Genomic DNA, 55,103 nt, shown 5'->3' on the forward strand with positions numbered 1-55,103 from the left:
GCCGTCGACGGTGTCGAGGTGACCGCGCCCAAGGTCCGGCGGACGCGGAAGACCGTGGCCGCGGCGGCTGTTGCGGAGATTCCGGCGCAGGCCACCGGTGAGCCGGAGGTGAAGCCCAAGGCGCGCAGCACCCGCAAGACCGCCACCACCGCCCCGGAAACCACCGAGGCCACCGAGGCGAAGCCCAAGGCGCGCCGCACGCGGAAGGCCGTGGCTGCGGTGGAGGCTCCGCAGGCCTGATCCGGCGCGCAGCACGCACAGCGCGCACGGCACCATCACCCGATGGCCCGGTCCACTACGGTGGGCCGGGCCATCGGCGTTCCCGCTGCCCGGCAGGCGCTTCCCATGACGGCGCCCGATAGCCTCTTCCTCATGAGCAGGCCTGCGACCTTCGTCCCGCCCCCCGGCGCCCGTACGTACTCGCTGCGGACGGCGCGCGGTGAGTTCGCCGTCGTCGATGCTCCCGTGGCCGCCGGGGTCGAGCCGAGGGGTGTGGCGCTGCTGCTGCCGGGGTTCACCGGCAGCAAGGAGGACTTCAACCCGCTGCACGCACCGCTCGCACAGCGCGGGTACCGGACTGTGGCGGTCGACGGGCGCGGGCAGCACGAGTCGGACGGGCCCGAGACCGACGAATCCGCCTATGCGCAGGAGGAGCTGGCGCGTGACGTGCTCGCGCAGGTGGAGGCCGTCGGACAGCCCGTGCATCTGCTGGGGCACTCGCTGGGCGGGCAGATCTCGCGCGCGGCCGTGCTGACGGACCACACCCCTTTCCTGTCGCTCACCCTGATGGCCTCGGGACCGGCCCACATCTCCGAGTCACAGCAGCAGCGCGTGAAGCTGCTGCAGGACGCGCTCGCCGTGATGTCGATGGCCACGGTGTGGGACGCCATGCAGGCGATGGAGGAGCCGGAGGAGACGGAAACCGGCGGGCTCGACGGTGGGCCGGACGGCCGGGACGATCTGCGGCGCCGCTGGCTGAACACCAAACCCGCCCAACTCATCGCCACCGGCCGCCAGTTGTGCATCGAGCCGGACCGGGTCACCGAACTGGCTGCCGTACCGTTGCGGTTCCACGTGCTGTCCGGTGCGCGGGACGACACTTGGCCGCTCGGTCTGCTCGACGAGATGGCGGCACGGCTGACGGCTTGGCGGACGGTCATCGAGGGCGCCGAGCACTCCCCCAACACCGACCGCCCACTCGCCACGGCCGCCGCGATCGCCGACTTCTGGGACGACCACCGCGCGTAGGACGACCAGCCACGTGGGACGACCAGCACGCGCGGGACAACCACCCCGCGCGGGACGACCAGCCCGCGTAGGACGACCAGCCCGCGGGCGAGGTCCAGCCGGCGGGGGACGCCCAGCCGGTGTCCTCCCCCGCAGTGTCAGTACGCCCCTAGTACAGGCTCTGCAGGTGTTCCCAGAACCCGTCCCGCAGGGCGCGGCGCAGGTCCGCCTGGCCGCGCAGGGAGTACTGGAGCAGGCCTTCGGCCTCGACCAGCAGGTCCTGGTCGACGGAGCCGGGCAGGTAGGGGTGGCCGGGCAGCAGCTCGACCAGCGCTTCACGGCCCCGGGCGGCCATCCACTTCGCCGCGATCTGGGCGCCGACGAAGCGGACGTCCTCGCGGGTGGGGCGGGTCCCCGCGGCCTCGTAGGCGGCGGCCGTGCGCCGGGTGACGTACGGCTTGAAGAACTCCAGGTCGAGGGTGCGCTGGCTGTCGACCTCCCACAGCAGCGGCTCGGCCTGGTTGCGGCCCTCGGGTGCCTCTATGCCCCACAGGTGGACGCGGGCGCCGTAGCCCTGGGCGGCCTCGACCGCCGAGACCAGGTCCTCGTCGCCGCCGAGCAGGGCCGCATCGCTGATGGCGCGGTGGCGGGCGAGGGACTCCAGGTCGCTGCGGATCAGGGAGTCGACGCCCTTCTGCTGGTTGTTGGCGTTGAGGTTGCCGAGGCGGACCTTGACGTCGGGCAGTTCGGCGATGCTCTGCTGCTCGGCCGTGTGGATCCGGCGGCGGGCGCCGTCGTACCAGTAGACGCGCAGCAGCCGGCTGTCGGCGAAGACCGAGCGGGCCCGGTCGATGAGCGCCTCGATCAGGCCCTCGGCGTCGAGGTCGAAGGCCCGGCGGTCCTCCGTCCCGGCGACCAGCCGGCCCGCAGCCGCATACAGGTACCCCGCGTCGACGAAGATCGCGTGGGTCGAGGGCGTCTTCGCCACTTCGGCGAGCATGCGCTGGAGCAGCTCGTTGGTGCGGTCGATGCGGGCGGACAGGGCCGCCAGGTCGTCGTTCATCGCTTCCATTGTCCCGGCGGTCACGCTGCGAACACAACCGGTCCCGGTAGGTCTCGTAGATGCTTCCCAGGTTCCGCTTACCGGTCGGTAATTAGCCGTTCGAAAAATTTCTTTAGCGTAGGGAATGTTTGTAACACGCGGCGCGTTGACTCGTACAACACCAGTAGTTCTCCGCAGGAGGATGACCAGACGAAGGGAGAAGCCTGTGCGCTTCGAAATCATGCGGCTCGACGAGATCGACGGCACCCCCGTGGACAGCACTGTCGTGGACGCAGCCTCCGTCAACCGGATCGTTCAGCAGGCCGCCGCGATAGGGCAGCGCCTGTGGATCCGCCCGGCCGACGCCTCGGCCTCATAACACGGATCGCCACTCAAGCTTTCCGGGGGAGCCGGGCCACCGTGCTCAGCTCCCCCGGATCACCTGGGTGACACCGTTGATGATCTGCTGCACCGCGATCGCAGAGAGCATCATGCCCGCGAGTCGCGTCACCAGGACCACGCCGCCGTCCTTGATGACCCGGATGATCAGCAGCGAGTAACGCATCACCAGCCACAGCACCACGTGGATCGCGAGGATCGCGGACCACATGGAGACCTGCGTGGCCACGCTGTCCGCCTTCTGCACGGCCAGGATCACGGACACGATGGCGCCGGGCCCCGCGAGCAGCGGCATGCCGAGCGGTACGAGCGCGACGTTCACGTCCTTGGTCTGCTTGGGCTCGTCGGTCTTGCCGGTGAGCAGGTCCAGGGCGATCAGCAGGAGCAGCAGTCCGCCCGCGATCATCAGAGCGGGCACCGAGATGTGCAGGTAGTCAAGGATCTGGTGACCGAGGACGCCGAAGGCGGCGATGACCCCGCCCGCCACGCAGACGGCCTGGAACGCCATCCGCTTCTGCACCTTGGCCGGGCGTCCGGCGGTCAGGGCGAGGAAGATCGGGGTGATCCCGGGGGGATCCATGATGACAAAAAGGGTCAGAAACAGAGAGCCGAAGACGGCGAAGTCGAACATGAGAGCCTTGCAGATGGAGCCAGGTGGGACCGGGTGGAGCCCGGGGAGCTACCGCCGTGGGCAGTCGTCCCGCGGGGCAGCACGCACGGGCACGGCGGACAGTGCCGGGTGAGCAGGGAAACGGGGCCGAAGTCTCAGGCCCCGCCCGTACCCGGGACAGGAAACGCGCCGGTCGCCCGGCGGGTGATCTCCCCGTACACCTCGGGGTCCGTCGTGTACTCGCCGAGCGCCACGGTCTTGCGGCTGCCGTGGTAGTCCGAGGAGCCCGTGACCAGCAGTCCCAGCTCCTTCGCCAGGCCGCGCAGGCGGGTCCGGTCCTCGGCGTCGTGGTCCATGTGGTCGACCTCGATGCCGTCCAGACCGGCCGCGGCCAGCTCGGCGATACAGGACTCCGGCACCGTGCGACCGCGCTTGGCGGCGGCAGGGTGCGCGAAGACGGCGACACCGCCCGCGCCCTTGATCAGCCGTACGGCCTCGAAGGGGTCGGTCTCGTGCTTCTCCACGAAGGCCCGCCCGCCGTCGGCCAGCCACTCCTCGGTGAACGCGTCGCTCACCGTCGGCACGACCCCCAGCTCGACGAGCGCGCTGGCGACGTGCGGGCGCCCGACCGAGCCGCCGGCGGCGATCCGCTCGACCTGCTCCCAGGTGACCGGCACGCCCAGCGCGTTCAGCTTGGCGACCATGCCCTTGGCCCGCGGCACCCGGTCGTCCCGGACCAGCTCGCGCTCGGCGAACAGGGCGGGCTCCTCGGGGTCGAAGAGGTAGGCCAGCATGTGCATGGAGATACCGTCGACACGGCAGGACAGCTCGGCGCCGGTGACCAGCGTCAGCCCCTCGGGCAGCGCGGCGATCGCCTCGCCGTACCCGCGGGTGGTGTCGTGGTCGGTCAGCGCGACGACGTCCAGTCCGGCCCTGGCGGCATTGCGCACCAGCTCGGCCGGGGTGTCCGTACCGTCGGAGGCCGTGGAGTGACAGTGCAGATCGATGCGCACGGTGACTCCAGACGGGGACGGCAGGGAAGGGGACACCGAAAAGGATAGCCGGGTTTCAGAGCCCGCCTGTCACACCCGCACCGGGGAGGCACCCCCTACCGCGAGCACCCCCGCACACACCGCCTACCGCTACCGCACACACCGGCTACCGCACACACCGGCTACGGCACACACCGGTTACGGCAAGGCGGCCTGCGGCAATCCCTCGAGGAGCGGGGGGCCGCGCGAGCAACCGGAGCGCCCTCAGCCGGCCACGACGGGCGCTCGCCCGCCCCGCCGGGTGCTACGGCCGCAGCAGGCGCGGCGAAAGCGCCCCGCACGGCACCAGGTCCAGCTCGGCACCGGCGTCCCGCAGATCCGTGAGCACCAGTTCGTCGTACAACAGCAGACCGGACTGCTCCGGCCACACCACCGCCCACAACCACATGCCGAGGGCCTCGCCGGCGAAGACGGCGCGGTCGTCGGGAGTGCGGTAGACATGCCAGAGCGGGGTGGGACGGCCGGCGGCCAGCACCTTGGCCTGAGGCGGCTTCTCCACGTTCATGTACGGCCCCGGGTCCGGGCCGTCGATGCCGGCGTACCACGCGCCGAGGCCGACGCCGAGTTCCTCGGCGACCAGGATCAGCTCGCCCACACCGCCGAGCGGGCCGGGACCCGAGCAGGCCACGGCGGTCGCACGGCCGCCGGTACGCTCGTCACCGGCGTAGGCCACTCCGGTGAACAGCCAGCCGACCGGCAGCGGCCACGGCATCCACACGGGGACCTGCGTGTGCTGCACGACGACGGTGAGCGCCTCGACGCTGGGCGGGATCACGGGCTGCAGCGGATACACCGTCCCGTGCACACCGCACTGCCAGGAATCGGCGAAGAGTCCGGGAGCCCTGACCCGGCCACCACACTTCGGGCAACTGGGTTCGCCCCTCATAGGGCTCCACGGTCCTACCCCTGCACCGTTACGTCAAGGACGATCACCCGACCGGCGCATGCCGCTCGGCGGACGTCCGGCGCACGACACACCGCGGTCTTCGTCAACTGCTGCGACTCAGGCCGGGGTTGGTGAGCTTCCTCACTCGCACAGGCCCCTCGCGGAACCGGGACCGGCGTCCCGGATCAGTCCAGCGGGACGGACCTGCGGGCGGGATCCCTCAGATCCGTCCCGTTCGTCAGCCAGCGCTCCTGCAGGGCCTGGGCGCCGTGCACCCGCTTCCAGGCGGCCTCGTTCGGGGTCATCGGCAGCAGCGGCAGGAACCGTACGGGGTCCATCGGATCGTCCAGTTCCAGATCCTCGACCAGCCCACCCGGTTCCGCCACCAGCACCGACGTGAAGGGGGCCCCGGGCCAGAGCGCGTCACCCACGTCCAAAGACGCGCCGGGGGCCACGACGACGCCCTCCACCTGCGGGGACGCGGCGAGTACGGCGAGCGGGCGGAGCACCTTGTCGGTGTCGGCGACGCCCGCGCGGACGGAGAGCACCAGCTCGGCGCGGGGGCCCTTGACGGGGTCGGCGAGCACCGCGGTGGGGTCCGTCATGGGGTGGGCGGACATGCCGAGCGTGGCGTAGCGGACGATGTCTCCCTCCCGGAAGCGGAGCACCTCGATGCGGTCCGTACCGAGGAAGGTGACCGCGGCGCGCGCGTCGGGTTCACCCAGAGCCGTGCTCAACCGCGCCTCGACAAGAGGAAGAACATCAACCATGCGGTGAGCATAGAACTCGTCAGTACAAAGCAAAGCGGCGCCTTGACACTTCGGGCTGCTGCTACGCTGAGCCGGTGGTTCGGGACAGCACGCCAAGCGTCGCCGTCAAGTCCCGACGCCGATGAGACTCCCTTACGAGGGACCGGCCGGAGGAGGTGGGGCTGTCATGGATCGAAGTCGACCGTGCAGTACCACTCGCTCTTCCGGCTGCTGAGTTTTTACCGGCTGGCTGCCGCCTTCCCCGTGCGCGTCGTCGTTCGGAAGAGCACTTCGTTTCGCTTCACCTGATCTGCCTGATCCATCCGATCTGTCTGATCTTTGATCTGCGATCTGTCTGATCTGCATCAGTTCTGCATCAGTAGCGAAGTCGCCACCGCGACGATGCGGTGCTCCCCGCTTTGTGGACGTGCCAAACCTCCGCAGTCAGGACGTCCTCATTCCGGGTAGTTCCACCCGTCGCCGGCGCACTTTCGTTGCCCGCCCGCGAAGGAGCCCGCCCATGTCGATGATCCGTGACCTGCGCGCCGCGGTCCGCCCGTCGTCCCGCCCGTCGCCGCGCAAGGAGACGACCGCGTCGTACGACACCACGCGCGACCCCGCCATGCCCTCGGCCGTGGTCGACTGTGCGGTCTACCGCGACGGCACCCGCGTGACGAGCCCCAAGCCGCTGACCCCGCAGGAGGCCATGCGGCTGGTGCGGCGCGACGGCGGTTTCGTGTGGATCGGCCTGCACGAGCCGACCGAGGCCGAATTCGCCGGTATCGCCAGCGAGTTCGGGCTGCACCCGCTGGCCGTGGAGGACGCGGTGCAGGCGCACCAGCGGCCGAAGCTGGAGCGCTACGACGACTCGCTGTTCACCGTCTTCAAGACCATCCACTACGTCGAGCACGACCGGCTCACCGCCAACAGCGAGGTGGTCGAGACCGGCGAGGTCATGTGTTTCACCGGGCGGGACTTCTTCATCACCGTCCGGCACGGCGGCCAGGGCTCCCTGCGGGCGCTGCGGCACCGCCTCCAGGACGACCCGGACCTGCTCGCCAAGGGCCCCTCGGCGGTGCTGCACGCCATTGCCGACCATGTCGTGGACGGGTACATCGCGGTCGCGGACGCGGTGCAGGACGACATCGACGACGTGGAGACCGAGGTCTTCTCGCCGGGCCGCAAGGGCGGGGTCTCGCGTGGTGTGGACTCGGCCCGGATCTACCAGCTCAAGCGGGAGGTGCTGGAGTTCAAGCGGGCGGTGGCCCCGCTGCTGCGGCCGATGCAGCTGCTCAGCGAGCGGCCGATGCGGCTGATCGACCCGGACATCCAGAAGTACTTCCGGGACGTCGCCGACCACCTCGCCCGCGTCCAGGAGCAGGTGCTCGGGTTCGACGAACTCCTCAACTCCATCCTCCAGGCCAACCTGGCGCAGGCGTCCGTCGCGCAGAACGAGGACATGCGCAAGATCACGGCCTGGGCGGCCATCATCGCCGTACCGACGATGGTGTGCGGCGTGTACGGCATGAACTTCAAGTACATGCCCGAGCTGCACTGGAAGTACGGCTACCCGGTGATCATGGGCATCACGGTCGCCCTGTGTCTCGGGATCCACCGGACGCTCAAGCGCAACGGCTGGCTGTGAGCGGGCCCGGGGCGGTGGGCGGGCCTGGTTAGGCTGGGCCCATGACAAGCGAGCTGCTCGACCAGGACCTTCTCGACCGGGCCCTCATCGAGGAGGCCACGAAGAAGTCCGGTCTCATCTGGGTCAGGGGCGCCGGGGCTCCCGCGGCGCGTGCGCTGTGGCACGCGTGGCACGAGGGTGCGGCGTACCTGGTCGGCGACGGACCCGGCGAGCAGCCGCTGTCCCATCTGACCGACGGCGGCTCGGCCGAGGTGACCGTGCGCAGCAAGGACAAGGGCGGCCGGCTGGTGACCTGGTCGGCGACCGTGTCCGAGGTGCCCTCCGGCTCGCCGGAGTGGGAGGCGGCGGTGACCGAGCTGAAGGGCAAGCGCCTCAACGCCCCCGACGGCGAGGAGATGCCGGCCCGCTGGGCCCGTGACTGCCGGGTACTCCGCCTGGTGCCGACGGGGTCTTTGCTGCCGTTGCCGTCCGAGAGCCTGGCGGAGTCTCCCGTGCCGTCTGCGGCGACCACACGTCAGCCGATCCCGGCGGGGCTGCCGCGGCTGCTGGCCAAGCGCCGCAAGAAGTGAAGCGACATGCGGGACCCCGGGGACGCTGAAGGAACGCGAGCACCGGCGGTCGAAGGCCCGGTCTGGCAGAAGTCCCCGGCCTAGGAGTCCGGTAGCTGCCGGCCGTAGTCCACCGTCTCCGACTTCGTGGGCTCGGTCACGGCGAAGTCCCTGCCCCAGTCCGAGAAGCTGAGCGTCCCCGCCCCTCCCGCCCGCACCAGGCGCAGCGGGTACGGCGTGCCCTGGAGGGAGACGTCGAGGGTGCCGCCGGAGCCCTTGTCGCCGGTGATGCGGATCGTGGGGGTACCGGACTGCTCGTGGTGGCCGGCCGTCGCCAGCTTGCCGCGCAGCGTCAGCAGACTTCCCAGCATGACGGTCTTGTCCGTGAAGCCGCTGAACTTCCTGTACGCCGGGTCCCCCTGCGGCACCTTCACGTACTTGCCGCCGAGCTTGCTCGCCGCCGCCGTGTCCCCGTTCCCACCGCCGCCGGAGTGGTTCCAGAAGGCCGCGTCGGCCTTCAGATACAGCTCCTGCCCCACCCGCAGCAGCCTGAACGTGCTGCCCTGCGAGGTCACCGAGCCCGTCCCGCCGTCGCCCTTGAGACGCATGTCGAGGGTGTAGCTACGGCCGCTGGTCACCACGGTCCCGGACAGGTGCACCGCGGAAGCCCCGGTCGCCGCGGCCCGCGTCTTCGCCTCGATCCGGTCCGCGGGCAGCTTGCCCACCCCGTTGGTGCCCGCGTCGGGATCATCTCCGCCGCACCCCGCGAGCACCGCCGTACCCGTCACCACCAGCGCGCACACAGCGGTCAGCAGTGCGGTACGGCGCCTACGGGCCTGGGGAGTCACGGTCACAGGTGGATCGCCTTTCTGAGGGGTTCCTGAGCGGCGTACGGCAGCGTACCGGGGCCCGGCCCGCCCGGCGGAGCCAGTCCGTCCGGACCGCTCACCGGGGCGTATCCGACCAGGACGGGCTAGCCTGAAGCGCACCCGAGCGGTCACATCTGAGCATTTCCGCACGAACCCATGTAAAGGAAGCACGGTCATGGCAGCCGGCGCCCCCCGGATCTTCGTCTCCCACCTCGCCGGGGTCCCCGTCTTCGATCCCAACGGCGACCAGGTGGGCCGCGTGCGCGACGTGGTCGTCATGCTGCGTGTCGGCCGACGGCCGCCGCGCGTTCTGGGACTGGTCGTCGAGCTGTCCACGCGGCGCCGTATCTTCCTGCCCATGACGCGGGTGACCGGCATCGAGTCCGGCCAGGTCATCACCACCGGCGTCATGAACGTGCGCCGTTTCGAGCAGCGGCCCACCGAGCGGCTGGTCTTCGGGGAGCTGCTGGACCGGCGGGTGAAGCTGGCGGAGAGCGGCGAGGAGGTCACCGTTCTCGACCTGTCCGTGCAACAGCTGCCCGCCCGCCGGGACTGGGAGGTCGACCGGTTCTTCGTACGCAAGGGGAAGAAGGGCGGTGCCTTCCGGCGCGCCAAGGGCGAGACGCTGACCGTCGACTGGTCCGCCGTGACCGGGTTCTCCCTGGAGGAGAACGGCCAGGGCGCCGAAAGCCTGCTCGCCACCTTCGAACAGCTGCGCCCCGCCGACCTCGCCAACGTCCTGCACCACCTCTCCCCCAAGCGGCGCGCCGAGGTCGCCGCCGCCCTGGACGACGACCGGCTCGCCGACGTGCTCGAGGAGCTGCCGGAGGACGACCAGATCGAGATCCTCGGCAAGCTGCAGGAGGAGCGTGCGGCGGACGTGCTGGAGGCCATGGACCCGGACGACGCGGCCGACCTGCTCGCCGAGCTGCCGGAGGACGACAAGGAGCGGCTGCTGAGCCTGATGCAGCCGGGGGACGCGGCTGACATGCGGCGCCTGATGTCCTACGAGGAACACACCGCCGGCGGACTCATGACCACCGAGCCGGTCGTGCTGCGCCCGGACGCCACCGTCGCCGACGCGCTCGCCCGGGTCCGCAACCCCGACCTGTCCCCCGCGCTCGCCGCCCAGGTCTACGTCTGCCGGCCGCCCGACGAGACCCCGACCGGCAAGTACCTGGGCACCGTCCACTTCCAGCGGCTGCTGCGCGATCCGCCGTACACCCTGGTCAGCTCGCTCATCGACGTCGACCTGCAGCCTCTGTTCCCGGACGCCGCACTGCCCGTGATCGCCGGGTTCTTCGCCACCTACGACATGGTCGCCGCGCCCGTAGTGGACGAGTCAGGGTCGCTGCTCGGCGCGGTGACCGTGGACGACGTCCTCGACCACATGCTGCCCGAGGACTGGCGGGAGACGGAGTTCCACCTGGAGGACGACGAGAACGCGGACGAGGGGGCGCGTGCCGATGGGTCCTGAGCGCGACAGCACCCGCGAGCGCACCCCGGTGGGCGCCACGGCGGCCCCCCGGCCGCGTACGCCCCGCCTGGACCAGCCGCGCCCGCCCCGGCGCCTGATCCTGCCCGAGTGGGACCCGGAGGCCTTCGGCCGGCTGTCGGAGCGGATCGCCCGGTTCCTGGGCACGGGCCGCTTCATCGTCTGGATGACGTTCGTCATCATCCTGTGGGTGGGGTGGAACGTCTTCGCGCCGGCCGTCCTGCGCTTCGACAACTACCCCTTCATCTTCCTGACCCTGATGCTGTCCCTCCAGGCCTCCTACGCGGCCCCGCTGATCCTGCTCGCGCAGAACAGGCAGGACGACCGGGACCGGGTCAACCTCGAACAGGACCGCAAGCAGAACGAGCGGTCCATCGCCGACACCGAGTACCTGACCCGGGAGATCGCCGCGCTGCGCACGGGCCTGGGTGAGGTGGCCACCCGTGACTGGATCCGCTCGGAGCTCCAGGACCTGGTCAGGGAAGTGGAGGAACGGCGGCGCTCCGACGGGCACGGCAGCCATGTCGTATTCCCGGCAGAGCGGACGGAACGCACTCCGGGACGTGACGCAGACGACCGCTGAGGGGCTACCCGGAGGCCCCGTACCGCCCCGTACCATCGTCCTTATGGTTACGGAAGACGCGGTGCGCGAGGCGCTGGCGACGGTGAACGACCCCGAGATCAACCGACCCATCACCGAACTGGGGATGGTCAAATCGGTGGAGATCGGCGCGGACGGAGCGGTCGCGGTCACCGTGTACCTGACGGTCTCCGGCTGCCCGATGCGGGACACGATCACCCAGCGCGTCACCGACGCCGTCTCCCGGGTCGAGGGCGTCACCGGTGTCGACGTCACGCTGGACGTGATGAGCGACGAGCAGCGCAAGGAGCTGGCGGCGGCGCTGCGCGGCGGCCAGACCGAGCGCGAGGTCCCCTTCGCCAAGCCGGGCAACCTCACCCGCGTGTACGCGGTCGCGTCCGGCAAGGGCGGCGTCGGCAAGTCCTCGGTGACCGTGAACCTCGCCGCGGCGATGGCCGCGGACGGCCTGAAGGTCGGTGTCGTGGACGCCGACATCTACGGCCACAGCGTGCCCCGCATGCTGGGCGCGGACGGTCGTCCGACCCAGGTCGAGAACATGATCATGCCGCCGTCCGCCAACGGCGTGAAGGTCATCTCGATCGGCATGTTCACCCCGGGTAACGCCCCGGTCGTCTGGCGCGGCCCGATGCTGCACCGCGCCCTTCAGCAGTTCCTCGCGGACGTCTACTGGGGCGACCTCGACGTGCTGCTGCTGGACCTGCCGCCCGGCACCGGTGACATCGCGATCTCCGTCGCCCAGCTGATCCCGAACGCCGAGATCCTGGTCGTGACGACCCCGCAGCAGGCCGCGGCCGAGGTCGCCGAGCGCGCCGGCGCCATCGCCGTGCAGACCCACCAGAAGATCGTCGGCGTGGTCGAGAACATGTCCGGCCTGCCCTGCCCGCACTGCGGCGAGATGGTCGATGTCTTCGGCACCGGCGGCGGCCAGCTGGTGGCGGACGGTCTGACGCGTACGACGGGTACGACCGTCCCCGTCCTCGGCTCGATCCCGATCGACGTCCGCCTGCGCGAGGGCGGTGACGAGGGCAAGCCGGTCGTCCTGACCGACCCGGAGTCCCCCGCGGGTGCGGCCCTGCGCGGGATCGCGGGCAAGCTGGGCGGTCGCCAGCGGGGCCTGTCGGGGCTGTCGCTGGGGATCACGCCGAAGAACAAGTTCTGAGCCCGTACGGCATCGAGCCGAGCCGGCAGAGCATGAGGAGAGGGGCGCCGCAGTCGCGGCGCCCCTCTCCTCATGCACGTCGTGCACGAGCACTCAGGCGTACGCCGAGATGTCCTTGACGACGGCGAACCCGAGCCCGTACGCGCTCATCCCCCGCCCGTAGGCCCCCAGGTGGACGCCGGACCCGGTGGTACCGGCGAGCACCCAGCCGAACTCGGACTCCCGGTAGTGGAACGAGGTCGCCACCCCGTCCACCGGGAGGGACAGCCTGGACCATTCCGGCCCCTCGAGATCGTCGGCCAGAGCCCACGCCGTCTCGGTCTGCTGCTCCAGCCAGTCGTCGCGCAGGCTGTGGTCCATATGTCCGGGCCAGGTGAACGACAGCAGCCCGACGCCCGCCAGCCAGGCCGCCGAGGACACCGACGTCGCCTCCAGCAGCCCCGTACCGTCGGCGCTGCGCCGGGACGGGTTCTCCGGCACGGTCACCACGACGGCGAATTTCTCCCGTGCGTCCTCCGCGGACGCGGGCTCATTACGTACGGAGGGCTCGTCACCGTGCCCGATCGAACCGTGCTCCACCGCGCCGTCGGCCGCCATGCCGACCTGCATCAGCCAACGCGGCCCCGTGAAGGCCTCGTCGAGGCCGTACCAGGGAAAGGGCGCCTCCAGATAGCCGTCGACCATGCGCCGGGCGGAGGGGAGCTGTTGTCCACCCTCCGCGGCCGGCGCCTGCGCGCCCACCCGACTCGTCGTCTCCATCTGCCCGGACGCCTCCTCGCTCTCGTCGGACCGGGGCGGCCCGCCCCCCTTCGGGCGTACTCGTCCGGTCCGCACAACAACTCGGCAGCATATCCACACTGCTGACAGCAGCAGGGAAACCACCGGGCGCGTGGGTCGCGGGGAGGGCGAGTTCGGGGCGGATGCGGTGGTGCACGCCATGACACGCGTCGCGCACGCCACCGGCCCGCGTGTCGGGGCCGGTGGTGTGGGCGATCAGGTCGCGTCCGCGTCGAAGAGCGGGCGGTCGTCCTTGCCGGGCTCCTCGGGCTTCTTGGTCATGTCGAGGCGCCCGCCGGACGAGGACGGGGAGGAAGACGAGGAGGACGACGAGGAAGACGAGGAAGACGAGGAAGACGAGGACGAGGTCGAGGAGCCGCTGTCCAGGGTGTGGACGGCGTCGGTCAGCTCGGCCATCTCCTTCTTCAGGTCGAAGCCGTTGCGGAGTTCCTGCAACCCGAGCTCGTCGCTGTCCAGCTGCTTGCGGATGAACGTCTTCGGGTTGAGGTCCTCGAACTCGAAGTCCTTGAACTCGGGACCCAGCTCCTGGCGGATGTCCTGCTTGGCGCTCTCCGAGAACTCGCGGATCTTCCGGATCGTGCGCGACACGTCCTGGATCATCTTCGGGAGCTTGTCCGGACCGAAGACGAGCACGGCGAGCACAATGATGGTGACCAGTTCGAGTGGTCCTATGTCATTGAACACCTGGCGCTCCCATTGCGATCTCCTCGGTCGCTCAACGGTACCCGGCGTTGCTGTCCGACCGGTACCGTCCCGAGGTGAGACTTCTGTCAGTTCTGTTCCGACGCGCCCAGCACGAGGGAGACTGCCCGCTCGGCACCGCCGTGCCGGACGGTCAGCCGCAGCCGGTCACCGGGTCGGTGGGCCCGGATCTTGACGATCAGTTCCTCCCCTGTGTGGACGCGCTCGCCGTCGACCGCGGTGATGACGTCGCCGGACTTCAGACCGGCCCGTTCGCCGGGGCCTCCGGTGAGCACCGCCGGGCCGCCGCTCGCGCTCCGGGTGTCGATGCGGGCTCCATCGCCGGTATAGCCCATGTCGAGGGTGACGCCGATCACAGGGTGGGTGGCATGGCCCTTGTCGATCAGCTCCTCGGCGACGCGCTTGGCCTGGTTGACGGGGATGGCGAAGCCGAGACCGATGGAACCGGCCTGGCCGGCCTCGGAGCCGGAGCCGCTGTCGGCCGAGCGGATGGCCGAGTTGATGCCGATGACCCGGGCCCGGGAGTCGAGCAGCGGACCGCCCGAGTTGCCCGGGTTGATGGGGGCGTCGGTCTGCAACGCGTCGACGTACGACACATCGCTCCCGTCGCCCTTCTCCCCGCCGGCCGTGATCGGGCGCTCCTTGGCGCTGATGATGCCGGAGGTGACGGTGTTGGCCAGGTCGAAGGGGGCACCGATGGCGACGACGGGGTCGCCGACCTTGACGTCGTCGGAGTCGCCGAGCGGGAGGGGGGTGAGCCCGCGGACGCCGCTGACCTGGACGACGGCGAGGTCGTAGCCGCTGTCCCGGCCGACGACCTTCGCCCTGGCGGTGTCGCCGCTGCTGAACGTCACCGATATCTCGCCGCCTGACGCGGCGGGCTGGACGACGTGGTTGTTGGTGAGGATGTGCCCGTGCGTGTCGAGCACGAAGCCGGTGCCGGTGCCCGCCTCGTCGTCTCCCTTCACGTGCAGCGTGACGACGCTGGGCAGCGCGCGGGCCGCTATCCCGGCCACGCTGTTCGGCGCCCGGCCTGCGGGCACCTTCCCGGCCTGCGGCACGGTCGCGTCGCCGGCGCCCTCGCGCTCGACGTAGGCGCCGAGCAGTCCGCCGAGGCCACCGGACACGAGGGCGATGACCAGCGCCCATCCCAGCAGGCGCCGCGTCGCCCGGCGCTTGCGCTCGGCGTCCGTGAGCACCCGGGCGCCGGTCTGCTGCAAGGGGATCTGCTGGAAGGGGGCGGGGCCCGGGGGCTGCTGCCCGGCGGGGGGCGCGGCCCACGGGTCGTAGCGCTGCCAGGGCTCACCGGAACCCCCCTGCGGCGCTGCGGGTGCGGCAACGGGGGTGGGCGCGGGGACGGGCGCGGCGAGGACCGGAGGCGGGAGCGGGGTGCCCTGGGCCGGGGTCGCCGCGGCTACGGGGCCCGGTACCGGCGCGGCGAGGACCGCCGGTGGCAGGGGGGTGCCCTGGGCCGGGGTCGCCGCGGGGTGCTGGACGGGCGGCGCGGGCGCCCAGGGGCCAGGTTCGCCGTAGGGCGGGGTGCCGTAGGGGTCGGGGTCGTGCAACGGCTTGGGGCGCCCGGCAGGCGCCGGGCCGACGGCATCCTCACCCGCGGCCCCCGACACCGCGGCCTCGGCACTGGCGGCCCCTGGGCAGCCGTGTCCCTCGGCAGCAGCTCCCGCAGCGGCCGCCACCCCGGCAGGTGCGGCCTCACCACCGACAGGCTCGGCGACCACGGACTCCGCCCCGCCCCCGGCCCTCTCCTCACCGGCAGGACCCGGGAAGAAGACCCCCGCAGCACCCCCCGCGGCCTCCACGGCCACAGCATCGGTACCCACGGACTCGGCGGCAACGGATACCGCTCCGGACGCGTCCGCCCCCGCACCGGCGGGCGCCGAAAAGAAGACCCCGTCAACCGCAGCGCCCGCAGGACCCGCGGCTGTGGTCTCCGCTGCGGCCTCGGCACCCGCCCGCGCTCCGCCGTCGGAACCGGCCGACGCGGGCCTCGGCAGCTGGAAGTCGCCGTCGGGGTCCTCGGTCGCCTCGGTTCGCGCGGGTCCCGTCACGTGCTCCGGCGCGGCCTCGGGGCGCGCCAACTCGAAGTCGCCCGGTGCCTCGTGCTCGCCGTGCTCACCCGGGGCCCGGGAGCGGCCCGCAGCCGTGTCCCCCGTGGCGCCTTCGAGCGCGGTGTCGCGGATGTCACCGGTGTCGCCGGTGTCGCCGATCCCGCCGGCCGGCGTCGTGCGCGCCGGCCCCTTGGGTGCCTCCGGCACCTCTTCCGGCGGGTTCCCCTCGTTCATGCTCTCCCCACGGCTGGCCGCGGCCCCGCGCTGGGGCGGTGGCCGCGGAACGTCGACTGCGCGCCCGGATCGTCACTGCGGGCACGGCGTAACAGGATTCAACCAGGTCCGCAGGCGGGGGCGCAGAGGCCGGTCAGGGGATCCGGTGGGAGACGGCGGGCGGCAGGGACGGGGAGGCGGCGGAAACGGCGGGGGCAGCGGGAGCGGACGCCCGGTTGGAGACGGGGGCGGACAGCAGGCCGGGGACGATCGGCCCGGGGGACTTGACCCACGCGGCCGGCGGGAACGGCCCGTTGCCGGTCAGCGGGCGTATCAGCGGGGACACCGCCGCCGCACCGGCCGTCACCGGCGCACTGAGATCGTCCAGGGCGCCGGACGCCTGCTCCTGCCCGGCGGCCGGCATGCCGGGGAGCAGCGGCGCGGACATCGTGGTCGGCGCCGCCGGCGTCTGAGCGGGCGGGGAGCCGCCCTGGGCCAGCCGCGTGCCCGCGGGACGGCGGCGCTGGGTGTCAGGTGCGGCCGCACCGCTGCCCGTGCCCGCGGACCCTGCCGGGGCGACCTTGCTGCCGGTGCCGGAGCCGCCGCGGGCGTCCGCGACCGTGTCGCCGGGTACGGCGGTGGTCACCCCGCCGAGGGCGACGGCGGCCAGCGAGACAGCGCCGGCGGCGGCGAACGCGAACCGCAGCCCGCGCGAGGCGGGGCGGTCGGTGTCCGGGCGGCCGACGGGATGTATGCGGAAGCCGCGCTCGGCGGACGGGGATGCGGCTGCCGCGGCATGCGGGCCGACGGGGACGTAGCCGAACTCGAAGCGCTCGGCGCGTCTCACTCCGAAGACCCCGGCATCGGGGGCCCGTCCGAGGAGGCCGCCCCCGGGCGTGGGCGTGCCGCCGCCGTCCAGGTCACCTCCTGCGGGCAGCCCCTGCAGACGGGCGAGGAAGCTCTCGGAGGGCGGCGGCGGGGCCGCCTTCGCGAACACGCTCTTCAACCGCCGCTGGGCGTCGGCCTCCGCCTTGCACCGGGCGCAGGTGGCCAGGTGGGCGAGGACGCGCTCGCGCGACTCATGACTCAGCTCCCCGTCCACCAGGGCGGAGAGCCGGTCTCCCAGATGCTGCTCTGCGAGGTGTACCTCGGCACGTTCGGGTCGTGATCCACTCACGCGGTCGCGCCCCCTCCCCCCAGAGCGGGAACACGGGCCATGAACGAGCGCCGCTCGGCCGCGCGGGCCTCCGGGGAGCGGTGCGCGAGGGCCTTGCGGAGCTGGGAGCGGCCACGGTGGATACGGGAGCGGACCGTGCCGAGCTTGACGCCGAGGGTCGCGGCGATCTCCTCGTAGGAGAGCCCCTCGATGTCGCACAGGACGACGGCGGCGCGGAACTCGGGCGCGAGGGTGTCGAGGGCCTGCTGGACGTCGGTGTCGAAGTGCGCGTCGTTGAAGAGCTGCTGCGGGGTGGGTTCCCTGCTGGGCAGCCGCTCGGCCGCGTCCTCGGCGAGGGCGTCGAACCGGATGCGCTGCTTGCGGCGGACCATGTCCAGGAAGAGGTTCGTGGTGATGCGGTGCAGCCAGCCCTCGAAGGTGCCCGGCGAGTACGTGGACAGGGAGCGGAAGACCCGGACGAAGACCTCCTGGGTGAGGTCCTCGGCGTCGTGCTGATTGCCGGTGAGGCGGTAGGCGAGGCGGTAGACCCGGCCGCTGTGCGTGCTGACGATCTCCTCCCAGGTGGGCGGAGTCCACGCCTGCCCGTCCGCGTCGGTGGAGAAGGTCGCGGTCTGGGCGTCGCCCGGGGCGAAGCCGGCCTGGTGGTCAGCAGCGGTGTCGGTCACGGATTTCGGCCTGCCCACCGACCCGAGGAAGCGCCGCAGCACTCCTCCCCGGTCTTCGGGCGCAGCCGCACCTCCCCTGTCGGCTCTGGTGGTGTCCAGTGGAGCCCCTACCATAGCCACCTCGCCCGTTAGCTCCGGATAAGCGGTTTTACGAGAATTTGATACGTGCTGATACGGCTCATGCGGCTGCGTCAGCATGTGCTCGGCGTCCTGATCCACCTCTTACCCCCCGTCGCGTCCCCGGCCACCGGCTCATCCCTATAAACGCCTGGTCCCATCTGCGGGTTCCCGACGCCAACGGATACAGTCACGCCGAGGCAATCATGGGGACGGGAGAGGGTCATTACCGGCAACCGGCAGACGGGCTGGGCGTTCGCCGACGCCTTTGTCGCCGAGGACGAAGCGCTGCGCTGGGCCCGCGACCGGGCCCGCGAGGCAGGGCTGCGCTCGGTGGCGCCCGGCACGGGCGCCGCGCTGCGGGTGCTCGCCGCCTCCGTGGACGCGAAGGCGGTCGCGGAGATCGGGACCGGCTGCGGGGTCTCCGGAATCCATCTGCTGCACGGCATGCGCCCGGACGGGGTGCTCACCACGGTCGACCCGGAGCCGGAGCACCAGCAGTTCGCCCGCCAGGCCTTCCGCGCCTGCGGCTTCGCCAGCAACCGGGCCCGGTTCATCCCGGGCCGTGCCCTGGAGGTGCTGCCGCGGCTCGCGGACGCCGGATACGACCTGGTGTTCTGCGACGGGGACCGGCAGGAGTACCCGGACTATCTCGCTGAATCGTTGCGTCTGCTGCGGCCGGGCGGCGTGGTGGTCTTCGAGGGGGTCTTCGCGAACGGCCGGACCGTCGACTCGGGACCGCAGCCCGCGGAAGTGCTGAGGCTGCGGGAACTGCTGCGCACGGTACGCGAGAGCCAGGAGCTGGTGTCGTCGCTGATCCCGGTGGGCGACGGACTGCTGTGCGCCGTCAGAAGGTGAACACGGCCGTCCGGCGGTGAACGTGGCCGTCGAAGCATGAGCCGGCCCGACGGCGAACATGGCCCTCGAAGCGCGAGCCGACCCTGCGGCAAAGGTGGCCGTCGAAGCGTGAGCCCGGCCGCCGGACGGTGAACGCGGCGGCTCCGGGGCGGCCCGGGAACGCCGCTGCCCCGGCACCGCATACGGTGCCGGGGCAGCCGGAAGGCTCAGGTCGCTTGCGCGTCAGACGACGACCTTCTTCAGGGCGTCGCCGAGCGCCTCGGCCTCGTCAGGGGTCAGCTCGACGACAAGTCGACCGCCGCCTTCGAGCGGAACGCGCATGACGATGCCCCGCCCCTCCTTGGTCACCTCGAGCGGGCCATCGCCCGTCCGCGGCTTCATGGCCGCCATGCTCGTTCCCCTTCCTGAAACCAGCTCATCGTCTGCCGACACCCCCAGGAGGGCAGCCGCGATCCGACTCGGACACACGACACCGGCATCGAACACATTGCTTCCAAGCCATTATCCCGCATCTCAGGACCCGATGACCAACCTCGGTCGGCATCGCTTGGACAACGCGCGCGAGCAAAACCACCCAATTCGGCGATGTGGCTGCGATACTGCACCCCCACACGGAAGCGGCTCCTCCGACTCCGCTCCGGTTTTCTTTGACGCAGGTCACACGTCCGGTGCGGCCCTTGGGCGGGGATCTCCGCCATGCTGTCCTTTCAGACAAGGACGTACTGAGCGGTACGTCACGCGTGGCGACACCGGAGGGGATGCCCCATGGCCGACACCGTGCTCTACGAGGTGAGCGACGGACTCGCAACAATCACGCTGAACCGCCCCGAGGCGATGAACGCGCTGAACATCGAGACCAAGGTCGCTCTCCGGGAGGCGGCAGAATCCGCGGCCCGGGACGCCGCCGTACGAGCGGTCCTGCTGACCGCCGCCGGGGACAGGGCGTTCTGCGTGGGCCAGGACCTCAAGGAGCACATCGGGCTGCTCGCCGCCGACCGGGAGGCCGGGACGGGGCAGACGATGGACACGGTCAAGGAGCACTACAACCCGATCGTCAGGGCGCTGGCCGGGGCGCAGAAGCCGGTGGTCGCTGCGGTCAACGGGGTCGCGGCCGGGGCGGGCCTCGGCTTCGCGCTCCTCGCCGACTACCGGCTGGTGGCCGACACGGCCTCCTTCAACACCGCCTTCGCGGGCGTCGCGCTGACCGCCGACTCCGGCGTCTCCTGGACGCTGCCCCGGGTGGTCGGGCCGGGCCGCGCCGCCGACCTGCTGCTCTTCCCGCGCAGCATCAGCGCCCAGGAAGCCCTGGAGCTGGGCATCGCCAGCCGGCTGGTGCCCTCCGCGGAGCTGCGCGCCGAGGCCGAGAAGGTGGCGCGCGCGCTGGCCGAGGGGCCCACAGTGGCGTACGCGGCGCTCAAGGAGGCGATGGCCTACGGCCTCACGCACTCCCTCACGGACACCCTGGAGAAGGAGGACGAGCTCCAGACCCGCGCGGGCCGGTCCGAGGACCACGCGATCGCGGTGCAGGCGTTCGTGAACAAGGAGAAGCCGAAGTATCTGGGCCGCTGAGCAGGGCCGCGAGCGACTAGCGGGCAGGCGGGCCGGGAAGACGCATGGTGCACGTCTCCAGGTGGTCGTTGACCAGCCCGCAGGCCTGCATCAGGGCGTACGCGGTCGTCGGGCCGACGAATCTCAGGCCCCGCTTCTTCAGGGCCTTGGACAGAGCCGTCGACTCGGGGGTGACGGCGGGGACGTCGGAGAGAGTCTGCGGGGCCGCGCGGCCGGCCGGGTCGGGGGCGTGGGACCAGATCAGCTCGTCCAGCTCGCCGTCGGCCCAGTCGGCGAGCAGGCGCGCGTTGGCGAGGGTCGCGTCGATCTTGGCGCGGTTGCGGATGATGCCCGGGTCGGCCAGCAGCCGGTCCCGGTCCTCGTCGGTGAAGGCCGCGACCTTCTCGATCCGGAAGCCGGCGAAGGCAGCGCGGAAACCGGGGCGGCGGCGCAGGATGGTGATCCAGGACAGGCCGGACTGGAAGGCCTCCAGGCTGATCCGCTCGAAGAGGGCATCGTCGCCGTGGACCGGGCGGCCCCACTCCTCGTCGTGGTACGTCACGTAGTCCTCGGCGGACAGGGCCCAGGGGCAGCGCAGGGCGCCGTCGGGGCCCGCGAGGGCCGATCTGTCGCTCATCGCTCCTCCTCCGGCTGCTCGCCCTTGTCCGCGCGGGCGTGCGCGGCGGCGGCTCTCGCACCGGCCAGGGCGGACTCCAGTTCGGCGATCCGTGAGTCCCGCTCGGCGAGTTCGGCGGCGAGGCGGCCGAGTGCGTCGTCCACGTCGGCCATGCGGTAGCCGCGCGGGGCGAGCGGGAAGCGGAGGCTGTCCACGTCTGCCCTGCCGACCGGACGGTCCGGGGGCAGCGGGTCCTGGAGCCGCTCCGGCGCCGCCTCCGGCAGCGGGGCGCTCTCCCCGCCGCTGATCACGGCGAGCGTCACCCCGGCGACCACGACGGCCAGCGCGACGACCAGGAACAAGAACATCACCATCGCCAGAAGTCCCCATGCTCGATGTGCCGGACGCTGTGCCGGTCGTCATATGTGTCTGGCTCCGATCGTGCCATGCGAGTCTGACAGTTAGGGTCACAGGCGGCCGTACTGCGGGACGTACTAGGAGAGGTCACAGCGGATGCTCAGGCTGGGCAGGCGGGAATTCGGGCCGCACGAGCCGGTGATCATGGCGATCGTCAACCGGACCCCGGACTCCTTCTACGACCAGGGGTCCACGTTCAGTGACGAGCCCGCCCTCGCGCGTGTGGAGCAGGCGGTGGCCGAGGGCGCCGCGATCATCGACATCGGCGGGGTGAAGGCCGGCCCGGGCGAGGAGGTCACGGCCGAGGAGGAGGCGCGGCGGACCGTCGGCTTCGTCGCAGAGGTACGGCGGCGCTTCCCGGACGTGATCATCAGCGTCGACACCTGGCGGGCCGAGGTCGGCGAGGCGGTGTGCGAGGCGGGGGCGGATCTGCTGAACGACGCCTGGGGCGGTGTCGACCCCGGGCTCGCGGAGGTCGCCGCACGGTACGGGGTGGGGCTGGTGTGCACGCACGCGGGCGGTGCCGAACCCCGTACGCGTCCCCACCGGGTGACGTACGACGACGTGATGGCCGACATCCTGAAGGTGACCGTGGGGCTGGCCGAGCGGGCGGTGTCGCTGGGCGTGCCGAGGGAGTCGGTGCTCATCGACCCCGGTCACGACTTCGGGAAGAACACGCGGCACAGTCTGGAGGCGACGCGGCGGCTGGACGAGATGGTCGCCACCGGGTGGCCGGTGCTGGTGTCGCTGTCCAACAAGGACTTCGTGGGCGAGACGCTGGCCCGGCCGGTGAAGGAGCGGCTGATCGGTACGCTGGCGACGACGGCGGTGTCCGCGTGGCTGGGGGCGCAGGTGTACCGAGTGCACGAGGTGGCCGAAACCCGGCAGGTCTTGGAGATGGTCGCCTCCATCGCCGGCCACCGGCCCCCCGCGGTCGCCCGCCGGGGTCTGGCCTAGGAACCGCCATGGACACTCGCACGCAGACACGTGTTTCGGCATACGCGATCGCGGTGGACGACGACCGGCTGCTCCTGGCCCGCTTGTCGGACGCATCACCGGTCTTCACCCCCGGGCTGTGGCATCTGCCGGGCGGTGGGATCGACCCTGGCGAGCAGCCTGTGGAGGCGCTGGCCCGCGAGCTTCGGGAGGAGACGGGGCTGGAACTGGCTGCTGCCCGACTGGTCGACGCGCGGACCTACGCGGTTCAGCGGCACGCCGTCAGCTGGAGCCTCACCGCGCTGTTCTACACGGTCCGCCTCGCGGCCGCGGCACCGGCGGTGGCCGAGACCGCCGGTTCCACCGACGCTGCGGTCTGGATCCCCGTGACAGACCTGCGTGCCTCCATGCTGTCACCGGCGGCTGCCGATGCCCTCCGCATGCTGGAGTCGACGGGCACGGACGCCTTGGGACGGACGGCGAGCGCGTCGCGTCCCTCGGCCACGGCCCAGGGCGCTCAAAGCGGTTGATCTCCGCGTTCGACGGCTTGGCGCCGACGGTGGTCGGCCTGCTCGCACTGCGGCGGCCGGCCGGAACCCGCCTCCCGCCCCCGGCCGACCGGGACAACGGCGGCTGGGGGGCGGGGCCCCGGGGGGTCGGTCAGCGGGCCGCTTCCTTGGAGACCAGGGCGACCGCTTCCTCCACGTCGTCCGTCACGTGAAAGAGCAGCAGGTCCTTCTCCGCGGCCTTGCCCTGGGCCACCAGGGTGTTCTGCAGCCAGGCCACCAGGCCGCCCCAGTAATCGCTGCCGAAGAGGACGATCGGAAAGCGGGTGACCTTCTGGGTCTGGACGAGGGTGAGGGCCTCGAAGAGTTCGTCCAGGGTGCCGAGGCCGCCGGGCAGCACGACGAAGCCCTGCGCGTACTTCACGAACATCATCTTCCGCACGAAGAAGTAGCGGAAGTTGAGGCCGATGTCGACGTAGGGGTTCAGACCCTGCTCGAACGGCAGTTCGATGCCGAGGCCCACCGAAACGCCGCCCGCCTCGCAGGCACCCTTGTTCGCCGCCTCCATCGCGCCCGGGCCGCCGCCGGTGATCACCGCCCAGCCGGCCCCCACCAGCCCGCGGCCGAGCCGCACCCCGGCGTCGTACTCCGGCGAGTCCACCGGCGTCCGCGCGGAACCGAACACGCTGATGGCGGGCGGCAGTTCGGCCAGGGTGCCGAAGCCCTCGATGAATTCCGACTGGATGCGCAGGACCCGCCAGGGGTCGGTGTGCACCCAGTCCGTGGGGGCCCGCTCGTCCAGCAGCCGCTGGTCGGTCGTACTGTGCGTCACCTGGGCCCGCCGCCGGAGGACCGGCCCGAGACGCTGCTCGTCCGGCGGCACCTTCTTCCCCTCGGGGTTGCCGGTAGGCATGTGTGCTCCCTCCGCTCGCCGGTAGTCCGATCTCAGCCTAGATCTACTCGGGTTACGAAGGGGGGAACGCGAAGGTGTCCGGCCGTTACGCGGTGAGCCAGGCCCGCAGGCGCTCCTCGTCGGCCAGGATCTCCGCCACCGCGACGCGCTCGTCCCGCTTGTGCGCCAAGAGCGGGTTGCCGGGGCCGTAGTTGACCGCCGGGACGCCGAGCGCGGAGAAGCGGGAGACGTCGGTCCAGCCGTACTTGGGCCGGGGGGTGCCGCCCACCGCCTCGATGAAGGCCGCGGCGGCCGGGTGGGAGAGGCCGGGCAGCGCGCCGGGGCTGTGGTCGTCGATCACGAACTCCGCCACCCCGCAGTCGGCGAAGACCTCGCGGACGTGCGCGACCGCCTCCTCCTCGGTGCGGTCGGGGGCGTAGCGGAAGTTGACCGTGACCACGCACTCGTCGGGGATGACGTTGCCCGCCACTCCCCCGCTGACGCGTACCGCGTTCAGACCCTCCCGGTACTCCAGGCCGTCGATGACGGGCCGGCGGGGCTCGTAGGCGGCCAGCCGGGCCAGGATGGGGGCCGCCGCGTGGATGGCGTTGGAGCCCATCCAGCTGCGCGCGGAGTGGGCCCGCTCGCCGGCGGTCTTCAGCAGCACGCGCAGGGTGCCCTGGCAGCCGCCCTCGACCTGCCCGTCGGAGGGCTCCAGCAGGACCGCGAAGTCGCCCGCCAGCCATTCCGGGTGTGCCTCGGCGACGTGCTTGAGGCCGTTGAGGTCGGCGGCGACCTCCTCGTTGTCGTAGAACACGAAGGTCAGGTCCCGGTTGGGCGCGGGAACGGTGGCCGCGATGCGCAGCTGGACCGCCACGCCGGACTTCATGTCGCAGGTGCCGCAGCCCCACAGCACGCCGTCCTCGTCCAGCCGCGAGGGCACGTTGCCGGCGATCGGCACGGTGTCGATGTGGCCGGCCAGGACGACCCGCTCCGCGCGGCCCAGGTCCGTACGGGCGATCACGTTGTTGCCGTACCGGTCGACCGTGAGGTGCGGCAGGGCGCGCAGCGCGGTCTCGATCGCGTCGGCGAGGGGCTTCTCGGTGCCGCTCTCGGAGGGGAAGTCGACGAGCTGCGCGGTGAGCGCGGCGGCGTCCAGCGTGAGGTCGAGCGAGGTGTCGGGCATGGCCCCGACCCTAGGTGCACTCCTCCGGATCGTGCCAGCTCGCCGCTCGGCGGGGCCCGTTGTGAAGGCTCGCGGCGAGTACGGCCGGACCCCTGGTGGAGGCCCCGTAGGGCTCCAGTACCTTGTACGCGTGCCAGAGCCGTCCCACACCCGTCCCAAGCGTCGCGGCCGTGTCTTCCGTATCGGCGCGGCCCTGTTGGTCCTGTGCGGCGTCGCCGGTTACGTCGTGGTCCAGTACGTGACCGGGGGCCCGGGTGCGCGGGGCTGCACCGTGGTCTCGCGTTCGGGTGACGGGGCGTCGTACGAGTTCACGCCGGAGCAGGCCGTGAACGCGGCGACGATCGCCGCCGTCGGCACCGGGCGCGGGATGCCGGAGCGGGCCGTGACGATCGCGCTCGCGACCGCGCTCCAGGAGTCGGGGCTGCGCAACATCGAGCACGGCGACCGGGATTCGCTCGGCCTGTTCCAGCAGCGGCCCTCACAGGGCTGGGGCACCGAGGAGCAGATCATGGACCCGGCGTACGCGGCGGGCATCTTCTACGCGCATCTGGCGCGCGTGCACAACTACACCGAACTGCCCCTGACCGAGGCGGCCCAGGAGGTGCAGCGCAGCGGCTACCCGGAGGCCTACGCCAAGCACGAGCCGGACGCCGTGCTGCTCGCCGCCGCGCTGACCGGGCAGGCCGCGGCCACGCTGACCTGCAACGGGCGCCCGGAGCGCACGGCCACGGCAACGGGTCCGGACGCCGTGCGGGCCGCGCTGGTACGGGACTTCGGGCGGGACGCGCTGCAGGAGACGGGCGCCACGGTGGGCGGTACGGCCGTCCCGTCGCCGTCGCCGGCCCCGAGCGTGACCTCGTCCACGCACGGCCGGACGGTGACCGTGCCGGTGCGGGACGCGAAGCGGGACGCGGCCGGGCAGACCGAGCGAGAGCGGGGCTGGCAGCTGGCGCAGTGGGCGGTCGCCAACTCCTCGGCGCTGCACATCGAGCGGGTGGCGTACGCGGGGCGGGTGTGGACCGCCGGGAGCGGCGGCGACGGGTGGCGGACGGCCGACCCGAAGGGGGCCGGCGGCGCCGAGCGGTCCGTGGGGGCGGTCCGGATCGTTACCGGACAGTAGTGCGGGGCGTCCCCCTGCCGGGTGGCGCGACCAGGGTGGGCGGGGGGTTTCCGGCGGAGTTCCGCGGACTCCCGGAAGCCCTTGGAAATCAAGCGCCGTAAGGTTTCTGCACAGCTTCGGACGGGTGTTCTTTGCCCGTTTTTATCCACAAACGATAATGCGATGCGTTATCCATTCTTTACCTTTGTCCTCCGCAACCTTCGTCGGCCTCGAGCGGTAGTCACGGCGTCCGGACACCGGACACATCACCGTTCTCTCCCGTCGAATGGAGCATCATGTCCCTCCCTCTGACCCGCCGGATCGCCCGTGCCGCGCTGCTCGTCGCAGCGGGAGCGGCAGCCGGGGTCGGTGCGGCCGGCTCCGCCGGTGCGGCCACGAACCTGCCGGCGGCCACCCCGAACCTGGGCGGCCTGACCGCACTGGACGGGGCGCACGTCGGCAACACGGTCGACGGTGCCGCCCAGAACGTCACCACTCTCGCGGGCCACACCGGCGGTAAGGCGGTCAAGGAGACCGTGCCGGCCGCGGGCAGGACCGGGGGCGGCGCCGTGAAGAAGACGGCGCCCGCGGCGCAGCAGGCGGCCGGAGATGCGGCCGGAGCCGCGGGGGGCGTCCTCGGGGACACCACGTCCACCGTGACGAAGGGCGGACTGCCGACGTCGAACCTGCCCGCCAAGGGGCTGCCGCTCGGCTGAGGGCCGTTGCCGTCGGCCGCTACGGCGACGGGGCCCAGGGAGTTCCCTGGGCCCCGTCGGCTTCCGTGCGTGCTTCCGACAGCCGGGAAGGGCGTCAGCGGCAGGTCAGGCCGTCAGGCGCTGCACCGCCGCCCGGACCCGCTCGTCCGTCGCCGTGAGGGCCACCCGTACGAACCTCTCGCCCGCCTCGCCGTAGAAATCCCCTGGGGCGACCAGGATGCCCAGGTCGGCGAGGTGGGCGACCGTGGTCCAGCAGGACTCGTCGCGGGTGGCCCAGAGGTAGAGGCTCGCCTCGCTGTGTTCGATGCGGAAACCGTGGCGCAGGAGGGCGTCGCGCAGGACCGTGCGGCGCGCCGCGTAGCGCTCGCGCTGCTCGTGGACGTGGGTGTCGTCGCCGAGCGCGGCCACCACCGCCGCCTGCGTCGGTGCCGACGTCATCATGCCGCCGTGCTTGCGGATCTCCAGCAGCGGACCGAGGACCGCCGGGTCGCCGGCCACGAAGGCCGCGCGGTAGCCCGCCAGGTTGGAGCGCTTGGAGAGGGAGTGGACGGCCAGGATTCCGTCGTAGGACCCGCCGTTGACGTCCGGGTGCAGCACCGAGACCGGGTCGGCCTCCCAGCCCAGCTCCAGGTAGCACTCGTCGGAGACGAGCAGGACGCCGTGGGCGCGGGCCCAGGCGACGATGGCCGTCAGCTCGTCCTTCGGCAGGACCTTGCCCGTCGGGTTCGACGGGGAGTTGAGCCAGAGGAGCTTGAGGCCGGCCGGATCCAGGTCGCGCGGGTCGTCGTAGACCTCGTACGCGGCACGGGCCAGGCGGGCGCCCACCTCGTAGGTCGGGTAGGCCAGGCGCGGATGAGCCACCTTGTCACCAGGGCCGAGACCCAGCTGGGTCGGCAGCCAGGCCACCAGCTCCTTGGAGCCGACGACCGGCAGGACATGGCGGTGGGTGACTCCGCGGGCGCCCAGGCGCCGCTCCAGCCAGCCGGTGATCGCGTCACGCAGCGCCGGGGTCCCCCAGACCGTGGGATATCCCGGCGAGTCGGCCGCGTCGATCAGCGCCTTCTGGATCAGCTCGGGCACCGGGTCGACCGGTGTACCGACCGAGAGGTCGACGATGCCGTCCGGATGGGCCGCGGCCGTCTTCTTGTACGGCTCGAGCTTGTCCCACGGAAACGTGGGCAGACGGTCTGAGACTGCGGACACGGTCAGTGGCTCACTTTCGTCGGGTTCGGCAAACACCTCGGTCCCGCACGGCCGTGATCAGGGCGATCCGGGCCGTACGGGACCGAGGCGGCACGATTACGCGGGCCGCGACGGATTTACTCGTCGTGGGACTGCGGCGGCAGCGCGGCGACGAAGGGGTGGTCGCGCTCGATCAGCCCCAGCTTGCTGGCGCCACCGGGAGATCCCAGGTCGTCGAAGAACTCGACGTTCGCCTTGTAGTAGTCCTTCCACTCCTCCGGCACGTCGTCCTCATAGAAGATCGCCTCGACCGGGCAGACCGGCTCACAGGCACCACAGTCGACGCATTCGTCCGGGTGGATGTACAAGGACCGCTGGCCCTCGTAGATGCAGTCGACCGGGCACTCCTCAATGCACGCCTTGTCCTTGAGATCGACACAAGGCTCTGCGATGACGTAGGTCACGCTGTCGTTCCTCCTCGATAGGGCGCTGGCGGGCCTCCTCAGGCTCCGCCGCCAGGTGCGCGGGAGCGCGGCGTCGTCGATGCCCGCCCCTAGTATCTCCGTTCCGGGGCATGATCCGAACATGAGGGGTGAACTGACCAGTGGAAATCTCGGCGGCAGGACGGCTCGAGGTCCGTATCACCCCCGCTGACGTGGGCAAACGTGTCTCTGTGCGATGCTTGACGGAGCCTGGAGACACGAGCGCGAAGTTCACCGACACGGTCGGCGTGCTCACATCATGGGACAACGGCGTGCTCATGATCACACGACGGGACGGGCGGAGGGTCCCGATCGCGGAGTCCGTACTGGTCGCGGGCAAGGTCGTACCGGCCGCGCCGGCGCGTCGCCGGGGACCGGCGGCCTCGTACGAGGAGCTCGCGCGGGTCTCCTCGCGGGCCTGGCGGCCGGTGGAGAGCGAGTGGCTCGGCGAGTGGGAGCTGCGGGCGGCCTCGGGGTTCACCCGGCGCGCCAACAGCGTGCTGCCGCTCGGCGATCCGGGGCTCCCGCTCGACGCGGCCCTGGATGCCGTACGACGCTGGTACGGCGAGCGTGGCCTGCCCGCCTACGTGCAGACCGCCACCGGCGCCGAGGACACCCAGGAACTGCTGGGCGCGGAGCTGGAGCGGCGTGGCTGGACCCCTGAATTCGCGGCCGAGGTGTGGATCGGGGCCCTCGCGCCGGTCGCGGACCGGGCCGAGGGCGCCGGGGTGGTGCTCTCCCGGGAGGCGGACGAGTCGTGGCTGGCGCGGTACCACCGGAAGGGGTTGAGCGACGTGGCCCTGCGGGTGCTGGGCAGCGGGCCGTCGGTCTGGTTCGCCGCCGTGCCCGGAGCTCCGGGCGAGCCACCGACGGCGATAGGCCGGTGTGTCGTGGACGGGCGGTGGGCCGGTTTCACCGCCGTCGAGGTCGATCCCGGTCGGCGCCGCGAGGGCCTGGCCACCGAGGTGATGTCCGCGCTGGCCCGCCGCGCCCTGGAGGAGGGGGCCTCGGCGGCCTGGCTCCAGGTGGAGGACGACAACGAGGGCGCCCGGGCGCTGTACACCCGGCTCGGCTTCGCCCCCCACCACGCGTACCAGCACTACCGGGCGCCGCAGGAGCAGGGGGCCCAGGAGGGACGGGAGCAGCCGGGGGCGTCTGCCACGAGGCCGGCCGACGCCCGGTCTTCCGGGGCCCCGTCACCGGACGCCCGGCCGTCCGGCACCGGGCCCGGCGATGCCCGGCCGGCCGACGCCAGGCTCTCCGGCGCCCGGCCGACCGACACCGGGTCCTCCAGCACGCGGCCGACCGATACCGGGGCCTGCGACGCCGGGCCCTCCGACACGGGGTCCTCCGCCGCCCGACCGTCCCAGGCCGGGCCCTCCGAGGCCGGGCCCTCCGAGGCCGGGCCCTCCGAGGCCGGACCGTCCCCTGCCGGACCCTCCGACGGTCGACCGGCCGATGCCGGGCCCGGCGATGCCCGGCCGGCCGATCCCCGGTCCCCCTACGCCCGGCCATCCGATGCCGGGCCCTGCGAAAACCGGCCCTCCGGTGCGCGGTCGTCGTAGGAAACCTCATGAAAGGGCATGAGCCTGGTATGGGCCCCCGGAGTATCCCCCCTCCGTACCCGCCTCCGCCGGAACGTTCCGCCGAGGTGCGGCGGCGGTTTGCCGAGGAGGCACGGTCCGAGCGGCCGGATCTGTCGGCGCTGTGCCTGCTGATCGGCGCGGAGGCCGACGGTGCGCTGGACGAGGACGGGATCGACGCCGCACAGCTGGAGCTGGACCGGCTGGCGGGTGAGCTGCCGTACCGTCCGGGCGGGCCGCGGGCGTGGGCGCAGGCCGTGGAGCGGCTGCTCGGCGAGCGCCACGGGTTCCACGGGGCTCCCGTGGACTACGAGCGTCTGGAGTCCTCGCTGCTGCACGAGGTGCTGCGGCGGCGGCGCGGGCTGCCGATCCTGCTGTCCGTGGTGTGGCTGGAGGTCGCGCGCAGGGCGGGGGCACCGGTGTACGGGGTCGCGCTGCCGGGGCACTTCGTGGTCGGGTTCGGCCCGGCGGAGGAGCAGGTGCTGGCCGATCCGTTCGACGGGGGCCGGGTGCTCTCGGGGACGGACGCCGAGCTGCTCGTGGCCGGGGCCACCGGGGCGCCGCTGGACCCCTCGATGCTCGTGCCCGCGGCACCCCTGGAGGTGATCCAGCGGATCCTCAACAACGTCCGGGCGTGGGCCTCGGCCCGGCCGGAGCGCTCGGATGTCTCCCTGTGGGCTGTGGAGTTGGGGCTGCTGCTGCCCTCCCACCCCGCTCGCCTTCGCTATGAGCGGGCGCAGGTGCTCGTGCAGCGCGGGGAGTACACCGAGGGGGCCGCGGAGCTGGACGCCTACGCCGATCTGGTCGAGGTCGTCGACGAGTCGATCGCCCGACGGGCCCGGCAGCAGGCCCGTACCGCCCGGGCCATGCTCAACTGAGCACGGCCCGCAGTCCGGTTCACAGCCATCCCTTCTCCCGGGCGATCCGTACCGCCTCCGCCCTGTTGCGTGCCGCCAGCTTCTGGATGGCCGTGGACAGGTAGTTGCGGACCGTGCCCTGGGAGAGGTGGAGGGCCTTGGCGAGCTCCGCGTTCGTGGAGCCGTCGGCGGCGGCGCGCAGCACCTCGCGTTCGCGGTCGGTGAGGGGGTTGGCGCCGTCGGCGAGGGCGGCGGCGGCCAGGCCGGGGTCGATGACACGTTCCCCGGCGAGCACCCTGCGTACCGCGTCGGCGAGCTGGGCGGCCGGGGCGTCCTTGACCAGGAAGGCGTCGGCGCCCGCCTCCATGGCGCTGCGAAGATAGCCGGGGCGGCCGAAGGTGGTCAGGACGACGAGCTTCACCGCGGGGTGCTCCCGGTGCACCTGGGCCGCTGCCTCGATGCCGGTGCAGCCCGGCATCTCGATGTCGAGCAGCGCCACGTCCACGCTGTGCGCGCCGACGGCCGCCAGCACCTCGTCACCGCGCGCGACCTGGGCGACGACCTCGATGTCGTCCTCCAGGCCCAGCAGCGCGGCCAGGGCCTCGCGGACCATCGACTGGTCCTCGGCCAGCAGGACCTTGATCGTGCTCGTCATGCCCGGGATCCTACGTCCGCCGAAGTGGCCGTGGGGACGCGGGCGACCAGCCGGAACCCGTGCTTGACCCGGCCCGCTTCCAGACTGCCGCCGGCTTTCTCCAGCCGCTCGGTCAGCCCGGTCAGTCCGTTGCCGGGCCCCTTCCCGGAGCCGCCGGTTCCGTTGTCCTCGACGGAGAGTTCGAGGACGGTCCCGTCCAGGGTCTGGCGGCGCAGGAACCGTACGGTGCACCGGTCGGCGCCGCTGTGCCGGACCACGTTGGTGACCGCCTCGCGCAGCGCCCAGGCGATCGCGGACTCGGCGTCCTCGCAGACGTCGTCGAGGTCGGGTTCGGCGGGGATGTCGGCGACGACCCCGGCGGCGGTCAGGGCGACCTGGGTGCCGGCGAGTTCGACGGCGAGGCGGGGGCGCCGGTAGCCGGTGACGGCCTCACGGACGTCGACCAGCGCCTGGCGGCTGACCTGTTCGATGTCGGCGACCTGCTGGGCCGCCTTGTCGGGGTGGCCGGGCAGCATCCGGCCGGCCAGCTCGCTCTTCAGCGTGATCAGGGAGAGCGAGTGGCCGAGCAGGTCGTGCAGGTCGCGGGCGAGCCGCAGCCGCTCCTCGTTGGCGGCGAGCTGGGCGACGGTGGCTCTGGCCTTGCGCAACTCGACGGTCGTACGGACCAGTTGTCCGACGCCGGTCATCGCGAACCCGATCAGCACCACGAGCAGGAGCAGGCCGCGGGCCTCCTTCTCGTCGGAGTGCAGGCCCACCAGGTACATCACCGCTCCCGAGGCCGGGATCGCCCAGTACGCCGCCCGCACCGGCAGGGTCGCCCCGCAGGCCACGGAGAGGTAGACGAAGAGCCCGAGCCAGGCGCTGCCGAGGGTGTAGGCCAGTACGGGGGCGAGGACGCCGAGGATCGCGCCCAGGGTGAGGACGACGCGCGGGGCGAACGGACGGCCGATGTTGCGGAAGACCAGCGTGAGATAGGCCCCGACGAAGGCGGCGAGGCCGAGGGAGCCGGCCACGGTGGCGCCGGTGGTGTGTCCGCCGTTGACCAGGTCCTCGACCGGCGAGCTGAGGAAGACCAGCCAGACGCCGATCCACAGCACCTTGACCAGCACCTCGCGCCGGTTGCGAGGCGGCCAGCCCAGGCGTACGAACTTCGTGCCGCCCTCTGTCCGGTCTTCCGTCATCATGCTCACGCCTTCAGCGTGTCCTTCCGGTACAGCCAGGCCGCGCCGCCCGCGAAGAGGACGAAGGAGACGGCGAGGATGGCGATGTCCTGGGTGCTCGGGGTCTGGCTCCGCTCGATCGCCCGTCCCAGGCCGGCGTACGCGTGCGTGGGCAGCCACTTGGCGATGTTCTGGAGCCAGTGCGGGAAGGTGGTCGTGGGCATCCACAGGCCGCCGAGCATGGACAGGCCGAAGTAGATGATCATGGTGATGGGCCGGACCGCGTCGCCGCTGGCGAGGTAGCCGATGGCGACCCCGAGCGCGGCGAAGACCAGGCTGCCGGCCCAGATCGAGCCGGTCAGGGCGAGCCACTGCCAGGCGTCGAGGCGTACGTCCTTCACGGCCGCGGCGACCACGAACACGATGACGATGGACGGCAGGCTCACCACGGCTGCGCTGGCGGTCTTGGCCAGGACGTAGCCGCGGCCGGGCAGCGGGGTCAGCCTCAGCTGGCGCACCCAGCCGCTCTCGCGCTCCTTGGCGATGCGCTCGCTGTTCCCCATCAGCACGGCGGTCAGAGCACCGAACGAGGCCATGGAGACCATCATGTACGTCGGCAGGGTCAGGCCCGTGCCGTGGACCTTCGTGTGGCCGTCGGCGTTGCCCGCGATGAGCAGGAACAGGGCCGAGGGGTAGATCACCGAGAAGAACAGGAACTTGCGGTTGCGCAGGGCTCGGGTGAGTTCCAGCTTGATCAGGCTGTTCACGACTGCTTCGCCTCCTCGGCGGCGGTGATGGCGACGAAAGCCTGCTCCAGGCCCAGCCCGGCGACTTCGAGGTTACGGGGGTAGACACCGAGGCCGTACAGGGCGTGGACGGTGGCGTCGGCGTCGGAGGACTGGATGCGGACGGTCTGGCCCGACACGTCGAGGGAGGTCAGGAAGGGCAGGGTGCGCAGGGCGGCCTCGTCGATCGGCCCCTGCAGGTCGAAGGCGATCCGCCGTGCGCCCGCCTTGGCCTTGATCTCGGCGGCGGTGCCGTCGGCGAGGAGCCTGCCGCGGTGCAGGACGAGCACGCGGTCGGCGATGGCGTCGGCCTCTTCCAGGTAATGGGTGGCGAAGAGGACCGTACGGCCCTGGTCGGCCTGCTCGCGCATGGTGGCCCAGAAGGCCTGGCGGGCGGAGACGTCCATGCCGGTGGTCGGCTCGTCCAGCACGATCAGGTTGCTGTCGCCGGCGGTGGCGAGGGCGAAGCGGACACGCTGGGCCTGACCGCCGGAGAGCTTGTTGACCTTGCGGTCGGCGATCTGGGTGATGCCCGCGCGGGCCATCACATCGGCGGCCTTGTAGGGCCGCGGGTGCAGCGAGCAGCCCAGCTTCACCAGTTCGGCGACGGTGACCTCGTCCATCAGCCCGCCGCTCTGCAGCATGGCGCCGACCCGCCCGGCGACGATCGCCTCGCGCGGGCTGGTCCCGAACACGCTCACCGAGCCGCCGTCGGCCTGCTTGAGGCCGAGGAGCAGGTCGAGGGTGGTGGACTTGCCGGCCCCGTTCGGGCCGAGGAGGGCGACGGTCTCGCCCGGGTACAGCCGGAGCGAGAGGCCGTCCACGGCCCGCACGCTCCCGTACGTCTTGGTCACCTGGTCGAACCCGACCACCGGGGTGGTGGTGGCCGGCACCGCTGTCATCGTCATGACATCCATGGTCGCGGCGGAGCAGGAGGCCGGGCAGTGTCGGGGATCCTGAGTGCCGGATGACAGATGTCATACGGCCCGGCCGATACGGCGAGGGAGGGTGCCCCGCGGACACCCTCCCTCGTGGGACGGACTAGCTCGGGTTCGTGGGGATGACCGCGACCCGGTTGGTCTTGCTGATCAGCGCCTGGCGCAGGGCGACGTACACGTCCTGGGGCGTCACCGGCGTCTTACTGCCGTTGCCCCGGGTGATGAGCACGCCGTCGAAGGTCTGGCCGTACAGCTCCTTCAGGGCGTTCAGATCGGGCTTGTCGGTGAGCTTGCCGTCAGGGGTGGCCGCCACCCGGAGGAACTTCCACAGGGAGTTCTGCGGGCTCAGCAGAACGGCGTGCACGGCGTCCGTCTGGACCTTGACACTCCCCGACATCGCCGGCCCGGCGAACTCCTTCATCTCGCGGTCGACCTCGGCGTTCGAGACCGTCGGCTGCTTGGTGGTCGTCGGGACGGTCACCGGCTCCGCCGTGCCGGTCTCCACCATCGAGCGGTACGCCTGCACGACCGCCTGGGTCGACTGGCCCGCGTCGATGGCCTTGCCCGCCTTGCCGTACACGGCCACGGCCTTGCCGGACACGAAGCGGATGCCGCCCTCGGTGACCGAGCCGGAACCGCCGCCCGTCTGCTGGAGGGCTGCCTGGAGCTTCTCCGTGTCCACCGGCATGACCGGCTCGATCTCCCGCTTCTGCCCGAAGAGGGAGCCGATCACGGACACCGGGTTGTAGTCGCTCTTGGCGGCCTCGCTCACGGTGGCCTGGTAGTCGAACTGCAGGCCCGCCTTGTCCGGGGCGAGCAGGACGGTCTTGCCGCCGAGCGACAGCTTCAGCGGCTTGTTCACCCGGCTGCCGAAGGTGTCGTCGAGCTTCTTGACGGCGTCGTCACGGGTGCCGCCGCCGATGTCCAGGCCGAGCACGGTGGTGCCTTTGGGCACGTCGGAGTGGTTCATCAGCAGACCGGCGCCGTAGGCGACACCGGCGATGACGACCACACCGCCACCGAGCAGCACCAGCTTGCTGCGGCCCTTCTTCTTCGGCTTGGCCGTGGCCTTGGGCGGCGCGGCCGGCCCGGGCTGGGGCGCCGTGTGGGGCACCGGACCGTCGGGGGTGCCGCCGCCGAACGGGGGGTTCGCGGCGGACGGGACGACCGGGATACCGCTGGTGACGGTGTGCCCGGAGACGTTGTCCGGGGTGCGGTAGCCGGGTGTGCCCGGTTCGGGGGCCGGCTTCTGCGGGGTGAGGATCGCGGTGTCGTCGCTGAGCCCGCCGCCGGGACCGCGACCACCGGAAGCGCCGCGGGGGGCCGCGCCCGGGCCTGCCGGAGCGTCGAGGTCGGCGAGGGCGCTGCGCTCAGGCATGCCGCCCGTCCCGCCGGCCGGCGGCAGCAGGGGGCCGTCGCCGGTGACCGGGCCGGTGGTCGGGCCCGCGGGTCCCTGCGGACCGCCGGGACCGCCGCGACCGCCCTGCCCGTTGAAGCCGCTGGGGCCACCGGGCCCGCCGTGGCCGCCCGCACCGGAGGCGCCGCGGTGGGGCCGGGCACCGTTCTCCGAGAAGTACGGCAGCTCGTCACGGCGGTGTTCGCCGCTGCTGTCGCTGCCGCCGCCGCTGTCGCCGGAGCGGGAGCCGCCGCCCAGCGGGCCCGCGGCCAGCGCATCGGTCACGTCGAAGGAACCGGTGCCGCCGCCGTGTCCCGGGGCCACCGGGCCGCCGGTCGCGCCGGGCAGGCCGCTCTTGCCGCCGGGGCGGGGGGCGCCGGGCCTGTTCATGGAGCCGACCACCCCGCCGGGACGGCCGCCGCCGGGGCGTGCGCCGGTGGCACCGGCGACGCCGGACGCTCCCGGGGCGCCTGGACGAACGCCCGGGGCGCCTGCGGCGGAACCGCCCGGCATTCCGGACCCGTTCGTGCCGCCGCCGGCCTGACCGCCCTTGGGGGCGCCGGACTTGCGGGGCGCGAACCAGTCGCTGGTCTTCTCCTCGCCCTGTGCCGAGGGCTCCGCGGGCGGCTCGACGGTGTCGGTGGCGGTCGGGGCGGCGGGCGCCGCGGGCGCGTCCACGCCCGGGTCCTCGCCGGCGTCCTCGGTGTCTGAGACGGGCTTGCGCACGACGACCGGCGGAATGGGCCGCGATCCGGGGATGTTGATCCGGATCCGGGTCGTCAGCGTGGTCTCGGTCTTGCGTTCCTCCGGCCGCGTGCCCGAACGGCCCGCGCCCGCACCGTCGTCCGAAGCCATGGGGGTCCCGTACGGCGGGGTGCCGGAGGGGTATGTGGCTCCACCGCGCCCGTCGGGGCCGGAGGACGGAGTGTCAGTTTCACGACTCAAGGCAGGTTCTCCCGGTTGGCTCCGCCGCCCGTTACGACCTCAGCGGGCAGCTCGGCGGCGCGCACCACCATACTGGCCGCGTCTGGCGCACATCCCAGGACCGCCAAGGAAACCCACACCGGACCCGCACGTGCGCCGTACGGCGAAGCGGTACGTCACTTGCCAAGTCGGGCGGCGTCCCCACCGGGTTGCCGACCGGAAGCGATAGTGGCGCAGATCACAGCCAGGGCCATGCCGCCGAGCAGGAAGAGGTAGGAGCCGCCTCCGGCACCGAACAGGAAGTCGCCTTCGGGGCGGGTGGTGACGAGCAGGATGACGGTGACGATCCAGCCCACCACGGGGGCGACCGCCCCGCTCCGGCCGCCGGTGGCGAACGCCCCGCCGAGGAACAGCCCCGCCGCGCCCGCGAGGGCGAGCAGCAGCCCGCCGGGGAACCAGGCCGCCTGCACCAGGGTCCCGGCGAGCCCGGTGACGGCGCCGAGCAGGCAGAGCCCGATGTGTGCGGCGGCCCGTCCGACCGAGGGCGCACGCAAAGGCTGGGCCAGCATCGACCCGCGTCCGGCGCCGCTCACGACGCCTCCCCGGCACCGGCACCCGCACCCGCACCCGCACCGATGCCGGCGAACAGATCGGTCTCCCCCGGCAGCGCCTCGCCGCGCACCAGCTCGTAGTACTCGGTGGTGAACAGCGGCTGGGCCAGCTCGTTGGAGAGTGCGAAGTACGGTTCGGCCACCTCGATCTGGGTGACGTGGGCGCGCATGGCGGCGGCCTTGGCGGCGGCGTAAGCAGTGCCGTCGACGGCGGTGGTGATCTTCGTGTCGTCGACGACGCCCGGGACGTCGTCGACACTGCCGCTCTTGTCGAAGGGCAGTGCGGGCAGCTCGTCCTGGAGCCGGGCGAAGGCGGCCTCGGCGACGGAACGCGGAACGCGGTTCCAGTACACCTTCTGGACCCGGTGCCCCCGCTCGTCCGCCAGTTCGACGGCACGCATGGCGACGCGGTGGGCCTGGATGTGATCCGGATGGCCGTATCCGCCGTTGTCGTCGTAGGTGACGAGAACCTGCGGCCGGATCTCCAGGATCACCTCGGCCAGGTGTCCGGCCGCCTCGTCCGGCTCGGCCTGCCAGAAGCAGTCCGGGTCGTCGTTGTCGGCGATGCCCATCATCCCGGAGTCGCCGTAGCGCCCGGCGCCGCCGAGCAGCCGGAAGTCCGTCACGCCCAGCTCGCCCAGCGCCGCGGCCAGCTCAGCACGCCGGTACGCGCCCAGCGCGGCACCGGTCAGGTGCCGCAGCTCCGGCGGGATGACCTCCCCCCGCTCCCCGAGGGTGCAGGTGACCAGGGTGACGTGGGCACCCTCGGCCGCGTACCTGGCCATGGTGGCGCCGTTGTTGATCGACTCGTCGTCCGGGTGCGCGTGCACCAGCAGCAGACGCCGAGCGGGCAGTTCCGTCATGGGACCACCCTACGAGGGGGTGGCCCCGCCTGCCGATCCCGACCCCTCCGGTCAGAACTTGATGCTGCTGATCATGCTGGCGACGTTCGTCGTCAGGTCGTTGATCGTGGGGGCGACCGTCGAGGAGGCGAGATAGAAGCCGAGCAGGACGCAGACGACCGCGTGGCCGCCCTTCAGACCCGACTTCTTGATCAGCAGGTAGACGATGATCGCCAGCAGCACCACCGCCGAAATCGAGAGTGCCACGGCGGCTCACCTCCAAAGATCCCAGGGACACGGGGGGGTCGGACTATGGGGGTTGTCATTCTGTTGCAGGTAGGGCCTAGATCAGTAGAGCAAGTCCAAGCAGACGCCGCCAGGTTCATACCCACACAGCGACAGTGATCATAACTATCCGTACTCGTGCATCGCTCGGCGCACGGCCGCACAAGGGGGCGCATGGCCAATATGGTCGGGGGTATGACAACCGAGGCTGAGTCCTTTCCCCGTCGGTATGCCCGCACGCAGCGGTTCACACTCGGCGCGCCGCGTGCGTTCACCGTGGCACCGGACGGGTCGCGTGTCGCGTTCCTGCGTTCCAGTTCCGGCACCGACCGGGCCAACTCCCTGTGGGTGCTGGACCTGCCGGACGGCACGGAGCGTGTGGCCGCCGATCCGGGCGCGCTCCTCCAGGGCGCTGCCGAGCAGCTCTCGCCCGAGGAGCGGGCACGCCGGGAGCGGAGCCGCGAGGGGGGCGCCGGCATCGTCGGCTATGCCACCGACGCGGCCGTGGAGTTGGCGTCTTTCGCCTTGTCAGGGCGGCTTTTCACGGCCGAGCTGCGGGCGGGCACGGCTCGCGAACTCCGGGTTCCGGGACCGGTGATCGACCCGCGCCCCTCCCCCGACGGGCGGCACATCGCGTACGTCGCCCAGGGTGCCCTGCGGGTGGTGGGCGCCGAGGGGGAGGCCGACCGGGCACTGGCCGAGCCGGAGGGCGAGGACGTGGCCTACGGCCTGGCCGAGTTCGTCGCGGCCGAGGAGATGGGGCGTGCGCGGGGATTCTGGTGGGCGCCGGAGTCCAACCGGCTGCTCGTGTCGCGCGTGGACGACACGCCGGTGCGGCGGTGGTGGATCGCCGACCCGGCCCACCCGGAGCGTGAGCCACACCACGTCCGCTACCCCGCCGCCGGCACCGAGAACGCGGACGTACGCCTGTTCGTTCTCGGCCTGGACGGAACCCGTACCGAAGTCGTCTGGGACCGGGCGCGCTACCCGTATCTGGCGCGTGTGCACTGGTCAGAGGCGGGGGCGCCGCTACTGCTGGTGCAGGCGCGGGACCAGCGCAGCCAGCTGTTCCTGGCAGCGGATCCGGACACCGGGGCGACCCGGATGGTGCATGCTGATCAAGATCCAACATGGCTGGAACTTTTCGCCGGTGTGCCCTGTTGGAGCCCCTCCGGACAGCTTGTCCGGATCGTGGACGAGGGGGGTGCGCGGGTCCTCGCGGTGGGCGAACGGCCGCTGACCGGCGCACAGTTGCATGTCCGCGCCGTGCTGGACGTGACCGCCGACGACGTGCTGGTCACAGCCTCGGCGGGCGAGGAGGCGGCGGCGCCGGAGATCGGCGAGGTCCATGTGTACCGGGTGAACGAACTCGGCGTGGAGCGCGTGTCGCAGGAGCCGGGAGTGCACTCGGCGGTGCGCGCCGGGGGCGTGACGGTCCTGGTGTCGGCGGCGCTGGACAGGGCGGGCGCCCGGGTTCAGGTGCTGCGTGACGGAAAGCCTACGGCCGTTGTCCGGACGTACGCGGAGGATCCCGGTTTCTCCCCGCGCGTGACGCTCGTCGAAGGGGGCGCACGCCGGATTCCATGCGCCGTGCTTATGCCACAGGACTACCACTCCGACACGCCCCTTCCGGTTTTGCTGGACCCGTACGGGGGTCCGCACGGTCAGCGGGTGGTCGCCGCGCACAACGCGCACCTCACCTCGCAGTGGTTCGCCGACCAGGGGTTCGCGGTGATCGTCGCCGACGGGCGGGGCACGCCCGGCCGCTCCCCGTCCTGGGAGAAGGCGATCAGGGACGAGGTGGCGGCGGTCGTCCTCCAGGACCAGGTCGACGCGCTGCAGGCGCTCGCGGCCGAGTTCCCGCTCGACCTGACGCGGGTCGCCATCCGCGGCTGGTCCTTCGGCGGCTACCTCGCGGGCCTCGCCGCCCTGCGCCGCCCGGACGTCTTCCACGCGGCGGTGGTGGGCGCCCCGGTGACCGACCTGCGCCTGTACGACACCCACTACCAGGAGCGCTACCTCGGCCACCCGGAGGAGCAGCCGGAGTCGTACCGGCGCAACTCGCTGATCGACGACGCGGGTCTGGTCGACCCCGCCGAGCCGCACCGGCCGATGATGATCATCCACGGGCTGGCGGACGACAACGTGGTGGTCGCCCACTCGCTGCGGCTGTCCACGGCCCTGCTGGCCGCCGGCCGCGCGCACGAGGTGCTGCCCCTGTCCGGCGTCACCCACATGACCCCGCAGGAGACGGTTGCGGAGAATCTGCTGCTGCTCCAGGTGGACTTCCTCCGGCGCTCGTTGGCGCAGTCCCGCAAACCGTCGTGAACTGCGTTAACACGCAGGCAACTTTGTGGAAGCGGTACCGATATACGGACACGCGAGGCTGATCAGCGTACGGCCGTGCGGGTGCCGTGAGCGGGCCGGGGTGTCGCCATGTCACCCCGGCCCGTACCCGTTCCCGGGCGGGGGCTCCTTCGGCGGCACGACCGTCCTCTCCTCCGCGAAGAGACAGGCCGAGTCATGGACCGCCGGGCCTCGGGCGCCGCGGAGGTGCACGGGGACCGCGAGTGCCGGCACCTCCTGGGCACAGCGCTCCTGTGCCTTCCAGCAGCGGGTGCGGAAGCGGCAGCCGGAGGGGATGTGGGTGGGCGAGGGCACGTCCCCGGTCAGGATGATCCGCTCGCGCTGCTCGCGGGCCTCGGGGTCGGGGACCGGCACCGCCGACAACAGGGCCTGGGTGTAGGGGTGCGTGGGGTGGTCGTAGATCTCGGCGTCCGTGCCGATCTCCAGGATCCGGCCGAGGTACATCACGCCGACCCGGTCCGAGATGTGCCGGACGATCGACAGGTCGTGCGCGATGAAGACGTACGACAGGTCGAAGTCCGCCTGGAGCCGGTCCAGGAGGTTGATCACCTGGGCCTGTACCGAGACGTCCAGGGCGGACACCGGCTCGTCCGCGACGATGATCTCCGGGCGGAGCGCCAGCCCCCGGGCGATGCCGATGCGCTGGCGCTGGCCGCCGGAGAACTGGTGCGGGTAGCGGTTGATGTACTCGGGGTTGAGGCCGACGACGTCCAGCAGCTCCCGCACCCGTCGGCGCCGGTCGCCCTTCGGGGCGACCTCGGGGTGGATGTCGTACGGCTCCCCGATGATGTCGCCCACCGTCATCCGGGGGTTGAGGGAGGTGTACGGGTCCTGGAAGACCATCTGGATGTTGCGCCGCACCGCCTTCAGGGCGCGGCCGGACAGCTTGGTGATGTCCTCGCCCTTGAAGCGGATCGAGCCGGCGGTCGGCCGCTCCAGGTTGCACAGCAGCCTGGCCACCGTCGACTTGCCGCAGCCCGACTCGCCCACGATGCCCAGGGTTTCGCCCTTGCCGAGGGTGAAGTCGACGCCGTCCACGGCCTTCACCGAGCCGACCTGTTTCTTGAAGAGGATCCCCTGCGTCAGCGGATAGTGCTTGACGAGGCCGCTGACCTCCAGGATGGGCTCAGTCACGCAGGCACTCCCTCCAGAAGTGGCAGGCGCTGCCCCGCTCTTCGGAGACCGCGTACAGCGGAGGCTCGTCGGTGCGGCACACGTCCTGCGCCATCGGGCAGCGCGGGTGGAAGGCGCAGCCGGGCGGGATGTTCATGAGGTTCGGCGGCAGCCCCTTGATGGCGTACAGCTCCTGCCCCTTCTGGTCCAGGCGCGGGATCGACTCCAGCAGACCTCGGGTGTACGGGTGGGCGGGGTTCTTGTAGATGTCGTGGACGGGGGCCGACTCCACGATCCGCCCCGCGTACATCACGGCGATCCGGTCGGCGACGTCGGCGACGACACCGAGGTCGTGCGTGATCAGGATCAGCCCCATGCGGTACTCGCGCTGCAACTCGGCGAGCAGGTCCATGACCTGGGCCTGGACGGTGACGTCCAGGGCGGTGGTCGGCTCGTCGGCGATGATGAGGGCCGGCTCCAGCGCCAGCGCCATGGCGATCATGATGCGCTGGCGCATGCCGCCGGAGAACTGGTGCGGGTAGTCCCGGACCCGCTGCGCGGCGCCCGGGATGCGCACCCGGTCCATCAGCTCGACCGCCCTGCCCCTGGCGTCCTTCTTCGACATCCCCCGGTGCACGACGAACATCTCGCCGAGCTGGTCGCCGACGGTCAGCACGGGGTTGAGGGCGGACAGCGCGTCCTGGAAGATCATCGCCATCCCGGCGCCCCGGATCCTCCGCCGTTCTTCCTCCTTCAGGGTGAGAAGGTCCTGTCCCTGGAACAGGACCCGCCCGCCGGTGATCCTCCCGGGCGGCATGTCGAGGATCCCCATCACCGCCTGCGCGGTCACCGACTTCCCGGATCCCGACTCCCCGAGCACGGCGAGGGTCTCCCCCGCGTCCACGGCGTACGACACCCCGTTGACGGCCTTGGCGACCCCGTCCCGGGTCCGGAACTCCACGTGCAGATCCCGCACTTCGAGCAGCACGACCCGTCACCTCAACTTCGGATCGAGGGCGTCGCGGACCGCGTCGCCGAGCATGATGAAGGCCAGGACCGTGATGGCCAGGGCTCCCGAGGGCCAGAGCAGCGCGTGGGGGGCGTTGCGGATGTAGGGGGAAGCCGCGGAGATGTCGATGCCCCAGGAGACGCTGGGCGGCTTCAGGCCGACGCCGAGGTAGGAGAGGGTCGCCTCCAGGGCGATGTAGGTGCCGAGCGCGATGGTCGCCACGACGATCACGGGGGCGACGGCGTTCGGGGCGATGTGGCGCAGCAGGATGCGGGAGTCGGCGGCGCCCAGGGCGCGGGCGGCCTGGACGTAGTCGTTCTGCTTGGCGGTGATGACCGACCCGCGTGCGATGCGGGCGATCTGCGGCCAGCCGAGGAGCACCATGACCCCGATGACCGGCCAGACCGTGTTGCTGGTCACCACGGAGAGGAGGACGAGGCCGCCGAGGACGACCGGGATGGCGAAGAAGATGTCGGTGACCCGGGACAGGACCGAGTCCCAGATCCCGCCGAAGTAGCCCGCGAGGCCGCCCAGGACCGACCCGAGCAGGGCGACGCCCAGGGTGGCGCACACGCCCACCGTGACGGACGTACGGGCCCCGTAGACGGTCCGTGTGTAGACGTCGCAGCCCTGGCCGTCGTAGCCGAAGGGATGGCCCGGCCCGGGGCCCTGCTGGGCCCTGGCGAGGTCGCACGTGAGGGGACTGCCGGAGGCGATCGCCGAGGGCCACAGGGAGATGAAGACCAGGAAGAGGATGACGAGGGCGGAGATCAGGAAGACCGGGTCGCGGCGCAGGTCCCGCCATGCGTCGGACCACAGCGAGCGGGGTTTGCCGGCCGGACCCGTGCCCTGTGGGCCCCCCGGTGTCTTACGCAGCGTCGTCGCCTCGCTCGCCGCCAGGTCCATGGCACCTCCCATGCCGGTGCCGGCGATCGCCCCGTCGGGTTCGTGCGGCTGTTCACGCATAGCGGATCCTCGGGTCGAGTACGGCGTACAGGAGGTCGACGAGGAGGTTCGCGACCAGGAAGACGAGGACGAGGACCGTCACGAAGCCGACGACCGTCTGCGTGTTCTGCCGCAGGATGCCCTGGTACAGCTGGTAGCCGACGCCGTGGATGTTGAAGATCCGCTCGGTGACGATCGCGCCGCCCATCAGCGCGCCGATGTCGGCGCCGATGAAGGTGACCACGGGGATCAGTGAGTTGCGCAGCAGGTGCCGGGTGACGACCCGGCGCCGGGGCAGGCCCTTGGCGATGGCCGTACGGACGTAGTCGGACCGTCTGTTCTCCGCGATGGAGGTGCGGGTGAGGCGGGTGACGTAGGCGAGCGAGACGGAGGCCAGCACCAGTCCGGGCAGGATCAGCTCACCGAAGGCGGCGTCCGGGGACACGGAGGGTCTGATCCAGCCCCATTCGACGCCGAGCAGCAGCTGGAGCAGCAGACCGGTGACGAAGGTGGGCACGGAGATCACGACCAGGGTGGTGAGCAGCACTCCGGTGTCGACGGGCCGGCCGCGCCGCAGGCCGGTCAGGACGCCGAGTGTGATGCCGATGACGATCTCGAAGAGGATGGCCACGACGGTCAGCCGGACGGTGACGGGAAACGCGGTCGACATCAGCTCGGTGACCTTCTGACCGTTGAACGCCGTACCGAAGTCCCCGGTGAAGACGTTCCCCATGTAGGTGAGGTACTGCTGCCAGACCGGCTTGTCCAAGCCGAACTCCCGCTTCAGCTGGGCGGCCGTCGCCGGGTCGCAGGCCCGCTCGCCGCACAGGCCCGCGATGGGGTCGCCCATCACGTTCACCATGAGGAAGATCAGCAGGGTGGACCCGACGAACACCGGGATCATCTGGAGCAGTCGCCGGACGACATAGCGCCCCATGGCGGCTCAGCCGACCTTGATCTCGTTGTAGACGGGGACGCTGAACGGGTTGAGGGCCACGTCGGACAGGCGCTGGGAGTAGCCCGCGCTGCCGTTCTGGTACCAGAGCGGGATGGCCGCCATGTTGTCCCGGACGACCTCCTCGGCCTTCTGGAAGCCGGTGACGGCCTTGGCGGTGTCGGTCTCGGCGTTGGCGTTGTCGACGAGCTCGTCGAACTTCTTGTCGGACCACTTGCCGTCGTTGGAGGAGGCGTTGGTGTAGTAGAGCGGCTGGAGGAAGTTCTGGATGAGTGGGTAGTCCATCTGCCAGCCCGCCCGGAACGGGCCCTTCATCCTGTGCTGGCCGATCTGGTTGCGGAAGTCGGCGAAGGTGCCCACGGGGTTGCCGACGCAGGCCCGGTCGTTGCCGAGGGCGTTGTTGATGGAGTGGCACACGGCGTCCACCCACTCCTTGTGCGAGCCCGTGTCCGCGTTGTACGTGATCTTGACCTGGCCGCCGGGGATGCCGCCGCCCTCCCGGATCAGCTTCCTGGCCTCGGTGGGGTTGTGCTCGCAGGCCTTGCCGCACAGGCCGGCCTTGTAGCCGCCCTGTGTGCCGAGCACCGGGGAGGTCCAGTCGGTGGCGGGGGTGCGGGTCTTGTTGAAGATCGTGTCGGTGATCTGCTTGCGGTCGATGGCCATGGACAGACCGGTGCGGACCTTCTCCGAGCCCGGCTTGTTCCACGCCTTGTCGTAGTAGGGGAAGGCGAGGGTCTGGATGATGCCGGCCGGGGTGTTGATGTAGCGGTCGCCCAGGTCGTTCCTGACGTTCTTCAGCTGGGCCGCGGGCACGTCGTCGACGAGGTCGAGGTTGCCGGCCATCAGGTCCGTGTAGGCGGTGTTGCTGTCGGTGTACACCTTCAGTGTCACGCCGCCGTTGCGCGGCTTGTCGTCGCCGGGGTAGCCGTCCCACTTCTTCAGGGACATCTGGGAGCCCTTCGTATAGGACTCGATGGTGTACGGGCCGTCGCCGACGGGCTTCTTCAGCCAGCCCGCGTGGTCGGTGAAGAAGGCGCGGGGCAGCGGGGCGAAGGCGGCGTAGCCGAGAGTGTCCGGGAAGCCGGAGAACTTCTGGTTGAGCCTGACGGTGAAGGTGCGGGCGTCCACGACCTTCAGCCCGGACAGGGTGTCGGCGCTCTGGGTGCCGTTGTCGGGGTGGACCTTGTCGTAACCGTCGATGTAACCGAAGAAGTAGGCGTTCTTCTGGTTGTTCTTCAGGCTCGCCCCGTAGTTCCAGGCGTCCACGAAGGAGCCGGCGGTCACCTTCTCGCCGTTGGAGAAGGTCCAGCCGTCCTTGAGTCTGACGGTGAAGTTCTTCGAGTCCTTGGTGTCGATGGACTCGGCGAGCATGTTCTGGGCCTTGCCGGTCTTCGGGTCGTACTTCTTCAGCCCCCGGAAGACCATGTCGAGGACCTTGCCGCCCTGCACCTCGTTGGTGTTGGCCGGCTCCAGCGGGTTCTGCGGGTCGCCCCAGGAGGCGCTCAGCACCGCTGTGCCGTTTCCGCCGCCGCTGCTCGAACCGCCGCCCCCGCCGCAGCCCGTGGCGGCGAACGCCACCGCCACCGCGCCGGCGGCCCACCGGGCGTGCGTGATTCCCCGCATGGCGTGCCTCCTCGTGATGAATGACCCGTTACCGGTCAATATCCGGTCACAGGGGGCATGGCGCATGCCCGGGGCCCGATTGGGGGGCCTTTAGGGGGACACGTCATCCGAATGCGGGCGGCCGTCCGGGCGGACCTTGTGGATCTTGCATCCGAGGCGCAATGGATCTCCGCGTAACGATGCCGAAACGTTGGATTCGGACGTGGCGTTGTACGCATTTCGACACGTCACCGTCCGCATATCGAACTCATTGACCGATATGCCCCGTAAGTCCGATGTGAAGCACGAATTGATTACAGGGCCCTACCTGCGTAGATACGGAATGGTCAAGTGATGATCAAGAAGGTAAAGAGCAGACCAAGTCGACCGAGAATTTATTGACCTTGAATGAATTGCGTTGAAAAAGTCCGGCGTAGCCCGTAGGGGAGCGCCCTGCGGAGTCATCAGACCCTCCCTTGGGCCAGGAGCACCATGACCCCCCCAACTTCATCTGCGGCTGCCCCGCTTGAGGTCACCGACGAGACCGTAGAGAAGACGACCTCTTCTCCCGGCTCGAAGGGCAACGAGAGCAGGTCCCCGGGACAGCTGGCTTGGCGCCGTTTCAAGCGGGACCGCACGGGCGTGATCTCGGCGATCATCGTGATCGCGTTCTTCGTGATCGCGCTGGCAGCGCCGCTCATCGCGAAGCTGTACGGCAAGGACCCGTACACCACCTACGGCATGAACAACGGCCTGATGGCTGACAACGGCCTCCCGATAGGTGCCAACGGCGGTATCTCCAGCGACTACTGGTTCGGCCTCGACCCGCAGCTCGGCCGTGACGTCTTCACGTTCCTGCTGTACGGGATCCGCAACTCGCTGCTGATCGCCACCGCGATCACCATCCTCGCCATGCTCGTCGGTGTGGTCATCGGTGTCACCGCCGGCTATGTGGGCGGCAAGACGGACTGGTTCCTCGGCCGGGTCATCGACATCCTGCTCGCCTTCCCGCAGCAGCTGTTCTTCGTGGCCTTCACGCCTGTGGTCCTGGCCCTGTTCGTGGCCCCGGACGAGAACACGCCGACCTGGCTCATCGTGGTCTCCCTGGTCTCGCTGCTGACCGTCTTCGGCTGGGCCTCCATCGCCCGGCTGCTGCGCGGCCAGGTGCTGGCCCTGCGCGAGAGGGAGTTCGTCGAGGCCGCCAAGGTCACGGGTGCGTCTCCGGCACGCATCATCTTCAAGGAGCTGCTGCCCAACCTGTGGACACCGATCCTGATCCAGGGCACGCTCCTGCTCCCGACGATGGTCACCACGGAAGCGGGTCTCGCCTTCCTCGGCGTCGGTATGTCGGACCCGACCCCCGACTGGGGCGTCATGATCGGGTATGCCGCCCAGTTCTACCAGAACGACCTCACCTTCCTGTGCTTCCCCGGCATCGCGATGGTGGTCTTCGTCCTGGCGTTCAACCTCCTCGGTGACTCGGTGCGCGACGCGCTCGACCCGAAGACCAAGCGCTGATCCCGGCTCTCTTCAGGACCACGGCAAGCATGCCGGGGTGCCGGATCTGTCTCATCAACTCACTTCAAGGCAGGATGCGATGTCCTTCTCGCGCAGAAACTTCCTGATAGCCACCGGTGTTGCCGCTGCCTCCGGCTCCGTGCTGACCGCGTGCAGCAGCAGCAACTCCAGCAGCGGCAACAAGACCGGCAAGCAGGAAGCGGCCAAGGCCCACACGACCACCGTCAAGATCGGTACGGCGGAGGACTCCAAGGGCCCGGCTCCGGAGGTCACCGGTGCCAAGAAGGGCGGCAAGGTCTCCCTGCTGAACGACGACGACTTCTCGCACCTCGACCCGCAGCGCGTCTACTACGCCTGGAACTCGCTGGCCGCGGTCGTCCTCTCCCGCACCCTGACCGGCTACAAGGTCGCCGACGACGGCTCCATGACCCTGGTCGGCGACCTCGCCACCGACACGGGCACCATGAAGGACGGCGGCAAGACCTGGTCCTTCACCCTGAAGGACGGCATCAAGTGGGAGGACGGCTCCGACGTCACCGTCGACGACGTCCGCCACGGCTTCGAGCGTGCCTTCGCCAACTTCATCACCGAGGGCGCCTCGTACGTCCAGAACTGGCTGGTGGGCTCGCAGGACTACCGCAAGTCGTACCCCGGTCCCTTCAAGGGCAAGCACCTGAAGTCGATCGTGACGAGCGGGAAGACCGTCACCTTCCACCTCTCCGAGGCGCGTCCGGACTTCAACTACGTCCTCGCGATGCACTCCTACGCGCCGACCCCGGTGAAGCACGACACCAAGCAGGACTACGACAAGAAGCCGTTCTCCAACGGTCCTTACAAGATCAAGTCGCACACCACCGACAAGTCGATGGTGCTGGTCCGCAACGAGCACTGGGACCCGAACACGGACCCGATCCGCAACGCCTACCCGGACGAGTTCGACTTCACCTTCGGCATCGAGCAGGCCACCGCGGCCGACCGTCTGATCGCCGATGTCGGCCCGGACCAGTACGCCGTCTCCTGGCGCACCGTTCCGCAGGAGAAGGTCATGCAGGCCACCGCCAAGGCCAAGGACCGTCTCTTCGAGGACCTGAGCAGCGGCACCAGCGTCTACTGGATCAACCAGACCCGCATCACGGACATCAAGGTCCGCGAGGCCATCATCCGTGCCTGGCCGACCGCCGGCATCCGCCAGCTGCAGGGTGGCGAGCACCGCGGTGACTACGCGACCGGCATCATGAGCCCGCTGGTCGCCGGTTACAAGGCGCAGGACGTCTGGGGCAAGCTGGCGAAGCCCGCCGGTGACCCGGCGGCGGCGAAGGCGATCCTGAAGAAGGCCGGCAAGCTCGGCACCAAGATCGTCTACGCGTACCAGAACGACCCGACCCAGGCGAAGATCAAGGTCATCGTCGAGAACGCCCTGAAGGCGGCCGGCTTCGAGGTCGTCACCAAGGGCATCGACTCCACCACCTGGTACGACCAGGTCGGCAAGATCGACAACCAGTACGACATCTACTGGGGTGGCTGGTCCGCCGACTGGCCGACCGGTTTCTCGGTCTTCCAGCCGCTGTTCCAGGGCGACCAGATCCGCGACGAGGGCACCAACTACTGCCACCTGAAGAACGCCGACGTCGACGCCGCCATCAAGGCCGCGACGGCGGAGACGGACCAGAACAAGGCCAACGAGATGTGGGCCGCTCTGGACAAGCAGGTCACCGCGCTGGGCGCGTTCATCCCGGACGTGTACATGAAGCGCCTGTACATCCACGGCTCGAAGCTCGGCAACGTGAAGATGGACCCGAACTTCGACGGCTGCATGCTCTACAAGATGTACGTCAAGGCCTGATCCAACCCTGAGAGGTGGGGCGGCGACCTGCCGCCCCACCCTCGGCTCGTCCACCGGGCCTCCGGTCACCCCGGCCCGGCCCGTTCCGTTCGACGGCCCTCCCAGGAAAGCCAACCCCCATGCTTCGCTTCCTCGTCCGCCGACTCTTCGGCGCCGCGATCACGCTGCTGATCATCAGCGCGGTCACGTTCATGCTCTTCTACGCGGTGCCGCGCGATCCGGCTCGTATCGCCTGCGGCAAGGTCTGCACGCCGGAGACGCTCGACGTGATCCGGCACAACATGGGAATTTCAGACCCGCTGCCCGTCCAGTACTGGCACTGGCTGTCGGCGATCTTCATGGGCCGCGACTACGCCGGCTTCGGCCACTGCAACGCCCCGTGCCTGGGCTACTCGTTCATCAACCGCCAGCCCGTCCTCGGCACGGTCTGGGACCGCTTCCCGACGACGTTCTCCCTGGCCATCGGTTCCGCGGTCGTCTTCCTCATCTTCGGCATCGGCATGCTCGCCGCCGTGAAGCAGGGCAAGGCCGTCGACAAGATCGCCAGCTCCTCCTCGCTGATCGCCTCGTCGATGCAGATCTACTTCGTCGGCCCGGTCGCCCTGTACTTCCTCGTGTACCAGTGGCAGCTGCTGGACCAGCCCTCGTACACCCCCTTCAGCGACGACCCGGCTGCCTGGTTCAACGGGCTGCTCGTGCCCTGGCTGGTCCTGGCGCTGATCTGGACCGCCAACTACACCCGTATGACCCGCTCCCAGCTGGTCGAGACGCTGAGCGAGGACTACGTCCGCACCGCCCGCGCCAAGGGCATGTCCAGCCGTAACGTCTTCTTCCGCTTCGCCTGGCGCGGCGCGATGGGCCCGATCGTCACCATCTTCGGTATCGACATGGGTGTCCTGCTCGGTGGCGCGATGATCACCGAGAAGACCTTCAGCCTCCAGGGCCTCGGCATGCTCGCGGTGAAGTCGGTGCTGACGAACGACCTCCCGATGCTCCTCGGCGTCATGATCATCACCGCGGCCTTCGTGGTGATCGCCAACATCATCGTCGACGCCGTCTACGCCCTGATCGACCCGCGGATCCGGCTCGCCTGACCCCGCCCCTCCACCAGCTACCCCGCATCACCCCCCTCTGGAGCGTCCCCGTGACGAGCACCGATTCGCAGCCCTTCCTGTCCATCAAGGACCTGAAGGTGCACTTCTCGACCGAGGACGGCGTCGTCAAGGCCGTCGACGGCCTGTCCTTCGACCTGGCACGCGGCAAGACCCTGGGCATCGTGGGTGAGTCGGGGTCGGGGAAGTCGGTCACCAACCTGACCATCCTGGGCCTGCACAACCCCGACAGCACCAAGGTCGAGGGCTCCATCGAGCTGGACGGCGAAGAGCTGAACGGCGCGCCGGAGAAGACGCTCGAGAAGCTGCGCGGCAACAAGATGGCGATGATCTTCCAGGACGCCCTGGCCTCGCTGTCGCCGTACCACACCATCGGCATGCAGATCGGCGAGGTCTACCGCAAGCACACCGGTGCCTCCAAGCAGGAGGCCCGGGCGCGGGCGATCGAGATGCTGCGCCGGGTGGGCATCCCGCAGCCGGACAGCCGGGTGGACAACTACCCGCACGAGTTCTCCGGCGGTATGCGCCAGCGCGCGATGATCGCCATGGCCCTGGTCTGCGACCCCAAGCTGCTGATCGCCGACGAGCCGACCACCGCCCTCGACGTGACGGTCCAGGCCCAGATCATGGACCTGCTCAAGGACCTCCAGCAGGAGTTCGGCACCTCGATCATCTTCATCACCCACGACCTGGGTGTGATCGCGGACATCGCCGACGAGGTGCTGGTGATGTACGGCGGCCGGTGCGTGGAGCGCGGCACCAAGGAGGAGGTGCTGCGCACCCCGCAGCACCCGTACACCTACGGTCTGCTGGGCTCGATGCCGAGCCTCGAGGGCTCGGTCGACGTGCCGCTGACCCCGATCCCGGGCTCGCCGCCCTCGCTGCTGAACCCGCCGTCCGGCTGCCGTTTCCACCCGCGCTGTGCCTTCGCCGACAAGGTCGAGGGTGGCAAGTGCTCCACGGAGCGCCCGCTGCTGGAGATCGTGGACGGACGTGGCAACGCCTGCCACCTGACGGACAAGCAGCGCAGCGAGTTCTTCGCCGACTCGGTCGCCAAGGCCCACTGACGTAAAGAGACGGGATTTTCACGACCATGAGCAGCACCACTCCCCTCCTGGACGTCTCCGGGCTGACCAAGCACTTCCCGATCAAGGGCGGGTTCCCGATCCGCCGCACGGTCGGGGCCGTCCAGGCCGTCGACGGGCTCGACTTCCAGGTCTCCGAGGGCGAGAGCCTCGGCCTGGTCGGCGAGTCCGGCTGTGGCAAGTCGACCACGGGCCGCCTGATCACCCGCCTGCTGGAGCCCACGGCCGGCGCCATCAAGTACCGCGGCCAGGACATCACGCACGCCAACCGCAAGCAGCTGGCGCCGATCCGGTCCGAGATCCAGATGATCTTCCAGGACCCGTACGCCTCGCTGAACCCGCGGCACACGGTCGGCAAGATCATCTCCGGCCCGATGGAGATCAACGGCATCAACCCGGAGGGTGGCCGCGAGAAGCGCGTCCGCGAACTCCTGGAGATCGTCGGCCTGAACCCCGAGCACTACAACCGCTTCCCGCACGAGTTCTCCGGCGGTCAGCGCCAGCGCATCGGTGTCGCCCGCGCGCTCGCCCTGGAGCCGAAGCTGATCGTCGCCGACGAGCCGGTCTCGGCCCTGGACGTCTCCATCCAGGCGCAGGTCGTCAACCTGCTCCAGAAGGTCCAGAAGGAACTCGGCATCGCGTTCGTGTTCATCGCCCACGACCTCGCGATCGTGCGGCACTTCTCGCAGCGCGTCGCGGTCATGTACCTGGGCAAGATCGTGGAGATCGCCGACCGCGAGGACCTCTACGGCAACCCGCGCCACCCCTACACCCGGGCCCTGCTCTCCGCCGTGCCCGAGGCCACGGTGGACGGGGGGCAGCGCGAGCGCATCCGCCTGACCGGCGACGTCCCGTCCCCGATCAATCCGCCCTCCGGCTGCCGCTTCCGCACCCGCTGCTGGAAGGCGACGGAGAAGTGCGCGTCGGAGGCCCCGCCGCTCGTCCAGGTGGAGGGCAACAAGCCCGGCCACCTCACCGCCTGCCACTACCCGGAGACGGCGGACACCGTTCCGGCCCCCCGTCTCTCCAAGGACCCCGAGACGGCGGCCTGACACACCCCTTTTCCGTCAGCCGCCGCCTGCGGAACGGACTTTCACCGGCCCATTGACCCGAGCCCATGAACGTCCGATCCAGGGGAACGAGGGCCCGCACATCTTCGGATGCGCGGGCCCTTTTCGTTGCATCGGCCCATCGGCTCCAGGCGCGTCGCGGACGCAGCTCACCAGCGGCAAGGTCGACGCGCAGGTGACCGCGTCGCGCAGGCGCATAGGATCACCGGCATGGCGCTGCGACCCGTTCACGTGAACATGAAGGCCCTTGACGCCCCGGCGGTCGGCCGGTTCTGGGCGGAGGCGCTCGGCTGGAGTGCTTACAGCCCCGGCGTGACCACTTACGTCGGCCCCGCCGGCGGCCTCGTGTGGCCGGACCCGGTCGCGCTCGGCATCAACGTCGTCCCCGTCCCGGAACCCAAGACAGCGACGAAGAACCGTGTGCACCTCGATCTCGCCACCACCTCTGCGGCCCATCAGGCGGAGCTGATCGCTCGCCTCGAGGCTCTCGGTGCGACGCCCGTCCACGTGGGCCAGGACGATGTGCCGTGGACGGTGCTCGCCGACCCCGAGGGCAACGAGTTCTGTGTGCTGGAGCCTCGGGAGATCCACCGGGACACCGGGCCGATCGCCGTGGTGCTGGTCGACTGCACGGACCCGCGGGCCATGGCCCGGTTCTGGGGCGAGGCGCTGGACTGGACCCTGCACGAGGTGACCGACGATCACGCGGTGTTGCGCTCCGCCAAGGGGGTCGGTCCGTATCTGGAGTTCCTCCGCACGCCCGACGTGAAGACCGTGCCGGACCGCATCCATCTTGACCTGCTGCCCTACCCCGGTGACGACAAGGCGGCGGAGGTGGCCCGGCTGCGGGCCCTCGGCGCCACCGACCTCGACGTGGGCCAGGGCGACGCCCCGTGGACATGCATGGCCGACCCGGAGGGCCACGAGTTCTGCGTCCTCGCCCTGTCCTGACGCGGGGGCGTGCAGTACCCACCACGACGCGATCAACGAGCTACGCCACCACGAGTTCACACCACACGAACTTCCCCCGGTTGCCGAACCGGGCCGACGGCTGCCAGCCCCAGTACTCCGCGCACGCCGCCACCAGCCCGAGCCCTCGCCCTTCCTCCCCATCCCCCACCTGCTCCAACGGCACCGGCGGCTCAGGCGGCTCGGGGTCCGTGTCCCACGCCCCGATCCACACCATCCCCTCCTGGCTGCGCCGCACCCTGAGCGCCGCCGGCCCCTTCGTGTGCCGCACGGCGTTCGAGACCAACTCGGCCGCGAGCAGCTCCGCCGTGTCGGTGAGTCCGATCAGTCCGTGCACCGTGAGGATCAGACGCAGGGTCCGACGGCAGATCGTCACCGCTCTCAGGTCGTTGGGCACGTAGAGGGTGTAGTCCCAGGTTTCAGGCATGCGTCAACTCCGTTCACCGGTAAGGGATTTCACGCACGGTGGCCTTGCCGCAGCCGTCATGGCACGGCGGAGCGGTGCGCTTCCGCTGCGTGTGCGGTACGTCACCGACGGTAGGGCAAAAATTTTTGCTCGCGCAAGCCGGTCGCGTAATCTGCCCCCGAACGAAGCAGGAGCGCAGGGCGGTTGAGGTCCTGGAGGGCATATGGCGCCGAGAAACCAACCCACGGCACGTCAGGTGCGCCTGGGTACCGAGTTGCGCAGGCTGAGGGAATCGGCCGGCCTGAAGGCACGAGAGGTGGCAGCGTTGCTCAGTTCCACCTCGGCCCAGATGAGCCAAGTCGAAGCCGGTCTCGCGGGCGCCAGCGAAGAGCGTGTACGGCGCCTCGCCGCGCACTACGCCTGCGATGACGGGGCGTTGATCGAGGCCCTGGTCGCCATGGCCACCGATCGCACACAAGGCTGGTGGGAGGAGTACCGGGGCGTGCTCCCACCGGTCTTCCTGGACGTCGCAGAGACGGAGCACCATGGCACGTTCCTGCGTGAGGTCGTCACCAGTCACGTTCCGGGCATGCTCCAGACTCCGGACTACGCCCG

At 70.8% G+C, this 55,103-nt stretch carries 55 protein-coding genes and 1 pseudogene (1 of these 56 running past the window's edge); 24 read left to right on the forward strand and 32 right to left on the reverse strand.

From position 1 onward, the window contains the following. The coding region (locus K7G59_RS27500; RefSeq protein ID WP_225838827.1) for a hypothetical protein at positions 1-240 on the forward strand (240 nt) is incomplete at its 5' end. A 132-nt stretch (positions 241-372) separates the two neighbouring features. After that, positions 373-1,248 carry an alpha/beta fold hydrolase gene (locus K7G59_RS27505; protein WP_225838829.1) on the forward strand — a complete coding sequence of 292 codons (876 nt, stop codon included), beginning with the start codon at positions 373-375 and terminating at the stop codon, positions 1,246-1,248. 148 nt (positions 1,249-1,396) lie between these two features. On the opposite strand, the gene K7G59_RS27510 is transcribed toward K7G59_RS27505, so the two are convergent. Then, the gene (locus tag K7G59_RS27510) at positions 1,397-2,290 is read right to left on the reverse strand and encodes an NYN domain-containing protein (protein ID WP_225838831.1); all 894 of its coding nucleotides are present in this window, start codon (positions 2,288-2,290) and stop codon (positions 1,397-1,399) included. A 205-nt stretch (positions 2,291-2,495) separates the two neighbouring features. On the opposite strand from K7G59_RS27510, the gene K7G59_RS27515 reads away from it, so the two are divergent. Next, the gene (locus tag K7G59_RS27515) at positions 2,496-2,648 is read left to right on the forward strand and encodes a hypothetical protein (protein WP_225838833.1); all 153 of its coding nucleotides are present in this window, start codon (positions 2,496-2,498) and stop codon (positions 2,646-2,648) included. 45 nt (positions 2,649-2,693) lie between these two features. Here K7G59_RS27515 and K7G59_RS27520 read toward each other — a convergent pair whose 3' ends face one another. The 4 genes from K7G59_RS27520 to K7G59_RS27535 all read right to left on the reverse strand — a co-directional run bounded on the left by K7G59_RS27520 (position 2,694) and on the right by K7G59_RS27535 (position 5,986). Further along, the gene (locus tag K7G59_RS27520) at positions 2,694-3,299 is read right to left on the reverse strand and encodes a MarC family protein (protein ID WP_225838835.1); all 606 of its coding nucleotides are present in this window, start codon (positions 3,297-3,299) and stop codon (positions 2,694-2,696) included. A gap of 134 nt (positions 3,300-3,433) precedes the next feature. After that, positions 3,434-4,291 (reverse strand): PHP domain-containing protein, encoded by an 858-nt coding sequence (locus K7G59_RS27525; protein ID WP_225838837.1) that lies wholly within the window; start codon positions 4,289-4,291, stop codon positions 3,434-3,436. A gap of 283 nt (positions 4,292-4,574) precedes the next feature. Continuing rightward, positions 4,575-5,216 (reverse strand): DUF6758 family protein, encoded by a 642-nt coding sequence (locus K7G59_RS27530; protein WP_225838839.1) that lies wholly within the window; start codon positions 5,214-5,216, stop codon positions 4,575-4,577. A gap of 185 nt (positions 5,217-5,401) precedes the next feature. Beyond that, positions 5,402-5,986, reverse strand: coding sequence for a suppressor of fused domain protein (locus tag K7G59_RS27535; protein ID WP_225838841.1), 585 nt, complete (start codon positions 5,984-5,986; stop codon positions 5,402-5,404). Between the two features lie 499 nt (positions 5,987-6,485). Here K7G59_RS27535 and K7G59_RS27540 point away from each other — a divergent pair, with 499 nt between their 5' ends. Continuing rightward, the gene (locus K7G59_RS27540) at positions 6,486-7,610 is read left to right on the forward strand and encodes a magnesium and cobalt transport protein CorA (RefSeq protein ID WP_225838843.1); all 1,125 of its coding nucleotides are present in this window, start codon (positions 6,486-6,488) and stop codon (positions 7,608-7,610) included. A 41-nt stretch (positions 7,611-7,651) separates the two neighbouring features. Then, positions 7,652-8,179: a hypothetical protein gene (locus K7G59_RS27545; RefSeq protein WP_225838845.1), complete on the forward strand. Its 528-nt coding sequence runs from the start codon at positions 7,652-7,654 to the stop codon at positions 8,177-8,179. A gap of 80 nt (positions 8,180-8,259) precedes the next feature. Here K7G59_RS27545 and K7G59_RS27550 read toward each other — a convergent pair whose 3' ends face one another. Next, positions 8,260-9,012, reverse strand: a complete 753-nt coding sequence (locus K7G59_RS27550; RefSeq protein ID WP_225838846.1) for a hypothetical protein — start codon at positions 9,010-9,012, stop codon at positions 8,260-8,262. Between the two features lie 190 nt (positions 9,013-9,202). On the opposite strand from K7G59_RS27550, the gene K7G59_RS27555 reads away from it, so the two are divergent. The 3 genes from K7G59_RS27555 to K7G59_RS27565 are packed head-to-tail and all read left to right on the forward strand — an operon-like array spanning position 9,203 to position 12,282. After that, positions 9,203-10,504 (forward strand): magnesium transporter MgtE N-terminal domain-containing protein, encoded by a 1,302-nt coding sequence (locus K7G59_RS27555; RefSeq protein ID WP_225838848.1) that lies wholly within the window; start codon positions 9,203-9,205, stop codon positions 10,502-10,504. Beyond that, positions 10,494-11,105 carry a DUF1003 domain-containing protein gene (locus K7G59_RS27560; RefSeq protein WP_225838851.1) on the forward strand — a complete coding sequence of 204 codons (612 nt, stop codon included), beginning with the start codon at positions 10,494-10,496 and terminating at the stop codon, positions 11,103-11,105. The genes K7G59_RS27555 and K7G59_RS27560 overlap by 11 nt, the downstream gene beginning before the upstream one ends. Positions 11,106-11,148: 43 nt before the next feature. Next, positions 11,149-12,282: an Mrp/NBP35 family ATP-binding protein gene (locus K7G59_RS27565; protein ID WP_225838853.1), complete on the forward strand. Its 1,134-nt coding sequence runs from the start codon at positions 11,149-11,151 to the stop codon at positions 12,280-12,282. 93 nt (positions 12,283-12,375) lie between these two features. Here the strand turns inward: K7G59_RS27565 and K7G59_RS27570 are convergent, their stop codons facing one another. The 5 genes from K7G59_RS27570 to sigE all read right to left on the reverse strand — a co-directional run bounded on the left by K7G59_RS27570 (position 12,376) and on the right by sigE (position 18,017). Then, positions 12,376-13,041 carry a hypothetical protein gene (locus tag K7G59_RS27570; RefSeq protein ID WP_225838856.1) on the reverse strand — a complete coding sequence of 222 codons (666 nt, stop codon included), beginning with the start codon at positions 13,039-13,041 and terminating at the stop codon, positions 12,376-12,378. Positions 13,042-13,275: 234 nt separating this feature from the next. Next, positions 13,276-13,764 carry a sec-independent translocase gene (locus K7G59_RS27575; RefSeq protein ID WP_225838858.1) on the reverse strand — a complete coding sequence of 163 codons (489 nt, stop codon included), beginning with the start codon at positions 13,762-13,764 and terminating at the stop codon, positions 13,276-13,278. Between the two features lie 86 nt (positions 13,765-13,850). Beyond that, on the reverse strand, positions 13,851-15,518 hold the full coding sequence (locus K7G59_RS27580; RefSeq protein WP_374114291.1) for a trypsin-like peptidase domain-containing protein: 1,668 nt from the start codon (positions 15,516-15,518) through the stop codon (positions 13,851-13,853). Between the two features lie 697 nt (positions 15,519-16,215). Further along, a complete protein-coding gene (locus tag K7G59_RS27585; RefSeq protein WP_225838860.1) occupies positions 16,216-17,238 on the reverse strand; it encodes an anti-sigma factor in 1,023 nt (340 codons plus the stop codon). Continuing rightward, the gene (sigE, locus tag K7G59_RS27590) at positions 17,235-18,017 is read right to left on the reverse strand and encodes an RNA polymerase sigma factor SigE (RefSeq protein WP_225838997.1); all 783 of its coding nucleotides are present in this window, start codon (positions 18,015-18,017) and stop codon (positions 17,235-17,237) included. The genes K7G59_RS27585 and sigE overlap by 4 nt, the downstream gene beginning before the upstream one ends. Positions 18,018-18,179: 162 nt before the next feature. On the opposite strand from sigE, the gene K7G59_RS27595 reads away from it, so the two are divergent. Next, entirely contained in the window at positions 18,180-18,878 is a 699-nt protein-coding gene (locus tag K7G59_RS27595) for an O-methyltransferase (protein WP_308295097.1), read from the forward strand. A 222-nt stretch (positions 18,879-19,100) separates the two neighbouring features. Here K7G59_RS27595 and K7G59_RS27600 read toward each other — a convergent pair whose 3' ends face one another. After that, complete coding sequence (locus tag K7G59_RS27600; protein WP_018544333.1) at positions 19,101-19,268, reverse strand: DUF3117 domain-containing protein; 168 nt, start codon at positions 19,266-19,268, stop codon at positions 19,101-19,103. 375 nt (positions 19,269-19,643) lie between these two features. On the opposite strand from K7G59_RS27600, the gene K7G59_RS27605 reads away from it, so the two are divergent. Further along, positions 19,644-20,447: an enoyl-CoA hydratase/isomerase family protein gene (locus tag K7G59_RS27605; RefSeq protein ID WP_225838862.1), complete on the forward strand. Its 804-nt coding sequence runs from the start codon at positions 19,644-19,646 to the stop codon at positions 20,445-20,447. A 16-nt stretch (positions 20,448-20,463) separates the two neighbouring features. On the opposite strand, the gene K7G59_RS27610 is transcribed toward K7G59_RS27605, so the two are convergent. Continuing rightward, positions 20,464-21,063 (reverse strand): DNA-3-methyladenine glycosylase I, encoded by a 600-nt coding sequence (locus K7G59_RS27610; RefSeq protein ID WP_225838865.1) that lies wholly within the window; start codon positions 21,061-21,063, stop codon positions 20,464-20,466. Next, positions 21,060-21,416, reverse strand: coding sequence for a DivIVA domain-containing protein (locus K7G59_RS27615; RefSeq protein ID WP_225838867.1), 357 nt, complete (start codon positions 21,414-21,416; stop codon positions 21,060-21,062). Before K7G59_RS27615 ends, K7G59_RS27610 begins: the two co-directional genes overlap by 4 nt. A gap of 139 nt (positions 21,417-21,555) precedes the next feature. Between K7G59_RS27615 and folP the strand changes: the two genes are divergently transcribed. Both folP and K7G59_RS27625 read left to right on the forward strand, forming a co-directional pair. Further along, positions 21,556-22,416: a dihydropteroate synthase gene (folP, locus tag K7G59_RS27620; protein WP_225838868.1), complete on the forward strand. Its 861-nt coding sequence runs from the start codon at positions 21,556-21,558 to the stop codon at positions 22,414-22,416. A gap of 8 nt (positions 22,417-22,424) precedes the next feature. Further along, on the forward strand, positions 22,425-22,925 hold the full coding sequence (locus K7G59_RS27625; RefSeq protein WP_225838869.1) for an NUDIX hydrolase: 501 nt from the start codon (positions 22,425-22,427) through the stop codon (positions 22,923-22,925). A 130-nt stretch (positions 22,926-23,055) separates the two neighbouring features. On the opposite strand, the gene K7G59_RS27630 is transcribed toward K7G59_RS27625, so the two are convergent. Together K7G59_RS27630 and dapE are read right to left on the reverse strand one after the other, a co-directional pair. Next, a complete protein-coding gene (locus K7G59_RS27630; protein WP_225838870.1) occupies positions 23,056-23,814 on the reverse strand; it encodes a TIGR00730 family Rossman fold protein in 759 nt (252 codons plus the stop codon). Positions 23,815-23,899: 85 nt separating this feature from the next. After that, positions 23,900-24,979 (reverse strand): succinyl-diaminopimelate desuccinylase, encoded by a 1,080-nt coding sequence (gene dapE / locus K7G59_RS27635; RefSeq protein WP_225838871.1) that lies wholly within the window; start codon positions 24,977-24,979, stop codon positions 23,900-23,902. 130 nt (positions 24,980-25,109) lie between these two features. Between dapE and K7G59_RS27640 the strand changes: the two genes are divergently transcribed. Together K7G59_RS27640 and K7G59_RS27645 are read left to right on the forward strand one after the other, a co-directional pair. Beyond that, a complete protein-coding gene (locus K7G59_RS27640; RefSeq protein WP_225838872.1) occupies positions 25,110-26,099 on the forward strand; it encodes a heavy metal transporter in 990 nt (329 codons plus the stop codon). Between the two features lie 275 nt (positions 26,100-26,374). Continuing rightward, on the forward strand, positions 26,375-26,794 hold the full coding sequence (locus K7G59_RS27645) for an ATP-binding protein (RefSeq protein ID WP_225838873.1): 420 nt from the start codon (positions 26,375-26,377) through the stop codon (positions 26,792-26,794). Positions 26,795-26,899: 105 nt separating this feature from the next. Here the strand turns inward: K7G59_RS27645 and K7G59_RS27650 are convergent, their stop codons facing one another. Continuing rightward, positions 26,900-27,997: a bifunctional succinyldiaminopimelate transaminase/glutamate-prephenate aminotransferase gene (locus K7G59_RS27650; RefSeq protein ID WP_225838874.1), complete on the reverse strand. Its 1,098-nt coding sequence runs from the start codon at positions 27,995-27,997 to the stop codon at positions 26,900-26,902. Positions 27,998-28,113: 116 nt separating this feature from the next. Then, positions 28,114-28,440 carry a ferredoxin gene (fdxA, locus tag K7G59_RS27655; RefSeq protein WP_225838875.1) on the reverse strand — a complete coding sequence of 109 codons (327 nt, stop codon included), beginning with the start codon at positions 28,438-28,440 and terminating at the stop codon, positions 28,114-28,116. Between the two features lie 140 nt (positions 28,441-28,580). Here fdxA and K7G59_RS27660 point away from each other — a divergent pair. Then, a pseudogene (locus K7G59_RS27660) lies at positions 28,581-29,582 on the forward strand (GNAT family N-acetyltransferase); the annotation flags it as partial. A gap of 449 nt (positions 29,583-30,031) precedes the next feature. After that, positions 30,032-30,919, forward strand: coding sequence for a transglutaminase-like domain-containing protein (locus K7G59_RS27665; RefSeq protein WP_225838876.1), 888 nt, complete (start codon positions 30,032-30,034; stop codon positions 30,917-30,919). Positions 30,920-30,938: 19 nt separating this feature from the next. Here K7G59_RS27665 and K7G59_RS27670 read toward each other — a convergent pair whose 3' ends face one another. From K7G59_RS27670 to K7G59_RS27705, 8 genes are all read right to left on the reverse strand, one after another. Next, the gene (locus K7G59_RS27670; protein ID WP_225838877.1) at positions 30,939-31,553 is read right to left on the reverse strand and encodes a response regulator transcription factor; all 615 of its coding nucleotides are present in this window, start codon (positions 31,551-31,553) and stop codon (positions 30,939-30,941) included. Then, positions 31,550-32,743, reverse strand: coding sequence for a sensor histidine kinase (locus K7G59_RS27675; RefSeq protein WP_374114289.1), 1,194 nt, complete (start codon positions 32,741-32,743; stop codon positions 31,550-31,552). The genes K7G59_RS27670 and K7G59_RS27675 overlap by 4 nt, the downstream gene beginning before the upstream one ends. Next, positions 32,740-33,480 (reverse strand): ABC transporter permease, encoded by a 741-nt coding sequence (locus K7G59_RS27680; protein WP_225838878.1) that lies wholly within the window; start codon positions 33,478-33,480, stop codon positions 32,740-32,742. The genes K7G59_RS27675 and K7G59_RS27680 overlap by 4 nt, the downstream gene beginning before the upstream one ends. After that, a complete protein-coding gene (locus tag K7G59_RS27685; RefSeq protein WP_225838880.1) occupies positions 33,477-34,406 on the reverse strand; it encodes an ABC transporter ATP-binding protein in 930 nt (309 codons plus the stop codon). The genes K7G59_RS27680 and K7G59_RS27685 overlap by 4 nt, the downstream gene beginning before the upstream one ends. Positions 34,407-34,539: 133 nt before the next feature. Then, positions 34,540-36,777 (reverse strand): hypothetical protein, encoded by a 2,238-nt coding sequence (locus tag K7G59_RS27690; RefSeq protein WP_225838882.1) that lies wholly within the window; start codon positions 36,775-36,777, stop codon positions 34,540-34,542. A 155-nt stretch (positions 36,778-36,932) separates the two neighbouring features. Continuing rightward, positions 36,933-37,349: a DUF6113 family protein gene (locus K7G59_RS27695; RefSeq protein ID WP_225838883.1), complete on the reverse strand. Its 417-nt coding sequence runs from the start codon at positions 37,347-37,349 to the stop codon at positions 36,933-36,935. Beyond that, a complete protein-coding gene (gene mshB / locus K7G59_RS27700; protein WP_225838885.1) occupies positions 37,346-38,230 on the reverse strand; it encodes an N-acetyl-1-D-myo-inositol-2-amino-2-deoxy-alpha-D-glucopyranoside deacetylase in 885 nt (294 codons plus the stop codon). Before mshB ends, K7G59_RS27695 begins: the two co-directional genes overlap by 4 nt. Before the next feature lie 51 nt (positions 38,231-38,281). Next, positions 38,282-38,476, reverse strand: coding sequence for a hypothetical protein (locus K7G59_RS27705; RefSeq protein WP_225838887.1), 195 nt, complete (start codon positions 38,474-38,476; stop codon positions 38,282-38,284). 213 nt (positions 38,477-38,689) lie between these two features. Between K7G59_RS27705 and K7G59_RS27710 the strand changes: the two genes are divergently transcribed. After that, positions 38,690-40,822 (forward strand): prolyl oligopeptidase family serine peptidase, encoded by a 2,133-nt coding sequence (locus K7G59_RS27710; protein WP_225838889.1) that lies wholly within the window; start codon positions 38,690-38,692, stop codon positions 40,820-40,822. Positions 40,823-40,933: 111 nt separating this feature from the next. Here K7G59_RS27710 and K7G59_RS27715 read toward each other — a convergent pair whose 3' ends face one another. From K7G59_RS27715 to K7G59_RS27735, 5 genes are read right to left on the reverse strand one after another with little or no spacing between them, the layout of a single operon-like run. Further along, positions 40,934-41,995, reverse strand: a complete 1,062-nt coding sequence (locus tag K7G59_RS27715) for an ABC transporter ATP-binding protein (RefSeq protein WP_225838891.1) — start codon at positions 41,993-41,995, stop codon at positions 40,934-40,936. Then, positions 41,988-42,962, reverse strand: a complete 975-nt coding sequence (locus K7G59_RS27720) for an ABC transporter ATP-binding protein (protein WP_225838893.1) — start codon at positions 42,960-42,962, stop codon at positions 41,988-41,990. Before K7G59_RS27720 ends, K7G59_RS27715 begins: the two co-directional genes overlap by 8 nt. A gap of 6 nt (positions 42,963-42,968) precedes the next feature. Continuing rightward, entirely contained in the window at positions 42,969-43,949 is a 981-nt protein-coding gene (locus K7G59_RS27725; RefSeq protein ID WP_225838895.1) for an ABC transporter permease, read from the reverse strand. After that, a complete protein-coding gene (locus tag K7G59_RS27730; RefSeq protein WP_225838898.1) occupies positions 43,942-44,865 on the reverse strand; it encodes an ABC transporter permease in 924 nt (307 codons plus the stop codon). The genes K7G59_RS27725 and K7G59_RS27730 overlap by 8 nt, the downstream gene beginning before the upstream one ends. A gap of 6 nt (positions 44,866-44,871) precedes the next feature. After that, positions 44,872-46,506: an ABC transporter substrate-binding protein gene (locus tag K7G59_RS27735; RefSeq protein ID WP_225838900.1), complete on the reverse strand. Its 1,635-nt coding sequence runs from the start codon at positions 46,504-46,506 to the stop codon at positions 44,872-44,874. Between the two features lie 471 nt (positions 46,507-46,977). Between K7G59_RS27735 and K7G59_RS27740 the strand changes: the two genes are divergently transcribed. The 6 genes from K7G59_RS27740 to K7G59_RS27765 all read left to right on the forward strand — a co-directional run bounded on the left by K7G59_RS27740 (position 46,978) and on the right by K7G59_RS27765 (position 54,064). Beyond that, positions 46,978-48,003, forward strand: a complete 1,026-nt coding sequence (locus K7G59_RS27740; RefSeq protein ID WP_225838902.1) for an ABC transporter permease — start codon at positions 46,978-46,980, stop codon at positions 48,001-48,003. A gap of 79 nt (positions 48,004-48,082) precedes the next feature. Further along, positions 48,083-49,846, forward strand: coding sequence for an ABC transporter substrate-binding protein (locus K7G59_RS27745; protein ID WP_225838905.1), 1,764 nt, complete (start codon positions 48,083-48,085; stop codon positions 49,844-49,846). 119 nt (positions 49,847-49,965) lie between these two features. Continuing rightward, on the forward strand, positions 49,966-50,940 hold the full coding sequence (locus K7G59_RS27750; protein ID WP_225838906.1) for an ABC transporter permease: 975 nt from the start codon (positions 49,966-49,968) through the stop codon (positions 50,938-50,940). Positions 50,941-50,990: 50 nt separating this feature from the next. Continuing rightward, the gene (locus K7G59_RS27755) at positions 50,991-52,025 is read left to right on the forward strand and encodes an ABC transporter ATP-binding protein (protein ID WP_225838907.1); all 1,035 of its coding nucleotides are present in this window, start codon (positions 50,991-50,993) and stop codon (positions 52,023-52,025) included. 26 nt (positions 52,026-52,051) lie between these two features. Further along, complete coding sequence (locus K7G59_RS27760; RefSeq protein WP_225838908.1) at positions 52,052-53,095, forward strand: ABC transporter ATP-binding protein; 1,044 nt, start codon at positions 52,052-52,054, stop codon at positions 53,093-53,095. 228 nt (positions 53,096-53,323) lie between these two features. Next, positions 53,324-54,064: a VOC family protein gene (locus K7G59_RS27765; RefSeq protein WP_225838909.1), complete on the forward strand. Its 741-nt coding sequence runs from the start codon at positions 53,324-53,326 to the stop codon at positions 54,062-54,064. 40 nt (positions 54,065-54,104) lie between these two features. Here the strand turns inward: K7G59_RS27765 and K7G59_RS27770 are convergent, their stop codons facing one another. Then, positions 54,105-54,509 (reverse strand): ATP-binding protein, encoded by a 405-nt coding sequence (locus tag K7G59_RS27770; RefSeq protein WP_225838910.1) that lies wholly within the window; start codon positions 54,507-54,509, stop codon positions 54,105-54,107. 202 nt (positions 54,510-54,711) lie between these two features. On the opposite strand from K7G59_RS27770, the gene K7G59_RS27775 reads away from it, so the two are divergent. Further along, positions 54,712-55,103, forward strand: the 5' end (the start) of a protein-coding gene (locus tag K7G59_RS27775) for a helix-turn-helix transcriptional regulator (protein WP_225838912.1). It continues 460 nt past the right edge of the window; only the first 392 of its 852 coding nucleotides appear in the window; it begins with the start codon at positions 54,712-54,714; its stop codon lies beyond the right edge, outside the window.

The sequence above is a fragment of the Streptomyces sp. NK08204 genome, assembly GCF_020400585.1.
Taxonomy (GTDB): Bacteria; Actinomycetota; Actinomycetes; order Streptomycetales; family Streptomycetaceae; genus Streptomyces.

What these genes read in the sequence shown, in the direction of transcription:
- K7G59_RS27645 (WP_225838873.1), top strand. Translation starts at nt 26,375, where the DNA reads ATGTCCCTCCCTCTGACCCGCCGGATCGCCCGTGCCGCGCTGCTCGTC.
- K7G59_RS27555 (WP_225838848.1), top strand. Translation starts at nt 9,203, where the DNA reads ATGGCAGCCGGCGCCCCCCGGATCTTCGTCTCCCACCTCGCCGGGGTC.
- K7G59_RS27725 (WP_225838895.1), bottom strand. Translation starts at nt 43,949, where the DNA reads ATGCGTGAACAGCCGCACGAACCCGACGGGGCGATCGCCGGCACCGGC.
- K7G59_RS27745 (WP_225838905.1), top strand. Translation starts at nt 48,083, where the DNA reads ATGTCCTTCTCGCGCAGAAACTTCCTGATAGCCACCGGTGTTGCCGCT.
- K7G59_RS27735 (WP_225838900.1), bottom strand. Translation starts at nt 46,506, where the DNA reads ATGCGGGGAATCACGCACGCCCGGTGGGCCGCCGGCGCGGTGGCGGTG.
- folP (WP_225838868.1), top strand. Translation starts at nt 21,556, where the DNA reads ATGCTCAGGCTGGGCAGGCGGGAATTCGGGCCGCACGAGCCGGTGATC.
- K7G59_RS27570 (WP_225838856.1), bottom strand. Translation starts at nt 13,041, where the DNA reads ATGGAGACGACGAGTCGGGTGGGCGCGCAGGCGCCGGCCGCGGAGGGT.
- sigE (WP_225838997.1), bottom strand. Translation starts at nt 18,017, where the DNA reads ATGGTAGGGGCTCCACTGGACACCACCAGAGCCGACAGGGGAGGTGCG.
- K7G59_RS27625 (WP_225838869.1), top strand. Translation starts at nt 22,425, where the DNA reads ATGGACACTCGCACGCAGACACGTGTTTCGGCATACGCGATCGCGGTG.
- K7G59_RS27545 (WP_225838845.1), top strand. Translation starts at nt 7,652, where the DNA reads ATGACAAGCGAGCTGCTCGACCAGGACCTTCTCGACCGGGCCCTCATC.
- K7G59_RS27535 (WP_225838841.1), bottom strand. Translation starts at nt 5,986, where the DNA reads ATGGTTGATGTTCTTCCTCTTGTCGAGGCGCGGTTGAGCACGGCTCTG.
- K7G59_RS27665 (WP_225838876.1), top strand. Translation starts at nt 30,032, where the DNA reads ATGAAAGGGCATGAGCCTGGTATGGGCCCCCGGAGTATCCCCCCTCCG.
- K7G59_RS27750 (WP_225838906.1), top strand. Translation starts at nt 49,966, where the DNA reads ATGCTTCGCTTCCTCGTCCGCCGACTCTTCGGCGCCGCGATCACGCTG.
- K7G59_RS27565 (WP_225838853.1), top strand. Translation starts at nt 11,149, where the DNA reads ATGGTTACGGAAGACGCGGTGCGCGAGGCGCTGGCGACGGTGAACGAC.
- K7G59_RS27765 (WP_225838909.1), top strand. Translation starts at nt 53,324, where the DNA reads ATGGCGCTGCGACCCGTTCACGTGAACATGAAGGCCCTTGACGCCCCG.
- K7G59_RS27685 (WP_225838880.1), bottom strand. Translation starts at nt 34,406, where the DNA reads ATGACGATGACAGCGGTGCCGGCCACCACCACCCCGGTGGTCGGGTTC.
- K7G59_RS27770 (WP_225838910.1), bottom strand. Translation starts at nt 54,509, where the DNA reads ATGCCTGAAACCTGGGACTACACCCTCTACGTGCCCAACGACCTGAGA.
- K7G59_RS27670 (WP_225838877.1), bottom strand. Translation starts at nt 31,553, where the DNA reads ATGACGAGCACGATCAAGGTCCTGCTGGCCGAGGACCAGTCGATGGTC.
- K7G59_RS27605 (WP_225838862.1), top strand. Translation starts at nt 19,644, where the DNA reads ATGGCCGACACCGTGCTCTACGAGGTGAGCGACGGACTCGCAACAATC.
- K7G59_RS27630 (WP_225838870.1), bottom strand. Translation starts at nt 23,814, where the DNA reads ATGCCTACCGGCAACCCCGAGGGGAAGAAGGTGCCGCCGGACGAGCAG.
- K7G59_RS27730 (WP_225838898.1), bottom strand. Translation starts at nt 44,865, where the DNA reads ATGGGGCGCTATGTCGTCCGGCGACTGCTCCAGATGATCCCGGTGTTC.
- K7G59_RS27600 (WP_018544333.1), bottom strand. Translation starts at nt 19,268, where the DNA reads ATGGCGGCCATGAAGCCGCGGACGGGCGATGGCCCGCTCGAGGTGACC.
- K7G59_RS27760 (WP_225838908.1), top strand. Translation starts at nt 52,052, where the DNA reads ATGAGCAGCACCACTCCCCTCCTGGACGTCTCCGGGCTGACCAAGCAC.
- K7G59_RS27560 (WP_225838851.1), top strand. Translation starts at nt 10,494, where the DNA reads ATGGGTCCTGAGCGCGACAGCACCCGCGAGCGCACCCCGGTGGGCGCC.
- K7G59_RS27510 (WP_225838831.1), bottom strand. Translation starts at nt 2,290, where the DNA reads ATGAACGACGACCTGGCGGCCCTGTCCGCCCGCATCGACCGCACCAAC.
- K7G59_RS27520 (WP_225838835.1), bottom strand. Translation starts at nt 3,299, where the DNA reads ATGTTCGACTTCGCCGTCTTCGGCTCTCTGTTTCTGACCCTTTTTGTC.
- dapE (WP_225838871.1), bottom strand. Translation starts at nt 24,979, where the DNA reads ATGCCCGACACCTCGCTCGACCTCACGCTGGACGCCGCCGCGCTCACC.
- K7G59_RS27740 (WP_225838902.1), top strand. Translation starts at nt 46,978, where the DNA reads ATGACCCCCCCAACTTCATCTGCGGCTGCCCCGCTTGAGGTCACCGAC.
- K7G59_RS27530 (WP_225838839.1), bottom strand. Translation starts at nt 5,216, where the DNA reads ATGAGGGGCGAACCCAGTTGCCCGAAGTGTGGTGGCCGGGTCAGGGCT.
- K7G59_RS27615 (WP_225838867.1), bottom strand. Translation starts at nt 21,416, where the DNA reads ATGGTGATGTTCTTGTTCCTGGTCGTCGCGCTGGCCGTCGTGGTCGCC.
- mshB (WP_225838885.1), bottom strand. Translation starts at nt 38,230, where the DNA reads ATGACGGAACTGCCCGCTCGGCGTCTGCTGCTGGTGCACGCGCACCCG.
- K7G59_RS27610 (WP_225838865.1), bottom strand. Translation starts at nt 21,063, where the DNA reads ATGAGCGACAGATCGGCCCTCGCGGGCCCCGACGGCGCCCTGCGCTGC.
- K7G59_RS27505 (WP_225838829.1), top strand. Translation starts at nt 373, where the DNA reads ATGAGCAGGCCTGCGACCTTCGTCCCGCCCCCCGGCGCCCGTACGTAC.
- K7G59_RS27710 (WP_225838889.1), top strand. Translation starts at nt 38,690, where the DNA reads ATGACAACCGAGGCTGAGTCCTTTCCCCGTCGGTATGCCCGCACGCAG.
- K7G59_RS27540 (WP_225838843.1), top strand. Translation starts at nt 6,486, where the DNA reads ATGTCGATGATCCGTGACCTGCGCGCCGCGGTCCGCCCGTCGTCCCGC.